We start from the raw sequence: 49,558 nt of genomic DNA, 5'->3' as shown, positions 1-49,558 counted from the left end.
TTATGATAGAAGCAGACATCTTGTTTGGAAAGGCTACAAATGATCCCTCTTACCTGAAGAAGGCGCAAGACATCGGTGATGCTATGAATAAAATACTTTTCAACGCGCAATATAAACTCTATATTTTCAATACTGATCCGACACAAACCAGGGTAAATCCCGCATGGTGCGGATGGGGAACACAAGGCATGATCAAACTGTATGAACAGGATAAAAATGAGAAATGGCTGGGATTTGCACGCAATAATATTGACGGACTCAACAAAGCCTCAAGAAATCCGGACTCACATGCCTATTATTTCTTTTCAGGATTCGCAGGTAATAACCGCTCTGCTGAAATTGAAGGTGTAGATCAGGCCTGGATGCAAAGAATACAGGCGATGGTGGCTAAATATGATAAATAAAATAAATATGAAACTGAAGTTAATAGTTGGAGGTTTTTTCTTTTCCCTGATCATAGGAGGGTGCATTTCCAAACGTGAAAGTGTACTGAAATATGTAGATCCCAATATAGGTACAGCGCATAGCAGATGGTTTTTTTATACTCCCGCTGCGGTGCCTTATGGCATGGCCAAACTTGCTCCTTCTACGAATGGGCATTATGGTAATGCATCTGGTTGGGAAGCCGTGGGTTATGACACCCGACAAAATTCCATTGAAGGTTTGTGCACTTTCATGAATGGCAGATCGGTGGTCTGAGTTATATGCCTGCAACAGGAACATTAAAGGTAAAGCCGGGTGATCTGGAAGGTGTAAACACCGGTTACCGGTCTGCCTTTGACCGTAAAAACGAAGTGGCGCAGCCCGGTTATTATAAGGTTTTGCTGGATGATTACCACATCACCGCAGAGCTTACCGCAACGAAAAGAGTGGGTTTTCAGCGTTACACCTTTCCAAAAAGCGATAGCGCTCACCTGATTCTGGACATCGGAAATACACAGGGTGAAAGCGGAGAGGTGACTGACGCGGGCATCAGCATGATTGACGACCGTCATTTTGAAGGTTTTATCAGCACGTATCCGAAGTACGTTAAAATCTACGATCCTGAGGGAAAAGTGAATATGTATTTCTATGGCGAACTGAGTAAAACACCTGTCAGCATTTCTTCTTTTACGGGCTCCGATGTCAGAGAAAATAGCAAGCGTGCCTCGGGTAAGGGCGCTGGCTTAGCCATCAATTATAAAACGACGGACAATGATGTGATCGAAGTGAAGACTGGCTTATCGTACACTTCGATTGCCAATGCAAAGGCTAATTTTCTGGCTGAGGCCAAAGACATGAGTTTCGAAAACGCACGTGCCGAAGCACAGCGCACCTGGGACGAGCAGCTGGGCAAAATTTATGTAGAAGGAAATTCAGTAAAAGATAAAACCAAGTTTTATACCGGACTTTTTCATGCGCTACTGGGTAGGGGAATGGCGAGTGACGTAAATGGCGAATACCCTAAACATGGCGGTTTAGCCGGGCAGTTACCGGCTGCTGCAAGAGGTGCAGGTCATGCTGAATTTATCAATACCGATGCCATATGGGGCGGATTCTGGAACATCACCCAGCTGTGGGCGCTTTCTTATCCGGAATGGTATGGCAGTTTCGTCAATACCCAGCTCCAGATCTATAAGGACCGGGGTTGGTTTGGCGATGGCATTGCCAATAGTGAATACGTATCAGGTGTGGGGACCAACTTCGTTGGTCTTGCTGTTGCCGGAGCATACCAGGTTGGAATACGTAACTATGATGTAAATCTTGCTTATGAGGCTGTAAAAGCAAATGAATTAAATTACATGAACCGGCCGCTTGGTTCAGGCAAGCTGGATACCAAAGTGTTTGTCAAAAATGGCTATGTACCCTACTTTGAACAAACCGGACGCGATTTTGTTACTGATTCTACCGGTTCAAACTTTGCCGGATCTCATACCCTGGAATATAGTTATAGCGCATTTGCTGCGGCACAGATGGCCAAAGCAATGGGTAAAACGGCCGACTATGATCAGCTCATCAAACTATCTGACGGCTGGAGAAATATCTTCAATCCTGGCAGCAAGCTGATACATCCGAAGAATAAGAATGGTGAATTTATAGATAAGTTTGATGCCTATCAACCATGGAGGGGTTTTCAGGAAGGTAATTCAGTGCAATATACTTTTTATGTCCCTCACAACCCGGAACGCCTGATCTCATCCATTGGTAAAGAGAATTTCAATAAAAGACTAGACAGCATTTTTACGGTATCTGAGAAGCTGGGTTTTGGCGGTGGGAAAACCATTGATGCTTTTGCAGGAATCAATTCCATATATAATCATGGAAATCAGCCTAATCTGCACATCAGCTGGTTGTTCAACTTTTCCGGTAAACCATGGCTCACCCAGAAGTGGACACGTATGATCGGGCGGGACTTCTACGGGACCGAGCCTATTCACGGTTATGGTTATGGCCAGGATGAGGATCAGGGACAGCTGGGCTCCTGGTATGTCATCAATGCTTTAGGTCTTTTTGATGTTAAGGGCTTTACCGACCTGAGGCCAATTATCCAGCTTGGAAGCCCATTGTTTGATAAAGCATCCATTCAACTCGGAAACGGGAAGGTGCTTGTCATTGAGACCAAAAATAACTCCGGTGACAATATGTATGTGCAATCGGCAAACTACAATGGTAAGGTGCTGGATAATTGCTGGTTATATCGTGACGAACTGATGAACGGTGGAACGCTCACATTTGTGATGGGGAACAAGCCCAATACGGCCTGGGGTGTAGATACACCGCCACCATCAGTACAGTAGCTATGTATCAATGAATCCTGTTTTAACAGTTAAGATCAGCATTCTGCTTCGAACCATAACTAATAACAAAATGAATATTGTTGAGCATAAAATCCGGGCGATCATCATTGTAATTTTTATGATTGCCCTGGTTCCAGAATCCTCCTCTGCACAAGAAAATCGTGCAGAGGAATACCAGCAACGGGCAGAAACGATGTTTCATAAGGTTTGGACGCTTTATCGCGTCCAGGCACATGCCGGTTTATTTCTGGAAAATTATCCATCCAATAAAAAAGATACCCTGGATTATTTTCAGGGAGCAGGGCAGACAGAAAAGGAGGTAAGCTTTTTATGGCCTTTTTCAGGAATGTGCTCTGCCACTAATGTGCTGATGAAGTCTGCATCATTGAGCAACAAATATCGGCGGTTTCAGGACACACTGGTTACTGGCATGGAACAGTACCTGGACAGTGTTCGGTCGCCTGCGGGATACCAGGCCTACCCTGTAAGGCTGGAGAAGGCTGATCGTTACTATGATGACAATGGATTAGTAGGCATCGATTACATGGAAGCTTATTTTCAAACAAAAAATCCATTATACCTTAAGCGTGCTCAAAAGGTATTTGAGTTCATCATCAGCGGTTGGAATGGTGATGCAGGCGGAGGTGTAACCTGGCTGGAAGGACATCAGGATCAAAAGCCCGCCTGTTCAAATGGAATGGCTACATTAACCGCCTTAAAAATCTATGAAGGCAGCAAGGATAAATATTACCTCGATCAGGGTTTACGGTTTTACAAGTGGATGTACGATACCCTTCGGGATCCGGTGACTGGCCTGATTGCCAATGATGTGAAAGTTAATGGCAAAAGAAACCTTGTTTTCTGGACTTACAATACCGGGTCAATGATCGAGGCCGCGGTGCTCCTGTATAAATTTACCGGCAATAAATTATACCTGAAGCAAGGGCAGGAGCTGGCGGATGCAAGTTTCAGGTATTACAGCCGGCAGCCTCATGATAAAAATCTGAACCTTCATATTGACTTGCCCTGGTTCGTTGCGGTCCTGTTCAGAGGTTATGAAGCATTGTATCATGTCGATGGAAACGATACTTACATCACAGCCGTAGAACAAGACCTCAACTATGCCTGGTTAAATTCAAGAGATCAGCATGGACTTGTTACCCGTTCCTGGACGCCGAAATCCGAAGAATTAGCGAAACCTAAATGGTTATTAGATGAAGCCTGTATCATTGAGCTTTATGGAAGGCTAAGCCAGATCCACCGTAACAAAAAAAGGAATTAATCGATCCTGATGCTTTCAAGTGCTTTTTTCATAGCATGCGCTTTTATTTCGGGGACTTTTAAACCTTCAGCACGAAAGACGGTGAGATCGGTCATCCCTAAAAATCCAAGGAACGCCTTGAGATAGGGCGCAACGAAATCGTTCTCTTTCCCCGGCCCTTCTGAGTAAACTCCACCGGAAGACATGGCCACATAAATCTTCTTTCCATTAACCATTCCAACAGGGCCATTTTCGCCATAACCAAAGGTTATTCCTGGTCTGGTAATGTGATCAATCCATGCTTTTAGCGTGGTATGAATGGTAAAGTTGATGAGTGGAGCACCGATGACAATAATGTCTGCTGCAAACAGCTGGTTAATGAGTCGGTCAGAAAAGTGAAGGGGTTCTTTTTCTCCATCAGTCAGCTGATCCCCAGGGCTAAAGAACGCACGTAAACTCGCCGGGTTAAGGTGGGGGATGTCGGGCTCGGTAAGGTTTAGCTCCTCAACAGTGCTTCCCGGGTATTTTTGTTGAATGCGCGATACAATCGCATGACCTAGCTGAATGCTGTAAGATGTTTCACCTTGTATGCTCGATATTAAATGAAGGATTCTTTTCATAAAAATTGCTGATTTAATGATGTGATTACTATTGACCTCGGCAACATCACTTTTTCTGTTTGAAGGATGTTTTTGTCGGATGATCAGGGCAAAAGTAGATCGGATTACCTGTAAAAAGATGCAACTTACCTGGAGGAAAGCGGTAACCCAGGGGTAAGTGACTATATTTGTACCTATGAAAGTGATTAGAAATGAGTCTCTTCCAGACAGTAAAGCTTGTGCCGGCTCACTTAGAAACATGCTGGATGCACTCTATGTGCTGAATGGAAAGTGGAAGCTTGCGGTCATCCTTTGCCTGGTGCAGTCGTCAAAGCGTTTCAACGAGATTCAGCATGAAATCACCGGGATCTCAGCGAAGGTGCTGGCAAAGGAGTTAAAAGATCTGGAACTGAATGACTTTATCAGCCGTAACGTATATCCGACCAGTCCGGAGACCATCATTTATGAATCTACCGAATACAGCCGTACCTTAAAGCCACTGATCGCCGAGCTTAGTGCCTGGGGAGCACAACACAGGGAGAAGATCAAAGAAAGTATGAGGAAGAAATTGTAACATCACCAGCTCTGGTTGAGCGCCGTCTGCACCGCTGTTTTATTAGGTTTAGATACCGGGATTTTGATCCCATCACTCAGTAACAGCATTCCTCCATCTTCTTTGATCCAGCTTTTGATGAAGGTCTTGTTGACGAGGTGGCTTTGATGTGTTCTTAAGAAACCTATCGGAATCAGGAGTTCAGCATATTCTTTTAAAGATCTGGAGACTAATATTTTTTCATCATCCGACAGATAAAAACGGGTGTAGGAATTGTCGGCCTCACAACGTACGATATCATTTACTGATACATACCTGACCTCATGTAACTGCGGCAAAGCGATTTTAGGGGGAGATGCCCCCCCGTTTTTTAGCTGTGTAAGTAAAAAGTTAAGTTGTTGTGCGGTTTGTTTTGTAGCGGTTTTCTCCTCTGCCTTATTTATGGCCAGTACCAATTCGGCAATGTCAATAGGCTTTAACAGGTAATCTACGGCGGCAAACTTAATGGCATCAATCCCATAACTGTCGTAAGCGGTGATGAAGATTACTTCGAAATCTTTAACAGGCAGCTGTCGCAGGAGGTCAAAACCTGTCTGTGATCCCAGTTGAATGTCCAGAAGAAGCAAGTCAGGCTGATGCACTACGATCTGCTGTATAGCCAGTTCGACGTTGTTTGCAGCACCAGCCAACTGAACACGCGGGCAATATTTCTGAAGAATCAGGCTTAGATTTTCAATATTCGATTGCTCATCATCTATTATTAGCGTCTTCATAACTATAGCCAGTTGGTTAAGGTAATGGTCACAGTAGTCCCTTTCGTACCTGAATTGATTTCCAGATAAATGGGACATTCCTGATACACCTCGTTTAGCAAATCTATTCTTTTTTCGCAAAGGGAAAGACCTAAGCCATCATGGTTTTTCTGCACGTCAAAGCCTTTACCATTATCGCTGACCGATAAAATGAGGTTATGTTGAACGGATTTAAATTCGATCTGTAATGTACCCTGATCCCCCATGATTGCCATGCTGTGTTTAATTGCGTTTTCCAGGAAGGGCTGCAACAACATGGAGGGAATCATCACTTCCATATGATCAATCTCCACATTGAGTTGTATCCCGTAATTGAAATTGAAGCGGAGCTTTTCCATCGCCAGGTAATCTTCCAGCAGTTTGTGCTCATCTTTGAGCGCAATCTGCTGCTGTCCATTCAGGATGTTCCGGGTCAGCCTTGCGAATTTACTGAGATAGCTGTTGGCGTTTTCTATCTCATTGCGGTTCATCAGGTTCTGAATTCCTGCCAGGGCGTTAAATACGAAATGCGGACTGAGCTGCGACCGTACCTGCTCCAATTGTGTATGCGCCAGTTCGGCCTTGCGGTTGGCAAAGGCAAGTTTTTTCCTGCTGCTGCGCCTGATCAGCAGAAAAGCTATTCCTCCGAGCAGGCTGATGATGGTAAGACCAATTGCAATTTCACTGATGCCGAGGGTGGCGGGCGGACTGACCACTGTAAAGGAAAGTATTGCTTTGCGGGAGTATGCAGTGCTTTGGTTTGACGATTGGCTAAATACGGGGCTGACAATCAATTCATAGGTTCCGGGATCACTGAAATAACTTGCCGGGATGAAATTAAAAAGATCATCATTATTGCCTTGATAAGTCCAGTTGTTGGACAGGAATACAATCTGGTTTTTACCTCCTGATTTCTTTTTGAGAATAGCATGATATACGACATCCAGATCTGTTTTTCCCATGGTAAGCTGTATGCCGCGGGTCTTCTGGTTCACATGGACCTTAAGTCCGTTTTTTAAAGGCTTGACATCATTCAGTTCTCTGATAATTGGTATATTGATGTTCAGGTCCGGAACGTGATACCTGAGTGTGCGTCCTTTGCTGATTAAATTTACTGATTTGATCTGCGCGGTTTGTAGTGGCTTGTTGAAAATGATCAGCGTGGTCACTTTGCTTTCTTCAGGTAACCGGTATATTTTTATGGTGATTTTCTTATTCCGGACGTCTGATATCCCAAGATTCATAGTCAGGTATCCTGGAAAATCACTGTTATCAGGCCAGATAAAATCCACCTGGCTGAGCCTGGCGTCAGACTTCAGCACTGTAGTATCGTTCTCAAAAACGGAATAACGGTAATAACTTAAACTGTCTTTTCTGACATCGGTAGTGATCTTAACAGAGGTTGCATTTTCAAGGTATACAATTGTACCTAGTGGATCATTGGGAGTAGCATTAAAAGGGCTTATGGATTTCGTGTGTTGATCCGGAGTTAGTGTTAAGGGAGTTTTTGAACGCAAATGGCTGACGCCATAATTTATCGGTTCTCCGGATTTGTCTGTGACGGGGAGCTTCTGTTGAGCTTTGGTAATGCTGGAAAGTAATGAGCATGCCAATAGCGATAAGCATACTAAGAGATTAAGTGTTTTTTTCATGACTGAGGATCTAAATATAAGCTAAACCTCCAGTAATTTCCGGGTATTAAAAATCTGTAAGTTGTAGAAAGCAGGTTTGGGTTTGTGGAATCACTGTTTGAACTTGAATCCGGAAAATCTCGTGCAGAAGTCCACTAAAAGACCATATAAAATTTGTTTTACTGCTTTTTATATGTAATTATGTATATACAAATAAACAGCTCGAATATGTCAATACGAATCAAGGTCCTTTACCCTGTCATTGTGCTGCTTTTCTGCCTTGCTGCTCTTCCTGTAACGGCGCAGCAGCTGATCTGGAAAATTGCTGAAGCAGACAATAACAGTCGCGGTATGGCATTGGCACCTGCTGATTATAAAAAATTTCTTGATCATGACTTTGGATGGGAAGACCGCTTTTTTCTCATCGGATATTCCAAAGCTGAAAAAGACTGGCCTTACGTTCTGCCGGGTCCTAAAGATGCATGGGGCGGTACAGGCGGGACTTCTGGTTTGAGAACACACACGGCCAACATACTGTTCGGATTGGCTTCCGCACCGCTTAAAGGGGATTTCAGATTAACCATTGATCTGCTGAGTTACCATGTTAGTCTTCCGCCGATATTTAAAGTGACTGTAAATGGTAAACCTTTCCTGAAAGAGCTGCCGAAACGCAATGTTGATTCTTCCATTGAAGGAGACCTGCAGGGAGCAACTGAGTACAGGGTAGAAATCCCCGTTCCGGCAACATTGCTGAGGAAGGGCGGCAACGAGATCACAATGACTTCTATTGAGGGATCCTGGTTAATCTTCGATCAGGTAAAACTGGAGGGCAGTACCCGGCTGAAACTGTTATCTCCTAAAAATGAATTTTTGAGAAATGTAAATGCAGCTAATTATGAAATTGAAGACCATGGCAAGCGCTTTCAGCCTTTGCTGGTAGATGTGGAGCGGCTCTCCGGTCAACCTCAACTGACCGTCAAACTGGATGGAGAAGTGCTTTTGCAGCAGCGTCTGGATAGCGCCAGGTACCAGTTTGAGGTTCCAATGCCAGCGGTATCTGCCTCCAGAATCAGTAAATATGAGGTTTTTAGCGATGGCCTGCTCCTGGAATCGGGTACCGTTAGACGTGGCAGTCAGCGCCTCTTTTCTCCTGCCAACTATGTAGACACCAAAATGGGGACTGCCCATTCCCGGTGGATGATTGCTCCGGGACCCTGGATGCCGTTCAGCATGGTAAAATTGAGTCCTGACAACCAAAAATCGGGCTGGATGGGAGGCTATGACCCTACTTATGAAAGTGTAGGTGTATTTAGCCACATCCATGAATGGACGATGGCTGGTCTAGGTATGCTTCCCGTAAATGGCCCTTTGAAAATTGATGTTGGAGATCCGCGTAAAAAAGGGGAAGGGTATCATTCATCGATTGATAAATCTACAGAAGAGGCACCGTTAGGTTACTATAAGGTCATGCTGACAGATTATCAGATCAAAGCAGAGTTAACCGGCACTACAAGGTGTAGTTTTCAACGTTATACTTACCCTAAGGCTACAGACTCCAGGATCATGATCGACCTGCAGATTCCCGCAGAATATACTTATCAACTGAAAAATGTGACGCTGAAAAAGACAAACGATCATCGGATAGAGGGTTTCAGCAGGCAATTTACACCAAATGCCTGGTCGGGTGATGTCAACCAGGATTATACCGTTCATTTTGTGATTGAATTTGATCAGCCGATCAGAAAATTTGGAACCTGGAAGAACAATAGTCTGAGTGATCAGGAAATTGTGGCGTCGGGAGCATTAAGCGACGCAGGTGCTTACGTGGAGTTTGATACCCGGACACAGCAGACTGTTCAGGTGCGTACAGGAATATCTTTAGTTAGTATCGAAAACGCCAGTGAAAATCTAATGGAGGAGGTCACAAAACCTTATGGCTGGAGCTTTGACAATGTACGGGCGGGGCAGCTCAATGCATGGAATAAGCTGATGGGGAGAGTCGCTATTACTACGACTGACCGGAGGGAAAAAATCAGGTTTTACAGTAATATGTACCGCGCACTCGCGAGCAGGAATACCTGGAGTGATGTGGACGGAAGTTGGGTAGATGCTACCCGGCAGGTTCAGCAGTTAAAGGATCCCAATGCGCTGGCGCTGGGCTGTGATGCGTTCTGGAATACCTTCTGGAACCTGAACCAATTCTGGAACCTGGTTACACCGGAATGGTCTTCAAAGTGGGTGAAATCTCAGCTCGCCATGTACGATGCCAATGGCTGGCTGGCAAAAGGCCCTGCAGGAATGAATTATGTGCCAGTGATGGTTGCAGAACATGAGATTCCGCTTATTGTTGGTGCCTACCAGATGGGGATCAGGGATTTTGATGCCGATAAAGCACTTGAAGCGATGGTGAAAATGCAGACCACGCCAGCTCAGAAGGTGGGGCTGGGTTTTGCCGGTAACCGAGATCTGGAAGCTTACTTAAAATATAAATATGTGCCTTATGATAAAGGTCGTTTTTCCAACACCATGGAGTATGCATATGACGACTGGACGGTGTCTCAATTCGCACGGTCATTGGGTAAAAAACAATTGGAGAATGAATTTGCATCGCGAGGAGGGTATTGGAAAAATGCGATCGATAAAGAAAGCGGTTATGCCCGTCTTAAAAAATCTGATGGCAGCTGGTTTCCTGATTTTGATCCCTTCAAGTCTGGCGCCAACGAACATTATGTTGAAGGCAATGCCTGGCAGCTCACGTACTTTGTTCCACAGGATGTACCGGCGCTGGCGAAGGAAATTGGCATAGATAAGTTTACTGACCGTCTATCCTGGGGGTTTAAGGAAAGTGAAAGACTGCGTTTCAATGCGCCGGGCGACCAGTACTGGGATTATCCCGTCATCCAGGGAAATCAACAGTCTATGCATTTCGCCTTTTTATTCAACTGGGTCAAAAAACCATGGCTTACGCAATGCTGGAGCCGTGCCATTATGGATCGTTATTACGGATTTGATGTCGCCAATGCCTATCTGGGAGATGAAGACCAGGGGCAGATGAGTGCCTGGTTTATGATGGCCTCACTCGGTCTTTTCCAGACAGACGGAGGCTGCAGCGTGGACCCAGTATACGAAATTGGTAGTCCGCTCTTCCAAAAGGTTGTTATTGATCTTGGTGCTCAATATGGACGTGGCAATACCTTTACCATCGAAGCCCACAATGCCTCAAGATCCAATAAATATGTACAAAATGCGGTACTCAATGGCCGGCCATTGAATTCCTTTCGATTTCCTGCAAGCGAATTGTTAAAAGGAGGTAGCCTGATCCTGGAAATGGGAGAACAGCCCAATAAAGAATGGGGCATTGATCTTTAATCGTTAAATTCATCATTTTTCACAATAGAATTTAATAACTGAACACATCTTTCTAATAACTTTCTAATGTGCCGTCACGCCTTTGTAAAATACCCACAAACGGCCGTAGCGAACATTACGCAACGCTTTGATCGGAATCTGAGCAGGTTATATTTGCGGTTAGGATGATAGGAGTATTCAGAAAGAGATGGATCACATATGTTTTAAGCATTGGCTTGTTTTTAGGTTTCGGCCTGAAGACAGGGATTTCCATTACCAGCAAATTGTCCTGTCTGATTTCTACACTAAAAAATGAACAGCCATCCGAGGAAGAAGATAAAGCGAAAGAAGATACTTCAAGCAGAATTGCTAAAAAGATCCTCTTTTTCGAACTGCCGGATTTGAATAAACTTTCATTTAAAGACCCTATTGCATTAGAGGCACATAACCGTGTATACCTGTTCGCACTTATTGCCGGGCCCTCCATGGCCATTCCTACTCAGCCTCCCGAGCTGGTATAAAAAGTATCCTACGCCCTGGTGTATATCTGAGGCGCATTCATAGCTTGAAAATTTTCATTTGTTTATTATTCTAACATGTTCCATCATGAAGAAAAAACATAACGTCCCGGCGCTCAGGCCCTGGCAGAGACTGGTCGGGATATTACATTTCGAACGTTCGACCATTAATTATATCTTTTTATATGCCGTGCTGATTGGGCTCTTAGGCCTCACGTTGCCCCTGGGCACCACCGCAATTTTTAATTTATTGAGCAATGGCTCCATGTACAGCTCTACCTATATCCTGATCGCAGTGGTGCTGATTGGCATCCTGATTGGTGGTCTGTTGTTGATCGGACAGCTCACACTCGTCGAATTTGTAGAGCAGAAGATCTTCGCACGGACCGCGCTGGAGTTCGCCTACCGACTGCCAAGGATAAAAAAGGAAGAGCTCCTCGGCGAATATCCGCCTGAGTTGGTCAATCGGTTTTTTGATATCCTTACCGTTCAGAAAGGACTCACCAAGCTGCTGGTGGAGATCGTATCTGCCGCCGTGCTCATCTTTTTCAGCGCCATATTGCTGTCATTCTACCATCCGGTTTACATGGCCTTCGGTATCTTCATCATCCTGGTCCTGGCGTTAATCCTGGCGATTTATTATAAAGATGCAGTGAGGACAAGCATTCAGGAATCAGAGCATAAGTACGAAGTGGTGGCTTACCTCGAAGATGTTGCCGCCAATCTGGACGACTATAGAGATAACAGGGAGAAAATGAAACAGGCAAAGGAACGCACCGATGAGATTACCTCTAAATACCTGAAAGCCAGAACAGACCACTTCAGGGTCCTGCGTAAGTTCTTCGCCAGCTCAGTGATCATACGTGCGATATTAATGGGTGCATTGCTGCTGATGGGGTCTTATTTTGTGATCGAACGTCAGATGACCTTTGGGCAATTTGTCGCAGCTGAAGTGATCGTAGTTCAGATCAGCTATGCTGTGGAGAAGTTAATGACGAATATGAACACAGTTTTTGATATGGTGACGAGTGCCGAGAAACTGGCAGTGGTGACTGATCTGGAACTGGAAGACGGAGAGGGGGGATACCATGCCTAGTCATCTAAAAGAATTGGAGCACAAGAAAAACTGGGAGAATCTGGCAGAGAAATCCACTGCTTCACTGCTAAGGATCCGCAAGGTCCTCATGCTGGAACGTATTATGCTCATTGCCTTCATCTTTTTTATCATCATTCTGTTTCTGCCATGGCGCCAAACCATCCCCGGTCGCGGAACAGTAACGGCTCTACGTCCTCAAGATCGTCCACAAACCATACAAAACCAGATCGGCGGACGTATTGAACGCTGGTACGTGAGTGAAGGTCAGGAAGTAAAAAAAGGGGATACCATCTTATTGATCTCCGAGCTTAGTCAATCTTACTTCGACCCGGAGCTGCCACAACGTTTACAGGAGCAACTGATGGCCAAGCAGGGTAGCGAAGATGCTGCGAAGCAAAAGATGAGGGCTACGGAAACGCAGATCTCGGCTTTGAACAGCGGCCTTCGTTTTCAGCTGGTTTCTGCAGAAAACAAAGTGAAACAAAGCATCAACTATGTCACCAGCGACAGCGCCGACCTAGAAGCGGTACGTCAGTATTACAAGGTGAGTCAAGCGCGACTGGAACGTTATGAGCAGGGTTTTAAAAACGGACTGTTTTCACTTACGGATATTGAAACCAGACGCCTGAATGTTCAAAACGACAATGCCAAGCTCATCGCACAGGAAAATAAGCTGAACAGCTCACGTCAGGGTTTACTCAATGCCAGGATTGAACTGGACAACATCAGGGCTAAATACCAGGAGTCTCTGGGTAAAGCGCAGTCCGATATGGGGACTGCCTTGTCCAGTCAGGCTAGTGCCAAAGGAGACATCGCCAAGCTGCGCAATGAAATTGCAAATTTTGATTTCAGGCGTGGATTGTATGCTGTCCGGGCACCTCAGGATGGCTACGTCATCAAAACAATGAAAGCCGGTATTGGTGAAAATATTAAAGAGAGTGAGTCCGTTGCTACCCTGCAGCCTAAACATCCAATGGTAGCGGCAGAAATTTACGTGAATGCCATGGATGTACCACTGATCCTGGACAACAGTGAGGTAAGGCTGCAGTTTGAAGGCTGGCCATCTGTGCAGTTCTCGGGCTGGCCGTCGGTAGCCGTCGGAACATTTGCAGGTCAGGTGTTTTCAATTGATCGTGTGAGCAGCGCTGGAGGAACTTACCGTGTGCTGGTGAAACAGCTGACACCAGTGCCTGAAAAAGATGAACCCTGGCCCATACAACTTCGACAGGGTTCTGGTGTATACGGACGTGTGATTCTCAATTCGGTACCGGTATGGTATGAGATCTGGCGACAACTGAATGGGTTTCCACCAAGTCTGGAAAGGGAGCCAAAGGGAAACAGTGATGAATCAAAAAAATAAGGAGGAGGGGTGAGAAAGGAAGGAAAGATATCGGGATACCTCATACTGGTCGTGCTGCTGATCTTATGGTCTGGCAATAGCTTGTATGCGCAGGTAAAGCCAGATACTGCGGACACATTTCAGCTACAGGACCTGGAGGAGGTGGTTTTTCGCAACCATCCCATCGTGAAGCAGGCAGCCTTATTCAGCGAATCGGCTAAGGCAACGGTGATGCAGTCGCTTGGTTATTTTGATCCTGCGATCAAGGCTGGTTTCGACAGAAAGGTGTTTGGGAGAAGCGAATATTATAACCGCTGGATGAGCGAGCTGAAGATCCCGCTGTGGCTTGCCGGGGCTGATCTGAAGATCGGTTACGACCGCAGTGTCGGAGATCATGTTAATCCCGAGTATCAGACTTCCGGAAACGGGCTGACAGGGGTTGGATTGAGCATTCCGTTGGGACAAGGGCTGTTGATCGATTCAAGGAGGAACACCTTGCGACAGGCGAAGGTGATGCTGAACTATGCTGAGGCGGAGCGCGTGAAGCAGGTAAACACCGTATGGTACAATATTGTGAAAGATTATTGGGCCTGGTATTTTGCTTACCGTCAGTTTCAATTGATCAATGAAGGGGTGACACTTGCCGAAACACGCTTTAAGGCCATTAGTCAGCAGACGGCATTGGGTGATAAGGCAACCATAGATTCTGTAGAGGCTGCAATCACAGTGCAAGACCGGAAAATTCAATTTGAAAAGATGAAAATTGAACTGCTCAATGCGCGACTGACCCTGTCCAATCACCTGTGGAATGATGAGGGAGATCCCCTGGAGCTGCCCGAATACGCCAGACCACAACCGGCAACAGGACTACCCGAATCTTCACGCAGAGGATTGCTCGACACCCTGTTGAATTTTGCCGACCGGAACCATCCGGATCTGCTGAAATTGAGGACTAAAGATCAGCAGTTGGGGATTGAGCGGGCTTATCGTGCGGAAATGTTGAAGCCAAAGCTCAATGTAACCGGTTCCCTGCTTTCAAGTCGCAGGAGTTTTGATGGATATGTGCCCGATTACTATGATTTCAACTGGAGCAATTACAAGGTTGGTATTGAGTTTGCCTTTCCCCTTTTCCTGCGTGCTGAACGCGGGAAGCTGAAGGAAGTGAAGCTGAAACGAATGGAGCTGGCTTACGATCTCCAGCAATCCAACAGGGAAATCAGAAATGCAATCGTCTCCAGTTACAACAGCCTGGATGCTTACCAGGTACAGCTGGATGTGCAGGTGAAAAGTATTGACAACCAACAGCTGTTGCTGGAGGGAGAGTCGTCTAAATTTGATCTTGGTGAAAGTACTTTATTCCTGATCAATACGCGGGAATCGAAGTTGATCGACATGAAGATCAAACGTGAAGAAATGATCTCTGGATATCAAAAGACACTTGCAGAACTTTATTATAAAGCGGGAACAAGGAACGTGATGTGATCGCTTGCACCTTCCTACAACAAAAAAGACCCAGGTGTAAAGCCTGGGTCTTTTTTTACCGATAAGTTTTAAGTTATTTTACATCAGTCAATTTGATGTTAAAATCAAGAATTGAGTTCGGAGCGATGGCCCCCATGTCTCTGGTGCCGTAACCATAATAAGATGGAATGAACAGCCTGATCTGGCCACCTTTCTGTATTAACGGAATCCCGATGTTCCATCCCTGGATCACTTGTCCAAGGGTAAACGTAATCGGCGTTCCTTTAGAGTCGTCGAAAACATTGCCACCCATAATTTTACCCTGGTAGTCAGCAGTCACTTGCGTTGCCGTTGTATATTTTACACTTCCGCTGCCTGCAGCAATAATCTGATAGAAAATTCCCGACTCGTGTTTAATCGCGGGAATATTGTTTGCTTTGATGTACTTACTAATTGCGAGGGTGTCCGCAGTAAATTGTGCTTCCACATCAACAGGTTTGTTTTTCTTACAGGCTACAAAAAATCCTGCAATGCAGACCAGTAGCAATAGGCTCTTAACTTTATTCATAGGGCACAAATATAAGCGGCTTTTACATCTAAACTCACAATAGTTGATCAAAATGTATCGGAAACTGGTTGATCCGCTTTCCCGTGGCATGATAAATGGCATTCGCAATTGCGGAGGGCATCGCTGCCAGGCCGATCTCGCCTACACCTTTTGTGCCCAGTTCGTTGACGATGTCATCCTGCTCCTCCACAAAAATTACATCAAGGTCGTGGATGTCTGCATGAACAGGAATATGGTATTCGGCGATGTTCATGTTCATGTATTTTCCGAATCGATGGTCGCTGATGGTTTCCTCCCTTAATGCCTTACTGATACTCCATACCATGCCACCCAGAATCTGGCTTTTCGCAGTTTTCGGGTTGATGATTTTTCCCGCCGCAACAGCAGTTACTGCCCTTGTCACATTGATGGTCCCCAGTTCCTCGTCAACCTCCACTTCCACAAAAGAAGCACTGTGTGCAGCACGTGAATATTTCTTCAGCTTGAGGGCTTTCGGCATCGCAAAATTCACTGACTTGATCACCTTATGATCATTAGCGGCAATGATGTCACTGTAGCTGATGAAAACTGATGGGTTGGCAATGCTGATCATTTTGCGGTCCGCAAAAACCACCTCATCAATTTTATGCGATTTAAAGGGACTGTTGTCCATGGTCTTTGCTTTCTTCAGTATCTTTTTCTTCAACGCATTGCAGGCAGCCTTAACAGCCGATCCTACAGAAGAAATGGTAAATGAACCACCCTGAATAGGAGCAAAGGCCATCTTGCTGTCGCCATAAGTAAAGCTCACATCCTCAAGTGGCAGCCCCATCTCGTCGGCTGCAATCTGCGACATTACAGTTAACGTACCTGTGCCGATATCGGTAACGGCACTGTTCACCTTAAGTTTGCCCTCCGTAGTGATACTAGCGGCAGCCCTTGCTGGTAACTGCATGGCCTCCCAGATTCCTGTAGCCATACCATAACCTACCAGCTTATGTCCATTGCGCATGCTGCGTGGCTCAGGGCTCCTTTTATTCCAGCCGAACTGCTCTGCACCCTGAAGGTAACATTTGCGTAATTCCTTGCTGGAATAAGGTCGGTCGGTGCTTTCATCCCGTTCGGCGTAGTTGATCAGCCGGAGCTCCAGCGGATCTATTTTGAGCTGATACGCCAGCTCGTCCATTGTGCTTTCTATAGCATGTAGGCCTGTACTCCCACCAGGAGCCCGCATATCCAGCGGACTGAATACATCTAATGGAACCAGGTTGTATTTAAACAGCGTGTTTTGTGCAGGGTACAACATGTGCGCCCAATTGACCACCACTTCGGTGTAATCTTCGAATCTGGAGGTCTCCGCAATGGCTTCATGATTCAATGCCGTCACCTTACCATCCACCGTGGCACCAAAACGCGTAAACTGCACAGTGGGCGGGCGATGACCAAACGTAAACATCTGGTGTCTATCCAGCGTAACCCTCACATTTCTCTTCAGCTCCAATGCTGCCATGACCGAAAAGAAAAGCTGATGCTGAGGACGCAGGCCCGAGCCAAAAGCACCTCCCACATAAGGAGAGATGACCCGCACATCTTTGAAATGAAGTCCGAATACATTGGCAACATACAGCTGGCAGTTCACCGTACCTTGGGTTTTGTCGTAGATGGTCAACTTTCCCTTACCATTATAAACGGTGGTAGTGGTAAATAGCTCCATCGGGTTGTGGTGCTCTGTACCATGAATAAACTTTCCTGTCGCTTTGAAAGGAGCTGCCTCAAAGGCCTTCTCAAAATCACCAAACGGTTTCGGTGGTGGTGGTTTCAGAAAGGTCGCCAAGCCGCCCTTTGGTGCCCTGGCCTTAGCCATGTTACCAATAAGGTCGGTCTGAAACTCTTCAGTTGTATAAACCACCTTTACCAATGTGGCGGCATACCTTGCTGTTTCAAAGCTGTCGGCTACAAGTAGTGCTATAGGTTGCCCATTATATTTGACTTCACCATTTTGTAAAGGACGGAATGGCGTTCCCGGCGGCGCATCCATATCAGCATATTGCATGCTGAACCAGGCTAAGGAAGGCCTGTTGCCGTGATGAAAAACGGTAATTACCCCTGGTATTGCCTCTGCCTTTGAGGTATCGATGCTGATGATCTTTCCTTTGGTGATGGTGCTGTTGATGACGTAACCATAAAGCAGGTCCTTTACATTGAATTCACCAGAGTATCTGGCAGCTCCGGTGACCTTCTCGTAGCCTTCAAGCCTGCTGATGGCTTGTCCGACCAATGGTCTTCCTGATAATTTTTGCTGTTCCATAGGAGGCATATGATTATTGGTGTATGTCTGTTGTAGCGGTTATTAAATGATACTGAATTTGATTGCTCAATTGGACATCAATCCATTGAAATGGAGAACGATTGAGTAAAATAGAGCTGGTTGTCGCCCTTAATGCGAAGGTTGAGCGCCTGGTAGCTGCGTATCCGGATCCAACGCCATCATGCAGTTTCTCACAATCGCACGCTTTGCAAGTTCAATCTTAAATGCATTGTGCTCAAAGGGCACCGCACCTTGCAGGATGATATCAGCTGCGGCTTCGAAATTCACACGTACCGGATCTTTTCCATTCAGAAACACCTCTGCTTCCGTCACCCGCCATGGTCTGTGCGCTACGCCGCCCAGGGCAATGCGCGCCTTGCTGATTCCTGTGTCGCACAGCTCAAATGCAGTAGCTACGGATACCAATGCAAAAGCATACGAGTTTCTGTCACGCAGCTTCAGGTAACTGTAGTGCTGCGGGAAGCCTTCCGCAGGTAAGTCAATACTACTGATGAGTTCTCCATCCTTCAGGTTATTGTCCAGATGCGGGGTGTCTCCCGGCAAGCGATGGAAGTCGGCAAAGGGCAGCTGTCGGTCACCATCTGGCCCTTCGATATTCACAACGGCATTCAATGCCGCCAGGGCAACACACATATCTGATGGAAATACTGCTATGCAATGTTCGCTGGTACCCATGATGGCCATTGTCCTGTTGTAACCCCCAATTGCAGCACATCCGGAGCCCGGTGTTCTTTTATTGCAGGGCGTGTTGACATCATAAAAATAGTAACAGCGCGTACGCTGCATCAGGTTCCCCCCATTAGTGGCCATGTTGCGGATCTGTGCTGAAGCACCGGCCAGAATGGCCTTGCTCAGCAATGGATAGCGAGATTCAACTAACGGATGATAGGCCGTTTCTGCGTTTGTGGTCAAAGCACCTAGTCGCAGTCCCCCATCTGGTAGTTCCTCAATAGCATGGTGCTGGGGGATGGTATTGACATCAACCAGCTCTGCGGCATCAGTGATGAAGTATTTCATCAGGTCGATCAGGTTGGTGCCACCTGCTACTGCCCGATGTTTTTGACTGATGTTGATCTTGGCAAGAGCGTCCTGCATGGAAGATGCCCTGGAGTAAAGAAAATCATTCATTGCCGGCTCCTTTCTGAACATCCATAATGGCGTCAATGATGTTGGTGTTTGCACCGCAGCGACATAAATTGCCGCTCATGAGTTCTTTTACTTCTGAACGTGTTTTCGCTTTGCCCTCGGCAATCATGCCAATGGCACTGCAGATTTGCCCCGGCGTGCAGTATCCGCATTGAAAGGCATCATGGTCAATGAAGGCCTGTTGTAAAGGATGGAGCTCCCCATCTTTAGCTATTCCTTCTATGGTGGTAATCTCAGATCCCTCTTTCATCACTGCCAGCGTAAGGCAGCTGAGGATCCGTTTCCCATCGCAGATGACCGTGCAGGCACCACATTGGCCATGGTCGCAGCCTTTCTTTGTACCTGTCAGGTCCAGGTATTCCCGCAGGTAGTCGAGAAGGCTTACCCATGGTTTCACAGTGCGGCTTTTAGGTACGCCATTGATGGTCATACTTAGCTCCGACTGATGCTGCATTTCTTCTTTTAGGCCTGATTCGTATGTGTGCATAACATCGGTGTTAGGTGTTGGTCGATGTCTAGCTAACAAGAAGAACCAGATAAGGTTTTTGCTTTCGGATTTTAGGAAATCAGAAGTTTATTTGTGCCTGCAGCCTCAGGAGCCTGCCTTCCTGTAAATTATCCTGAAGCTCATGGTCTTCAAATCTTCTCGAAGACATCGTATATTGACAAACGAATTCAAACTGTTTAACAGGCTGCCATTCCACACCCACTTCCAGTTCTTTTACATCGTAAGCCCTTGCATCCGTTTCATGCTTTTTACCACCGTTATAGTAGTGGCCCCTGACGAATGGAATGAATACCTGATCTTTTATTTTCGTACGGTAAGACATGGTGACGTATCCACCGCCAAGATTTTTTACCTCAATGGAATCGGTCAGTTTATTGTAAGATGGTCCGCGTCCAACGTTATATTCTGCCTGTATCCCAAAGGGCTGCGGATATAAAATGAAAGATGCAGCGACCCTTTGGTCCAGGTAATTGCGGCTGTCTTTAAACTTCACACCGTCAGTCAGCTGTGCATCTGTGACTGCATATTTACCGGTATATCCCTGGATGGATGCCTCCACGATCTGCTTGCCAATGGCCATGGGGTAGGTAAGGCGTGCCACCCAGTGCTGCTGATTGTTCGCCTCGGGTTTGTTGGCCGTCTGACCATTGAACAAGCCGAATCCAAACACACCATAATCGCCGGATCCCTTTAAGCCACTTTGTACCAGCATGGCAAAGCGCTTCCTGATTTTTTCCGGTGCCCAATAGAAAAATGCACCCAGGTCACGTTCATTGCTGAAAGCACTGTTGGTCCCATCGGCACGGTCCAGGGGAAGGCGGTTCTGGCTGGATTGCATATTTTCAAAGCCAAAAGGAATTTTACTTTGGCCCAGTCTGAAGCGGAATTCATTTTTGTCGTCCAGGCCAAGATCAAAATAGGCATCTCTCAGCTGCCCGAAGTTAAGGTTGCCCGAAGGACCCGCACTGGCAAAATCGGGTTGCAAGTAAAAATAGACCCGTTTACTGATCTGGCCGGAGAAGACCAAACGTACCCTACGCAGAAATAAGCCGCCATTGTCGCCCCAGCTTTTATCTCCCTGTTCGTTCTTCAAATCGGGATTGGTTTCCAACAGCCTGTTGTACCTCAGCTGGGCATATCCTCTTAAAGAAAATGAGTCGTACCATTTCGGAGTTTTAGCAGTACTGTCAGCATGTTTACTGTTGTCTTGTGCGAGCAACTGGAAACCTGAAGTTAAGGAGAGCAGCATAAAGAGATACAGGGCATTAGACACTTTCATAAAAATAAACCAATATTAATAACGTGTTAGGTAATTGTTAGCGTTACAAAAGTGTTAAGTCTATGTTAATGGAAAATGCGCTGTATGTTAAGTGTGTGTTAATATTTGACCATTGTTAACACTTCTCTAATCTGATTTTAATCCCAATGTTCACTTTTCTCATGCATTTGACATCTAAAATTGCATTTAAATCTCCCTTTTTATGTAAAGGAGTTAAGCGTAGATTTCCGGAAACATCGTTATATTTAGTACTTGAAGCCAGGAAATGACAACCAACATTCATCAGATCGAAAACACAAGAATTGCAGAAGTTACCTCAGATCATGTACTGATTAGTTCTGCGGAGGAGGGACTTCAGCTATTGGTTGACCTTTATTATCAAGACTTTGATAAGATTGTTCTATATGAGCAGCAGATCAGTCCCGAGTTCTTTAATCTTAAATCCGGGATGGCAGGCGAGCTGCTCCAGAAGTTTTCGAACTTCAGGGTTAAATTGGCTATTGTCGGTGATTTTGAGAAATATTCAGGTAAAAGCATGGGGGATTTCATTTACGAAAGTAACCAGGGGCGGATGGTTAACTTTCTGCCCTCGTTGAAAACTGCGTTAGCGAAGCTCTGCAACTGATGGTGTCATTGCTTGCTTGATCACATCCCTGCTTATTTGGTTGCAAATTCAAAATCGTAGTCGATACTTTTTCCATTGCCGGAGATCACAGCTTTAGCCTTTTTTCCATTTCTGGTATAGGCTATTTTTTTTGGAAAGTCATGCTCAGGATTTTCACAGGTGAAAGCATCTTTGCTTATGGACGTCAGTTTGAAGGGAATTGGTGCTGCTTCGTCAGGAACTCTGACCATGTAATAAATGTCTTCTCCTTTAATGCTGAGTTCCAGCTCTTCAATAAAAACAGGCTCCTCGCCTTTGAGTGTAACCCCTTTACCAAACATCTCGTTATTTTTAGCCGCCGACCATACCTCATATCCTGATTCACCAGGCTTGGCATTTGTGCGGTTCCATTTGCCCCTTAGCCATTCCAGTTGTTTAAACTTTTCCGAAACACTTTGCTGGGCAGAAGCAGTATTTGCGAAGCCAGTCAACAATAAAAGAATGATGATCAGTGGTATTCGTTGATGTCTCATAGGCTTGTGCTGTGATAGATAATAAAGATAATAGTTTATTTATGAGGATTGTAAGTGTTTATAAATTAATTCTTTAAAATTAAGTATACTAAAATAGTAGAATTTATTCGTCATTGAGTTTTCAAACTCCTAAATTTACAGCGCTGCCCTAATCTTCAAGGCAGATTACACCTTAAATTCATTTAAAGACAATGAAACAAATTGACCAGGATACCGATGAACAGGAGTTATTACAGGAACTAAGCGCAGGTCGTATTGAAGCTTTCGAAGAGATCTTCAAACGATATGTAAAACGTTTCTATTTCTTCTGTTATGGAATCCTGAAAGATGAAGATACCGCTTCTGAGACGGTCACCAATATCTTCAAGAGAATATGGGACGAAAGGCGTGAAGTACCTGAAGGATCGCTGGAACGCTACATCTTCAAACTGGCCTGCCAGGAGGTGTGTACCGTATTGAAAAGCGAGCCGAAAACAGATGAGAATAAGTCGCATGGCAATTTTTTAACCAGAGTTTTCAAACGGATCTTTCCAGCCAAAAGCAGCGGTCCTGACTATGGACAGCTGAAAGGGTGTTAAGGTAAACTTCAAAAATAATTTTCATATTCGCATATGACGAACAGTCCGCGTACCGAGTTTGATGCCATTGTTATTGGGTCGGGGCCCAATGGTCTTGCTGCTGCCATCACACTGCAGCAGGCAGGGAAATCGGTACTCATCATTGAAGGCGATGAACACATTGGCGGCGGACTGCGTTCCGCGGAGCTGACGCTTCCGGGATTTGTACACGATGTATGCTCGGCCATTCATCCTTTGGCTATAGGCTCTCCTTTTTTCAGTACCCTGCCACTTGAAGCACACGGCCTTGAATATCTTTACCCGGATCTCGCTGCTGCCCATCCTTTTGATGATGGCAGTGCTGCGGTACTGTATCACTCGGTTGCGCAGACAGCAGCGGGTTTGGGAGCGGATGAGCAGGCTTATCTTAAGCTTTTCAATCCGGTAGTCAGAGACTGGCCCTACATCGCACCCGACGTACTGGGCCCGCTCGGATTTCCAAAATACCCATTTAAATTGGCCAGCTTCGGCCTAAAAGCACTGCCCTCAGCGATTACCGTCGCCAAAAGATTTAAAACAGACGCTGCCAGAGGTCTTTGGGCAGGAATGGCCGCACATTCCATTCAACCACTATCTAATCTGAGCACGGCAGCAATTGCATTGGTGCTCATGACCGCCGGACATATTAAGGGATGGCCTATTCCTGCTGGAGGGTCAAAGGAAATTGCAAATGCGATGGCTTCCTATTTCTTATCCATGGGAGGTAAAATTGAAACAGGCCATTATGTAAAATCGCTGGATGAGCTGCCTCCATCAAAGGCTGTACTTTTTGATGTAACACCGAAACAATTACTGAAGATTGCCGGTCACCGGTTTTCATCCATTTATAAATGGCAACTGGAAAGATACAGGTATGGAATGGGAGTTTTTAAAGTCGACTGGGCGCTGGATGGACCAATTCCTTTTACGGCAGAAGAAGCCAGACGTTCAGGAACAGTTCATATCGGAAACACATTGGAGGAGATTGCCCATTCCGAACAACAAACAGCTAACGGAAAGATGGTCGACAATCCTTTTGTGCTCCTGGCCCAGCAGAGTTTATTCGATCCTTCCCGGGCGCCTGAGGGGAAACATACCGCCTGGGCTTATTGCCACGTGCCTAATGGCTCCGAGCAGGATAGGACCGAGGCTATCGAAAAGCAGGTAGAGCGCTTTGCTCCGGGTTTCAGGGAACGCATCCTCGCGCGGCACACCATGAATACCAAGGAAATGGAAGCCTACAATCCTAATTATATCGGTGGAGATATTAACGGTGGGATCATTGATCTGGGACAGCTCTTCACAAGACCGGCCCTTCGCAGTTCCCCTTACCGGACCTCAGCAAAAGGGCTGTATATCTGTTCGTCGTCTACACCTCCGGGTGGCGGCGTACATGGTATGTGCGGACATCATGCAGCAATACGCGTATTGAAGGACATCTTCAATCAATCACTTCCCTCATTGTAAGGTAGAATAGATCATTTATAAAAAATGGCCAATAGGAACTGGTCTAACCAAATCCTATTGACCATCGGTCAGGTGTCTGCTCAGCAGGACTTAATGTCCAGACATCATGCCTGCCTTGACTTCGCCCGCTTTAAATATCCTGGAACAGTAGATCCCGAAATAAAGGATAAAGCCATAACATACCAGAGGTACGATAAAGGAATGATGTACACCGATGATATCGGCAATGGCCCCCTGAACGATCGGCATAATGGCGCCGCCAAGGATCGCCATTACAATCAGCGATGAACCCTGACTCGTATAACTGCCCAGTCCTGCAATCGAAAGGGTATAGATATTCGAGAACATGATAGAGTTAAAGATGCCGATACCCAGCACAGAATACATGGCATAGGTTCCCGAATTGAGCATGCAGGAGATCAGTAACAACATATTGATTCCGGTGAAAATGGCCAGTGTGCGTGACGGAACGGACTTTCCGACAAGAAATCCGATGAAATTCAAAACGATGAAAACCAGGAAGAAGCTGATCTGGGCAAAGGTCAGATCGACGATGCTGAAGATCAATCCGAATACAAGGATGGAAGTACCTAACATATAGACAATTTTCTTCGCCTGAGGAAGTCCCTGGTTGAGGGAAATGGCTCCCACAAAACGTCCGATCATTGCACCTCCCCAGTATAACGACAGGTAATTTTTGCTGACTACCTCGGTCAGTCCGGTGATTTCTTCCAGAAAGCTGATGATGAAACTTCCTACAGCAACTTCAGCGCCCACATAACAGAACATCGCAATGATGCCTCGTTTGAGGTGCGGGAACTTCAGTACGCCAAGGCCTTTTTCCTGTTCTTCAGTTTCAGCAGTAAAGGAAGGCAGCTTCACATAAAAAATCAGCAGCGCCACCAGGAGAAGAATACCCGCAAAGATGAGATACGGAATACGCGTTGCAGCAGCACTGAAACTGCCGTCAGCTTCAGCAAAAAACTCAAAGATCAGGTGTCCGCCCAGGATGGGGGCAATGGTTGTTCCAAATGCGTTAAAAGCCTGTGTCAGGTTCAGCCTGCTGGAAGCACTATTTTCCGGACCCAGTAGCGATACGTAGGCATTTGCGGTAATCTGAAGCACTGTGAATCCAAGTCCGAGGACAAATAAGGCACCCAGGAACAACGGATAGATCGAGTAGGTTGCGGCCGGAAAGAAAAGTACACAGCCGAAGGCGGCCAGCACGATGCCAAAAAGAATTCCTTTTTTGTAACCCACTTTGTTGATCGGATCGCCCTTAGTGTACGAAATGATAAAGTAAATGAGAGAGCCTACAAAGTACGCCCCAAAGAAGCAAAACTGTACCAGCATGGACTGAAAAAAGCTCAGGTTAAAAAGCTGTTTCAGGTAAGGGATTAAAATGTCATTCATGCAGGTGATAAAACCCCACATAAAAAATAGCAGGGTGATCGTCACAAGAGGGATTGCGTAGTTTTTGGCAGACTGATCTTTAATAATTTTCTCGTTCATCATATTTATAAGGTTAAAATCATTGAGTAGCCTTGCCTGGCCATGTCACACTTATTCCTGTTTGGAAGTTTATCCCAAAATCCGGTGGTATCTTAGTTCCTCATATCTAGGGAAATAGAAAAATACTTGCCCCGAACAGGCATGCGAATAGAAAGGAGCGGAGGCAATCATTGCTTCAATGTGCGCCAATATTAGGGCCTAAGCCTAAGAAATACAAGGGTGCTGATCACATTTCACAAGAATTTTACTTTTAAAAGATGATCTGAACATGGCTGAATTATGCATGTAGTTCCGCTAAAAAAGGGGATTGTGAATGGAAAATGAGCTTCGATAATTTTTTTTGATCTTTAACATCCAACCAAAAATATTTTTCGTAAGTTTATCCTGAGAGCGTTAATTTAAGTAGCGGAACAGTCGGAGCGTGACTCGTTCCGCTATATTTTTTTAAAGGCCTTCATTCCCGTTACATATCTACTTCTAAAATTATTCTGTATAAAAAGGCATGATATGAAAACACAATTTTTACGGGTTACCTGTGCTTCTTTTTTTAAGAAGGCAACTTTCGGTTCTTGATCGCCCCTTGTTCGGGTCTTGTTCGCTTCTCACAAGGTGTTGACAAGGTACTCACAAGGTGTTCAGATAGCCTGTGTAAGGTATAGGGCTATACAAAAACTATAAAAAAGCAGGCTTAATGTGCCTTAAAGGGCGAGGGGTACCTTGTCAACCTACGAGGTTTTAACCTAGGTTTATCGGTTTCCTGAAATTTTCATCATGATGTCGATAATACTTAGTTTTGATTATTCTATGTTCCTTAGTTAAAAAGGGAGATTTTTCACCTCTAATAAGATTTCCAGATGTTCCTGAATTGTATTTGTGGAGTTGCTGATTTTTGAGTGTAATCTGTTAATATATATTGTTTATGTGCGGATCTGAAAAGCAAATGAGGTATACCGATTGTCAACTCGTCTTTTTACAATTGAATGAAACCAGATCCTAACCAGATTTACCGGTTAGGATTTAATGTAAACATTTTTGTTTATATTTGATTTATGGAAACCTTAATCGAAAAGTACAAAGGAATACATCCGGGCCTGGTTTTAGAACGAGAACTTGCGAAGAAAGGGCTTAAAAAAAGGCCGTTTGCGCTTGGGTTACAAATTTATCCCCAGCAACTAAATGAGTTAACGAAAGCTAAACGTGGGATTACTGCTGAATTGGCGATTAAAATTGATGAGGTATTGGGGCTGGAAGAAGGAACAATGTTTTTGTTGCAAGCATATTATGAGTTAAAAAAGGCAAGGATTAAGATGCAGTCTCGTCCCGATTTTGAAATGCTTCGTAAAGCACTTTTTTGGGATACCAATATTGATCATATTGACTGGCAAAGACAAGCTGCATGGGTGATAAAAAGAGTGTTTGAAAGGGGTAACGATCAGGAAAAAAAAGAAATAGTCCGGTTTTATGGTAAAGATAAGATTTGCCAAGTGACGGGTAGCGATAAAATTGAAGAGAACCACTTTCCAGTTATGGCTCATTTAAAGTCTGATAAATAATGCATTGGGATACTGTTAATCATCAGTTAAAAGAGGTTTTACTTGTTTTGATGCAAGAGCCAATTTTTAAGCATTTCCGTCTTGTTGGAGGAACGGCTTTGAGTTTGCAGTTTGGTCATAGAATATCTGTTGATATTGATCTCTTTACGGATGCTATTTATGGATCTATAGATTTTAAAATAATTGAGCAATACATGCTAAACAATTTTACTTATGTAAGTACAAATTTTGGGGTAAATCCTGCATTTGGCACCTCTTACCTGGTCGGGTCTGATAGTCAAAATGCAGTAAAAGTCGATATTTATTATTCCATGGATCCTTTTTTTCAACCGGCTATCGAGACAGAGGGCCTACGAATGGCTAGCACAGAAGAAATATTGGCAATGAAGATTGATGTAATACAAAGGGGTGGCCGTAAAAAGGATTTTTGGGATTTACACGAATTAATGGCCCATTTCTCAATAAATTCTATGCTAGAACTGCATCGTTTAAGGTATGAGTGGACACATGAACGAGAAAAGATACTTAAAAACCTTATTGATTTTAGTATTGCAGATCAGGATCCAGATCCAATTTGTCTTAAAGAAAAGGAGTGGGCTTTTATTAAAGAAGATTTTGAAGCTGCAACTAATCCCGATCACCTGGACAATTTGCGTCTAATTTAATAAAATCAGTCGTTCTTATATTTTATACTGATCCAATCATTTAAATTCATGATGGTTTCCCTACAAACGGGCTGTTTATCCAATGGAAATCCATTCGACTTTGAGATATCACAGGCAACAGAAATATTTATTATTAACATGAAGATTTTTATCAAATACACGTTGGTTATCTGTTCTGGGACCTGATGTTGATTACTTTCAATCAAACTGTTAAAATTATCTTGTTAAGATCCCAAATCAATAATTACAGATCATCTAGTCTAATATTTTCTCGCTTCTCTTCCTAAACTTGTGCATGTTTGCCGAAATTCATAATAAAACACGTGGAAAATCGTGAATGGCTCAAGATATTCGGTTTTATAGGAATTACTTCCTGATGACTTAAGCCTATGGCATGACTACTATTTTTTTATACTTTTGCAAAACATACTAAGTAGTATCTTATGTCAAAGTCAACGGAAACCCGGAATTACATCATGCAGAAATCCTTCGACCTGATCTACCAGAAAGGTTATCAGGCAACGAGCATAGATGATATCATTGCAACCACAAATATGACCAAAGGGGCATTTTTCTATCATTTCAAAAACAAGGAGCAAATGGGGCTGGAGTTGATCAGCGAGCTGCTTTACCCAAGCATGTATGAAATAATGGTGAAGCCGTTGATAGAAAGCAAAGATCCCCTGACAGCGATTTATGAAATGATGGAAAGGCTGCTGAATGATGAGGATTTTTTCAATGCCGACTATGGGTGTCCGGCAATCAATCTTATGGAAGAAATGTCTCCCATTAACAATACTTTTAAAAAGGCCCTTTCTAAACTGGTCTTAAGCTGGAAGGATTCAATTGTGTCAGCAATTCAGTCTGCCCAGCCATTGGGACTCGTTAAACCTCATGTTTCTCCTGAAGAAGTTGCAGTGATGGTTATTTCTGGATATGGAGGCGTAAGGGGCCTCGGCAAGGTCATTGGCAGAAAGGCTTACACAACCTACCTGGCTGGCCTAAAAAGCTATCTCAATCAACTTTAATTTTTTTTATACAAAAACATACTAATTAGTATCTTTTAATCTTATGCCATGCATCAAACGTTATTAACCCTACACTCCATCAACAGGTGGCTGCTCCTGTTTTTTTTAATGTACAGTATCTTCTTATCTGCCAGGGGAGTCCTGAGATCCCGCGGCTTTAGTAAACAGGATAATCTGATACGCCATTTAACTGCAACCGTTTCCCACATCCAGCTCATGCTGGGGCTCGCCCTGTACATGATCAGTCCGATCGTAAAGTTTAACCCGGCTATTCCTGAGACGCGCTTATGGGTAGGTGAACATGAGTTTTTCAGGTATGTGCACATCAGTCTGATGATACTTTCAGTAGTAATGATTACCATCGGCTCTGCAAGAGCAAAGAGAGCGCCTACTGACCGTGAAAAATTTGGAACGATGTTACTTTGGTTTGTGCTGTCGCTCATCGTGATATTCATTGCCATACCATGGCCATTTTCACCACTTGCCAATCGTCCATTCTTCAGGCCTTTTTAATCAAACCACAATTATGATCTATTTATTCAAGACCCCAATCGGACGGCTGCGCATCCTGGGATTTCTGGAAGGAATTTCGCTGATCCTTTTAGTATTTGTTGCAGTACCGTTAAAGTACTTTTTTCATGATCCAACATTGGTCAAAATGTTGGGGCCGGTACATGGCTTACTTTTCTGCCTGTTTGTATTCATTACATTGAGTGTAGGGGTGTCCTACCGCTGGTCATTTTCGAAGACGACCTGGAAGGTATTGCTGGCCTGTATTGTTCCATTCGGAACTTTTTATATCGATAAACATATCCTGCTCCCTGAATCTATTTTGCATGGACAGAACGGACTGAAAAACTGATTAAAGCTATGCAGGTAAAAAAATACTTCATAATTGTTGCAATACTCGTTGTACCGTTGATCTATGTGCTTTCCCGTAATACTACGGGCAATCCGCATATAGGAAATCAGGTGGCTTTCAAAAAGCAGCTTTCCAATTATCATCTTTTTAAGGGTGAAATGTCGGCACTTCATCCAGAGGCTGGGGTTGAGGTGCTGGAACTCTCCTCCACTCTTTTTACCGATTATGCTGAAAAACAACGATTGATCAGGTTACCGGCAGGTAAGAAAATGAAGTTGAAGGGAAACGGGCTGCCCGATTTTCCGGAGGGAACTTTAATTGCAAAGACTTTTTACTATCCATCGGAAAATAGAAAGCGGTTGCAGATCGTCGAAACCAGGCTGCTCATTTTTGCCGGTTCAACATGGAACGTTGCTACTTATCAATGGAACGATGACCAAACTGATGCATTATTAATTGAAGAAGGGGCAACCGTACGGGTGGATGTAGAGGACCTGAGCGGAGAACGCAGGCAGATCGCCTATCATATCCCAAGTAATAAAGAGTGTGTCAGTTGTCACCACTCAGGAAATGCCATCCTGCCCATAGGTCCGAAAGTGAGGAATTTAAACAGGCCTGTACAACGGGAGGGAAAGCAGTTTAACCAGTTGGCATATTTAATAAACAAAGGATTGATTGAATCCTCAAGACTGGATTCTTTTCAGCACATGCCAAGCTATAGGGACAACAATTTGCCTGTAGAACAAAGGGCCAGGGCGTATATGGACATCAACTGTGCGCATTGCCACCAGTCTGGCGGATATGCCGGGCAGACCACAATTAACCTGGATTATAACACCAACCTGAGGCACTCTGGTATCGAATTGAACAAGAACAACATCCTTATTAGAATGAATGAAATGGGTGAATACCACATGCCGAAACTCGGAACGACAGTAGTCGACAAAGAGGGCCTGGCACTGATTGAGGCGTATATCAAAAACCTAAAAAATTAAACACCAATTCACAATTAAAATATAAACAATGATAAAAACAGCTTTGACCCTCTCCGTCTTATTAATTATCATGTATCTGGGATATCGTATTTATCGTTTTGTAAATCTCGATAAGGGGCTCGATGCGAAAATTGCCAAAGGTGCGGTAATTTTAGATGTACGAACTCCCGGAGAATACAACACAGGACACATTGCAGGATCCATCAACATTTCACTAGGCACTATTCGCGACCGGTATAAAGAGCTGGATCCTGAAAAAATCTACATCACCACTTGTTCTCATGGCTTGCGGAGTGTCAAGGTCGAGAAAATACTTAAAGATCTTGGTTTCAGACATGTCTATAATGGAGGAGCATGGGGTGATCTGCAAAAGAAAATTAATCAGCAAAATAACAGGAAATGATTGTAATCTTTAAAACTAATGTGGCCAACACCACTGATTTGGAAATGCTTAAACCACAACTGGATGAACACTTAATAGGATCAAGGTGGAATTTCGACCTTGAGGATTGTGATAAGATCTTACGCGTGGAAAGTGCACATGAAATCACGGAGTCAGTGATCAAACTATTGCAGGAAAATGGTTTTTTCTGTGAGGAATTTCCGTTTTGACCCCTAAAGGCCAATAGAGTTCTGCGAAGTCATCTTTCCAGTTTTATGGAAAGATGAACTGGCAATTTTGATAAAGATGAATTTGGTAAATTGATGTTTGTTACTCATATTGCTTTATAGGCGGGCAGGTAAAGTTCATTCACAAATTCCTCTGCTGTAGTTGAAGTGGTAGTTGAGTTATCTCTCTTTTGATAATTCATAAACCCTGTTTTGATGGATGTTGCCATCTCAATCAGATTGTCGACAAAATCTTCCGAGAAGCCATTTTTTAAAAATGCTTGTTTTGCCTGGTCCACAGGAAACTGTACATAAGCTAAATCGGACTTGCCAATGGCCTTTCCGATGAGGCCGGTAACCTCCCGAAGGGTGTAGTCTCTAGGTCCCATGACCGCCTGCACCACCTTGCCGTTGAAGTCGAGATTGGATAGATATCCTGCAGCAACTTTAGCAACATCCCGGGTAGCTACCATTGGTATGGCATGATCACCATCTGCAGCTGTCCCGTTCAGGCCCAGGTTTTTAACCACACCAATCGTCCTGAGCATATTTTCCATGAAGTAAGCAGAGCGGATATGTATGACATTTACATCGGCCAACTGGTTCAGCCGTACCTCCTGTTCACCCGTACCGGCCATGATTCCAGTTCCCTCATGCATGTGCGCGCCCAGGCTACTCATATTGACAATATATTTGATGCCTGAATTTTGAATGACCTCAATCAGCTTGCCGGTAACCTCTCTTTGGTAGGCTCTTACGTTTTCTGCTTTCACGTGATCAGGCATCAGTACAAACGCAGCGTCAGCGGTTTTAAAAGCACTCGTTAGCGTGTCTACATCTGTGATGTCAGCTGCAAGTAACGTTGCACCCAATTCGCGGTATTTTTCTAATTTTTCTATATGCCTGGCAACTAAGGTTACCAGGTGTCCTTCGTTCAGAAGTATTTCTGAAATTTTACTGCCCACGGTTCCCGTGGCGCCGAGTACTACTATTTTCTTTTTCATGATGTATTTTTTTATGGTTGATGATTATGATTAAAGGTCTGATGAAATAAATAGGGAGCGTGTTAATTGACTTCTACGAGCACTTTTCCGATGTAACCGCCCTGTTCAGCATATTGATACGCTTTCTGGAAATCAGCAAATGGAAACACTTTGTTAACTTCAACCTGCAGACCGTTCTTCAGCGCAGTCAGCAGCACCGCCGTGTGTTTTGTCGATGGGCTTGAAAGCACGACGACATGTTTTTGCGTCCTGAATAGATTTTTGAAAATGGATAGGGGAATGTCGATAGGCTTAGGCGTCGGGTTCAGAAAAATGGCTTTAGGTTTCATGATGTGTCTGGCATTTTTGTAGCCCATTTTACCTGACAAATCAATAACGATGTCGTAGGAAGTATTTTGGGTAATTACATTTTCCTTTGCGTAATCTATCACCAAATCTGCGCCCCATGTTGTTGCAAGTTCCATTCCCTTGCTATTGGTCACCGCAGTCACAGTAGCGTTTTTTTGTTTTAACAATTGAAGAAGGAACATCCCGAAACCACCTGTAGCCCCGTTGATCAGAATGCTGGTTTCTGAACCAATGTTGCCCATTTTGTTCAATGCCGTTACTGCTGCAGTACCTACCACAGGAATTGCAGCAGCCTGGGCAAAGCTGATGTTTGATGGCTTCTTCCAGATCAGCAAGGCGGGTACCACTACATATTCCGCTGAAACACCTTCTTTCATCATATCTCTTACGACGCCAAAAACTTCATCACCTTTTTGGATCCCCGTAACAGCAGATCCAATATTTTCAACGATGCCTGCAAAGTCGGCACCAGTATGTTTTGGGAATTTTGAACCCGACATAAGCTTCATTTCGCCTTTCCTGATTTTCCAGTCCATCGGGTTGATAGAGAACACCTTCATTTTGACCAGTACCTGATCTGCTTTTACAGTTGGTATGGTTTCTTCTACAAGTTCAAGAACACCTGTATTACCGAATTTTTTATACACTATTGCTTTCATGATATTTTGATTGATTAAATGATATCACAAAGTTGCGAACAGGCGATTGATCAAACTTGTATCAAATCACTATTGTGCCTGTGCCGTTGATGATTTGGATCAACAAACTAGGGTGCATACACCGGTGCGTTAGCTGTCAGCAGAAAAAATGGAATAGACTCTAAATTGGCGCTGTATCGCAAAATGCGATTCCAAATGCTGTAAAGCAGATCTAATAAATTTCAATCAGGTCACTATTGTGCTTCAGTGCTTTAGGCGGCATTCCAAACATTTCATACATGTACTTATTAAACTGGGGGAGGTCATAAAAGCCTGTCTCGTACGCAATGTCCGTAAGGTTTCTTTCCTTCTCCGTAAGTATGAGGTAAATAGCCTGACGTAACCGTGTCCACAGTAAGTACTTGGATATGCTGCTGCCCGTCTGCTTTTTAAAGAGCGAAGCCAAACGCGAGGGCGACAGAAAGACCAGATCAGCAAATGTTTGAGGCGTAATATCGGATTGGAAGTAATTTATCTTAATGTAGTCCACCATTTTTGTAACCCTTTCATCATAATTGACTGCAGGTAATTTGGAGAGCAGGGCATCTACTATTTTGGTCACCTCCAGGTTGTCTTTCTGCGTTTCAAAGAATGCATTTGTGTCGGCGGGCGTATTAAAAATGATATCATCCTGATCTGCTATAAACCTGTCCGACAGCTCCAGTCCGATATTTGAGTAGGGCTCTATATTCAAAACGTTCAATGTGCCTTTTTCTGCGACGCAAAAATGGGGGATGTGTGGCTTGATCAAAAAGCCATGGATACCCTCGTAAAGTATCCCGTTGATTGTTGAATCAAATGGCGTATCGTCAGACAAAACAATTTGGTAGGCAGAATGATGGTGGATTTCTACTGTCAGATTTCGTGCCTTGAGTGCGAGAATAAAAGGGTTGCTCATCATTCTTTAATGTTTTCATTCAGGAAATGCAGCTCGCTGCTCACCAATGTGGTTTCAAATTCATGAACCGGGTATTTACTTTCTATCAGCGCAATCAGCTTCTGTGCTGCAATTTTGCCCATCTCCACCGCATTCTGTCTGATGTAGGAGATCCGGGGCGACCACAAGTCTATGACTTCAGAATTTGAAAAACCAATGATGGTTACCTTTCGGGGATTGTCAAAAGTGGTCAGGACCCTTACCGCTTCGGTGCTGATCTGATCACTGCCAATCAGCAATGCATCCATAGGCGGCTCACTGGAAAAGAGCGCTGTTATGGCCATCTTCACCTCATCATAATTTCTACCCCCCTCATAACAATAGCTGACTAAATCCGGATGAGGACCCAGACCATATCTTTTCAACGCATCCCCGTATCCCTTTAAGCGGTCGATGGTAATGGACAGTTGAGGTGCGTTGCCCAGAAAGCCGATCTGCCTGAAGCCTTTTTCCAAAAGTAAGGATGTTGCTTCAAAGGCCGATTGGACATTGTCTGTAGTCACTTTAAAAGTGTCCACCTCGTCGATGATGCGATCAAAAAATACCATAGGAAGCCCCTTTTGGTGTAAGTCGGTCACATGGTTATAATCAGTGGTTTGGGAAGACATGGAGATCAGCAGGCCATCAACGGACCTGTTTGCAAGGTGTTCCATGTTAATGACTTCCCGATCGTACCTGTCATGACTTTGCGTGATGATTACATGATAACCTTTGTCGTACGCCACTGATTCTATGCCATTGATGGCCTGCGAAAAGAAGCTATTCGCCACATCAGCTACTAAAACGCCAATGGCATTACTTCTTCGGCTTTTTAAACTTTGTGCATTTGGGTTCGAGCGATAGTTTATCTTTTTTGCGTACTCCAGGACCAGCTTTTTTGTGTCGGTACTTACCTCATGACTATCTCTCAAAGCACGGGAGACCGTGGATGGAGAAACCGATAATGCCTGTGCAATATGTTTGATCGTTGCTGCCTGGAACATAAACAAATATAAAAAATCCAAACATGGAAGCTAATGCTTTCGGTGCCAACTTCCGGCAACGATTGCGTAGATTTATTTCCGGGATCACTTGCTTGTATCCACAGACTTCTTAATCTTGCCTTAAATAGGCCTGATCATTTTGCAGAGGCTCAAAAAATTCTAACCAATAGCACATCATTGTCATGAGGAAAATCACCATCTACCTGCTGCTTTCTATAATTTACAATACCTCCTTCGCGCAAAGTACGGTTATCCAATATCTTTCAGGAACAGATAAGGACCATACCGTAAACTGGGATTTTTTCTGTACCGATGGAAGAAACAGCGGTCGCTGGACTACAATTCCTGTGCCCTCCAATTGGGAGCTGCAGGGATTTGGGAGTTATAACTATGGTCATGATAAACAAAAATCCAGCGAGCAGGGCATCTATAAACACACATTTCTCTCAGGCAAACATCCCGGAAAAAGGACCTTCATCGTATTTGAAGGCTCCATGACAGACACCAAAGTGATGATAAACGGTAAGTTGGCCGGTCCGGTTCATCAGGGAGCTTTCTACAGGTTCAAATATGACATCACGAATCTATTAAAACCAGAAGGTAAAAACCTGCTGGAGGTGACGGTCGACAAAACCTCGGCTAATGCATCGGTAAACCTTGCCGAACGTAAAAGTGATTTCTGGATATTAGGCGGGATATTTCGCCCGGTTTACCTGGAGATTGTCCCTGAGCGGTTCATCGACCGGGTAGCGATAAATGCAAAGGCTGATGGCTCGTTTGAAGTGGACGTCTTTCCCCGTAACCTCAAAGGAAACGAGACCATCGACGTACAGATCCAGACCTTAAACGGAAAAGCAGCAGGCGCGCCATTTTCTGTCAAGGCAAGTGATGCCGCTGTCCGCGATTCTCTGCGGCTCACAGGCAGACTCAGCAACCCACGCCAGTGGACTGCAGAGTTTCCAAACCTCTATCAAGCTCAGATTACCATCAGGAATTCAAAGCAGGTCATTCACCGCAGCGTGCAAAAGTTCGGTTTCAGGACAGTAGAATTGAGGAAAAATGACGGACTGTATGTGAACGGCAAGAAGATCATACTCAAAGGCAGCAACCGTCATAGTTTCTGGCCGGAAAGCGGCCGTACCTTGAGTCACGCCGTCCACCTGATGGATGCGAAACTGATGAAGGAAATGAATATGAACGCGGTCAGGATGTCTCACTACCCGCCCGACCAGGATTTTCTGCACGTCTGTGATTCGATAGGCTTGTACGTCATAGACGAGTTGACAGGCTGGCAGTCCAAATACGATACCGTAGCAGGACGCAAACTGGTAAAGGAGCTCATCGTGCGGGACGTCAACCATCCTTCGATCCTGATGTGGGCCAACGGTAATGAGGGTGGCTGGAACCGGGGGCTCGACAATGACTATGCCTGGTACGACCCGCAAAAGAGGACGGTCATCCATCCATATGAAAAATTTAACGGCACAGACACCCACCATTATCCGGATTACAATTATATGGTCAAATCGGCGAAAGAGGGTCAGGAAGTTTACTTTCCTACCGAATTTATGCATGGCTTATACGATGGCGGGGCAGGGGCAGGACTGGATGATTTCTGGAACCAAATGTTACTTCACCCTCACGGTGCCGGCGGTTTCATCTGGGCATTTGTAGATGAAGGAATCGTACGGACGGACAAAAATGGGATCCTTGATACCGATGGCAATCATGGTGCCGACGGTATCGTTGGACCTCACCGGGAAAAGGAGGGCAGTTTCTTTACCATCAAGGAGATCTGGTCGCCGGTATTTATTGGACTCAAGAAAATTGACAGCCTGTTCGATAGAAAAATTGAGATAGAAAACAGGTACGACTTTACCAATCTGAATCAATGTACTTTCAAATGGAAACTTGTCAATTTCCCCCAGGCAAAAGATAACAAGACTGAACCAAACGAAACCGCATCCGGATCATCCAGCTTAACCAGTGTGGAGCCAGGGGCTAAGGGTTCCCTTGATTTAAAATTGCCAGCTTCATGGAACAAGAGCGATGCATTGTTCCTCACCGCTTACGGCCCTGATCAAAAGGAAATATACACCTGGACTTGGGCAATCAAGCCTTATGTTGTCAGAAAGGATGTAGCTAAAACATCGGCAACCGCGCTGAATATTGAAGATCAGGATAATTTACTCCGGGTAAAGTGCGATGGGATAACTTATCAGTTTGATAAAGCGACCGGTTACATCCAGCAGGTCATGAACCAGGGTGGAACGATTTCCTTATCAGGCGGCCCTGTTCTTGCAGGAGCTACCAGCAGGTTAAAAGAATTTAAACACTACGCCTCAGAAGGAAAGCATGTTGTTGAGGCTGATTACGACGGGCCAGGTGCTTTGCATGTCAAATGGACTTTCTCAGCAGGAAGTCCGGCGCAGTTGGACTATCAGTACGCACAAACGGAAGCCTCCGAATTCAGTGGCATCACCTTCAACTACCCGGAATCAAAAATTACTGCGATGAAGTGGATGGGCCGCGGCCAGTACAGGGTTTGGAAAAACAGGATGAAGGGGCAGCAACTTGGCGTATGGTACAAAAAATATAACAATACCCTTCCCGGTGAAAGCTGGCAGTACCCCGAGTTCAAGGGCTACCACGCAGAGGTCAGCTGGGTGGTAATTGAAAACCAGGAGTCGCCGTTCAGGGTGTACACATCGGATAAAGACCTCTTTTTTCAGATGCTGAAGCCCGCCCGTGAAAAAGATGCTTTTGAGAACAATTACGTCCAGCCGGCGTTTCCAGAAGGAAGCCTTGGTTTCCTGACCGGAATTAACGCAATTGGGAACAAGTTTCACGGCGCCAAATCAATGGGGCCGGAAAGTCAAAAAAATGAACCAAAGAACGAAAAGATAAGTCGTACCTTATGGTTCGATTTCAGCCGATAGAGGGAAATTTAATAAGTAAAAGATATAATTATAACCAAGATATAATGTTTGAAAATAATCATTTGAATGCTGCATGGAGTCGTTTCGCTGGTCACGTATTTTGCTGCATGGCACTGATGGCCTCTTCATATACGACGGTATGTGCACAAGTTAAAAAGATTAAAACCGGCGTCGCAACTTCCGCCATTTCCTTAGGGGTCCGCGCAGTAGCAAATACACTTCAGGCACCTACATCGATGGTTTTTGCATCTAACGATGAGATCTGGATTGCAGAACAAACAGGAAAGATCCGCGTAGTGAAGCAAGGAAAGTTAACCGCCGAACCCGTGATTGATCTGGCCTCGAAGCTGCCTAAATTGCAGGATGGCTATGAGGAACGAGGTTTGTTAGGTCTTGCCCTTCATCCAGATTTTAAAGCCAATAGGAAATTTTACGTGTATTACAGCACACCATCTAAGCAGAATGCTAACCATACTGGGGTGCTGGCAGAATATCACCTGAAATCCGACAATCACGCAGATGTCGGCGAGGGCAGAGTCATCCTCAGCATCGAGGAGCCTGATGGCAATCATAATGGCGGCTGTGTCCAGTTCGGACCAGATAATTTCTTGTATCTTTCTTTAGGTGATGGTGGCGGTCAGGGAGACAAACATGGTGAAATCGGAAACGGACAAAATCTGGATACCTGGCACGGAAAGATACTTCGCATTGACATCAATGCGGAGTCTGGATACAAGGTTCCTCAAGATAATCCATTTGTTGGCAAGCCGGGCGCAAAACCTGAAATTTGGGCGTATGGGTTTAGAAATCCCTGGAAGTTTTCGTTCGACAGGGCCACCCGACAGCTGTTCGTTGGTGATGTGGGACAAAATGAATGGGAAGAAGTGGATATCGTTAACAAAGGTGGCAACTATGGCTGGCGATTAATGGAAGGCACACATTGTTACAATCCAAAGGACTGTGATACCACCGGTCTGATCATGCCCATTGCCGAGTACAGTCACAGGGAGGGCGTTTCGGTAACCGGCGGATATGTTTATAACGGGAAGCAGATCCCTTCATTAAAGGGGAAATACCTGTTCGCCGATTGGAACGGCCCGGTATTCTATCTTAAAAAAGAAGGTTCAAAGTGGATCAGAACAAGAACCAGGCTGCAAAATATGCCGGAGGAGATGAAGATCACCTCATTTGGCGAAGATGCAGCTGGTGAACTGTATGTTCTGACGAACCCTGAAACCGGACCGGACAACTCAAGTGGTACGCTTTATAAGATCATAAAAAATTAAGGCCGACCGGCTCCATTCGCTAACCCATAAAATTAAAAATCAGTCGAGATCGATACTGTTTTCCAACTGTCCATCTCAAGGTTAAGTTGCTCAATTTTACTTTTAGCCCTGTTAAAAGAATCACTGCCCAGAAAAAGATTGACAGCCGGACTTTCACTATTGACCAATTCCAGAAAGGCATCAGCAATTTTGTCCGGGTCGCCCAATTGAGCACCATCCATACTGTTCATCTTTTGGTGATATTCCCTGAGATAAGCATAATCGTCAATCTGATGCTGATTATAGGCTATGGAGTCTGCCTTGGCAAAGTTTGTACGGAACCAACCTGGTAATACATTGGTGACTTTGATGCCGAGCGGTTTAAGGTCATTTGCTAATGCCTCTGTCAAACCGCTGACCGCAAATTTTGCGGCACAGTACATTGACCAACCGACACCGGGGGCAAAGCCTGCAATTGAAGAAATATTGATGATGTGGCCGGAACGTTTCTGACGCAAATGGGGCAGGGCTTGTTGAACTACTCTGACTACCGCGAAGAAGTTGACTTCAAAATTTTCATTGATCTCTTCAGCAGTAAGTTCTTCCAATGCTCCCCCAAGACCATAACCGGCATTGTTGATGACCACATCTAATGCGCCAAAATGGGCAATTGTTTTTTTAACCGACTCAGCTATCGATTCCTCACTTTTAAGGTCAACCTGTAAGGGCAGGACCAGATCGCCATAGGACGCCAGCTGACCGAATGCGCCTATTGATCTTGAGGTAGCAGCCACCTTATGACCCTTAGCTAATAACTGATTTGCCAGGGACAATCCCATCCCTTTCGATGCCCCTGTGATGTACCAGACTTTTGTATTGCTCATGATGAATTATTTGATACAAAAGTAGAGCAGAAACACATCAGCAGTTTGTGGATCTCAAACCAATTTTTGTCAAATTCAAACCTTCCGGAAGGCAGAGGGACTAAGTTTGGTTTGTTTCCTAAAGAAGTTGTTAAACTGTGCCTGGTCTTCAAATCCAAGTACATAACTTATTTCAGCGATGTTCCAGTCCGTATGTTTGAGTAGCGCTTTAGCTTCGCCGGTAAGACGTTCAAAAATATGATCGGTAGTCGTGCGGCCAGTAGTTTTCTTTATCGCACGGTTCAGGTAGTTCACATGCACAGCAAGGCGGTCGGCAATAGTTTTAGGTGAGCGAAATTCGAATCGCTGAGAGGTGGATATTATTGGAAACTGCCGTTCAAGTAATTCAGAAAATACCCCGGTGATACGCGTGCCGGCATCCGGTTGCTGGAATAAATGATGAGCGGGTTGCAGCTTCATGGACCGGTAGATCAATTCGCTCACATAATTCCTGATCAACTCATATTTGTAAATGTATTCAGAATTGAACTCTGTAATTATCTTTTCAAATGTCTGCTGCACCTCTGTATTTTCGATTTCATTTAAAGGGAAAATTGGTTGGGCACCTGCAGCAAAGAGGGGAATGTCGTTCAAATTCAAGCGAAGGTTTTCCTTGAAAAATTCATCCTTGAACACGCAGAAGTAACCGCCTGTACCCGCTCTAAGCGGTTCGTAGGTATAGGGTACCTTCGGATTAAAAAACAATAACGTATTACCGGACACAGGAATGCTTTTATCGCCGTAATGGAAAACGTTATCTCCCCGAAACAGCATGATCTTAAAGAAATCCCTTCGGATATAAGTAGGCGTGCTTGCCCCCGACCGGATGCGGTCTTCGATCCTGAACACGTTAAATTGACCGATGTCTTTCCGTAGATTTTCAGAAAGGTCAGTGAACTTATGCCTATAAAACTCTTCCAGTGATTCCGTGCTTTTTGCCATAATAAATGCTATTTGCAAAAATCAAACTTTTAACCCGATAATTAGTTGGACGAACTGTTAAATCGAATAAAGGACAAATATAGTCTTAACGGCGGTGTGCTTTCTTATTTTGATTCAAGCTTATTGTTGACCTTCCGGCTGGCAATGATCCGCTGCCGGTGTTGAATGCCCCAGTCCTTTAACTCTTTGATGACTTTATGAAGCGATAGGCTGTACGGTGTCAGCTCGTAGCTAACTGTTACCGGGGTGGTGGGCAAAACCGTCCGTATCACAAATTCGTTAAGCTCGAGATCTTTCAATTCTTTGGAAAGCACTTTAGCAGTGATGTCGCCGACAGTGCGTTGGATATCCTTAAAGCGCGCAGGGCCCTCAGTAAGTGCGAAGATCAAAGGTAGTTTCCATTTTCCATTCAAAACGTATAAGGCATCCCTGATACCAGTGACGCCCTCAGCACATGCGTTTTGCGCGCAGGGGTGCTTAGTTCCCAATCCATTTGTCAGATCATTTTTCATGACGTAAAGGTACACAGTATCCTAAACGATACCGGTATCCTTTGGGAAACCCATATCCTTTGGATAGTCATTAGCAATAGTTTTGCTGGTGTTAAAAATCAAGAAACGATGAAAAAAATATTGCATATTATTTCCAGCCCAAACGGCGAAAGATCATTCAGCACCAAGCTAGGTAACGCAGTCGTAGACAAGCTAAAGGCGGCTAATCCAGGCAGCACAGTAGAGGTACATGACCTTACTAAACGTCCCTATCCACATTTGGAAGAGGCCACACTGGCGGCTTTTTATACACCTGTTGAAGCGCAAACACCGGCAACTAAGGAAGCGCTTAAAAATTCCGATGAGGCTATTGCGGCACTTCAGGCTGCTGATATCGTGGTGATCGGAGCACCTCTGTGGAATTTTAGTATCCCTTCGGTGCTGAAAGCATGGGTCGATCACATCGCCCGGGCAGGTGTTACTTTTAAGTACAGCGAAACTGGAGTCGAAGGTTTAATCAATGGCAAAAAAGTATATGTAGCGATGGCTTCCGGCGGGATCTATTCCAGCGGACCGTTCCAGGCTATGGATTTCGTGTCCAGCTACCTGAAAGGTGTGCTGGGTTTCCTTGGCATGAGTGACCTCAGTGTGTTCCGTGCAGAAGGTGTGGCTTATCCGGGTCAGGGAGAAGCGGCCTTGCAGAAAGGGATTGATAGCATTGTGTTATAGTCAAATAATGGGGATGTTAACGCATCCCCATTTCCCTGGCATACATCGAAAAAAATATAAGTACCAATGCGGCAGTTTTGAGTGAAGAGAAAGTAAACTACGAGAAGATTCCCTTTGTTGATTCCGGTGCTCCAGACCGAAACGTCATTAGCAAGCTAGACTTTCTGAAAGCCGTTAAATACAGCCTTTTTGAACAAAAAAGTGATTCGCTATTGCCTTTATATCAGATCCCGGGGATTAAACTGAAATATGGGGTACTTAATCTTCTGCAAGAACACCTGGACAGTAAAAGGTTTTGATAGACGAAGACCCTGACCATGCGATAAAAGATGTTGACGCAGATATTCAAAATTATTACAGATATTGCTGACGTTTAGCAAATATCAAATGGAGGTAGGGGGTATAACAGCAGATGTTTATTGGATAGAACAATTAAAAGAAGGTAATAACAGTGCGTTAAGTTACTTTTTTGACTTGCATTATACCTCACTATGTTACTTTGCAACTCGTCTGACTCAAGACGAGGCCGAAGCAAAAGATATTGTAGCAGAAAGCTTTGTTAAAGTATGGGAAAAACGTCTTGATTTCCCGACAGCTACTAACATCAAAGCATTTTTATATATCCGCTGCCGCAATGAGTGCCTTAATTATTTGAGGTCGCTTCAAAGGAAAACCGCCGCTCAGCAGCTTTACTTCGATCAGTTGACTTTAAATGACGATGGCATCCTTCATGAAATCATTCAGGCGGAATTTCTAAATATTTTGGATGAGGAAATAAACCTGTTGCCGCACAAATGCAGGCAGGTTTTTAAGCTGCTTTACTATGAAGGAAAAAGAACTGATGAAGTAGCTCAACAGCTGGACATTTCTGTAAAAACTGTCCGCAGTCATAAGGGAAATGCAATTGAGCTGCTGAAAACGGCATTTCTCAAAAAGGACATTTCAGGGCCATTGGTGCTCGCCCTGCTACTTTACCTTGATCGTAGCTAAAAAAGATAAAATAGTTTTGAGCGTTTGGTATTCCGGCGGTGTTTCTATATAAAATGAACAACAATACACATGCTTGAAAAGGAATTCCAGGTTTCCCGGTTGATTGCACTTTATTTCAGAGGAGCGCTTTCTGCTGCGCAGGAGCATGAATTAAATTTATGGCTGGCAGCATCAAAAAGTAACCGCGCCTATTTTGACAGCCTTAGCTCGGAGCAACAGCTATCCCTGGAACTAAAGACGTATGAAAACATCAAGAATACGACAAAGGACGAGGTCTGGAACATGACGCTTTCAAAATTGGAGGCAGGTAAAGAATGGTCAACGAAGAAAACACCAGGTCAAGTCAATGTGCTTAAACTGCGGTGGCAGAAACGGATTTTGGTCGCTGCATCCATTTTACTTATCCTAGGGATTGCAATAACGTTTTACGAGCGTAGGGCCGAAACCAGCCAAAATGATATTTCACAAAACGACGTGACCGCCGGATCAAATAAAGCATACATCACCCTTGCCGACGGAAAAACCATAACGCTGAACGGCAATAAGAGCGGGGTGATCATTAGTGGTTCCAATTTAAACTACAATGATGGATCTGCCGTTGCGGCTCCAACCAGCGGAGAGGCAAAACCATTTGAGGCACAATTCCTGACGATAACCATTCCCCTTGGCGGACAATATCAAATTAAACTAGGTGATGGTACACTTGTTTACCTGAATGCGGGCTCGTCGTTAAAATATCCGCTTTCTTTTTCCGGAGCAAATCGTAATGTCGTGCTACGAGGCGAAGCCTATTTTGAAGTGGCGAAGGATAAAACACATCCCTTTGTTGTAAAAACGAAAGGGCAGGAAGTCCAGGTGTTGGGTACGCACTTTAACGTAAACAGTTACGATGATGAACCCGTAATCAAAACAACATTGCTGGAAGGTGTGGTTAAGGTTGTCTCGCAAGCCCACAAGGACGTGATCTTAAACCCTGGTGAACAATCCGCAGTTTATCCGGCAGGCAGAATCAATGTCAAAACAGTAGACACGGCAAGTGCTGTTGCCTGGAAAAATGGCGATTTTGTTTTTAACGGCGACGACCTTAAATCGGTCATGAAGCAGCTTGCGCGCTGGTACAACGTAGAAGTCTCCTATGAAGGTAATATCGGTAATATTGGTTTTGTGAGCACGATCTCCAGAAGCAGGAAATTATCAGAAGTGCTGAACGCACTGGAGATGACAAAAGGTGTTCACTTTAAAATTGAAGGAAGGAGGATTTTAGTTATGCCTTAATGCTACAATAAGAGGTAAGCTAAAATAGTAGACCGGTGCGTTTCGTACCGCACCGGTCAGAAGTCTGGCTTACTGTCCACAACATGCGTCACACACATCGATCAACTTAACCAAACCAAACAAATGTATAAAATTTACTATACAATAGGGTATGGCATGCGCAGTCATACCATAGACTATCAACTAAAAAAATGGCTCATGCGAACCTGTTTAACCATTGCACTGCTGTGTGCGGCGTTCTTGCAGATTTCCCTGGCGGCAATGTCGCAGGGTGTCACCTTGTCGAAAAAAAATGCGCCCATTGCAGAGGTGTTTAAAGAAATCAGAAAGCAGACAGGTTACGATTTTGTCATCACTAACGCGCTCATTAAACAGGCTAAACCGGTAACGATAGTGTCCAGAGCAGAGGATTTAACTGCAGTACTGGACAGGTGTTTTGCAGATCAACCCTTTGCCTACACCATCAAAAATAAGATGATCGTCATCCAGCCTAAAACATCCTCCTTAATTCAGCAGATCGGTGAGATCTTCAATAATTTTGAGGTCCGTGGGATGGTGCTTGATGAGAAAGGCCTCCCGCTTGCAGGGGCAAATCTCTGGATATTGGGGCAAACCAAAGCCTATACCGTCACTGAGGACGGCAAATTCTGGTTCGACAATATGACCGGCGAGGAAAGCATCATTGTAAGATTTGTCGGTTACAAAACCGATACGGTAAAGGTCAATAACCGCCGTAATCTTGTGATCAGGATGGAACCCATGATCTCAGCATTGTCCACTGTTGAAGTTACCTATAATACAGGCTTCCAAACGTTAACAAAGGAACGTGCTACAGGTGCATTCGGTAAGCCGGATATGAAAGTTTTCAGTGAGCGTACCGGCAGCATGGACATCATTCAGCGACTGGAAGGACAGGTTGCGGGATTGCAGATTGCTACCATGGGCAACACCCTTTCTTCTAATTTGAATGGTAATGGTGTCAGCACCCGCAGAAGTCTGGTGCGTGGGGAATCGACGGTGCGTTTAAGCAAAGAGCCACTCTATGTTGTCAACGGAGTAGCAATTGAAGAACTTAGTGCTGTTAATCCAGACGACATCAAAGACATCACGGTGTTGAAAGATGCTGCGGCCTCAGCAATCTGGGGTGCGCGGGCCGCAAACGGCGTCATTGTCATCACTACCAAATCCGGCACAGGTGGGCGGCCCGTCATCAGCTATAATGCTTTTGTCAATTATTCCGCCCGCCCGGATTTAAGCTACAGCAACGCGATGAACTCGAAAGAATTTATCCAAACGGCAAAGGAGCTGTTCGATCCGGCTACCTTCCCGTTAAACTCGGTAGTTTATTCAGGTATGGCGCCTCATGACCTTATTTTATACAGTGGGCCTAAAGGGGACCCCGAAGTAAACCGCAAACTGGACAGTCTTGCCTCGATCGAAAACCGCAGCCAGGTGTCTGATCTGTTCTACCGCCCCGCAATGACGATCAATCAAACTGTCTCTGCGTCCGGTGGCCGTGATGGTTACAATTTTTACGCCTCGCTGGGACATACAGGCATTCAAAAAACGACCCCCGGTAGCAACAGCAATGCGTACAAGCTCAACCTCACACAGGGACTAACCTTGGGAAGCCGTGTAAAACTCACACTCAACACGTCATTGATCAATACGGTAATTCGCAGCAAAAACTATCCAAATTTAGGCGGCGCATCATTTCTTCCATACCAATTGTTTAGAGGGGCTGATGGAAATAACCTGACCGTCAATTACCTTTCAGGTTATCCGGAAGTCTTCAGGGAAAGTCACCAGGCACTCAGCCGGATCAATTTGGATTATGTTCCTTTGGACGAACTGGAACTGGGACACCGCGACAACAACAATGTAAACATCAATGTGACTGCCAATGCTACGGTTAGGTTATTTAAAGGCCTCAGTTTCGTCGGAACCTATGGTTACCAGAAATCGCCGGGTACGGCCATTTACTACCTTGACAATAAGGCGATCACGCAGAGAATACAAATTGTTAACCTGACACAAGCGAACGATGTGAATTCAGCGCCGGTTTACAATTATCCCGTGGAAGGAGGATTGTACCAGACAGGCAACAATGACCAACGGAACTGGACGGTACGTAACCAGCTGGCCTACGAAGCCAATTTCAGACAGGGGCGCGACCATCTGACTGTCCAGGTGGGTAATGATGTCAACGAGGGCTACAATATGTCCAGCACCACGACCATCATTGGTTACGATGAGACCTTGGGTACCTATCCGATTCTGGATTATGCCAGACTGCGGATGGGAATTCCAGGTACAGTTTCTGGTTATGGCTCCCTGTACTTTACACCATACGAAATCATGAAAGTTAAGTCGCGCTTTATCTCCTATTTCGGATTGAGCAGTTACCAGATCAATAACAAATATAGCATTGATGCGAGCATCCGCCAGGACTACAGCAATCAGTTCGGGAAGGACCTGTCCACCCAAAATAAACCGAGCTGGAGTCTAGGTGCCAAATGGCAAATCGCACGTGAGGATTTTATGAAACCAGTGACATGGATTAATGATTTAAGCCTCAGAGTTACCCATGGCCTGACAGGAAATTCCCCGGGAGTGGGCACAGGTGCACGTAATGATGTTTTTTACGCGGTAAATAGTTCCAATTCAGGTTCTACCCTGGCCGGAGATGCATTGACGCTGAGCTTAGTAGCCAACAATGCCTTAGCATGGGAAATCTCCCGCACCACTAACATCGGATTGGATTTTGGCCTGCTAAACAGGCGCCTGTCTGGAAGTATCGACGCCTATTATAAAAGTACTGACGATCTGATTGGCTCCCTGCCACTAAGCCCATGGACGGGACGGCAGCAGGGTGTCACAGGAAACATCGGAAAAATTGTCAATAAAGGCCTGGAGTTAAGTCTCCGCAGCGAAAATATAAGGAGCAGCAACTTTGGCTGGTCCACCAATTTCAACATCGCTTATAACTACAATAAACTGTTATCTTATAGTGTTCCTGATGCATATTCGAATACTGCTAATGCGATCGTTGGTGGATGGAACCCGCAGATCGGATACAATACCAATGCGATGTTTGCCTACCGTTTTGCCGGCCTGGATAATATGGGAGATCCTAAAATTTACCGTGCAGATGGCTCGGTTACTAAAGTGCCTAACGTGGCGCAGCCGGAAGATGTAGCATATATGGGCTCTACGCGAAGCCCTGTTTTCGGCGGACTAGGAAATAGCTTTAGATACAAAGATTTTAGTCTTACTGCCAATATGGTTTTTAGCTTAGGTGCGGTGATGCGTAGGGATGTTAATACATTTTACGCTGGAAGATTAACCACCACGAACTACCAGAATTACCTGTTGAACCGATGGAAAAAAGAGGGAGACGAAATGGATACTAACATTCCTTCTTTTGTAGCAGATTACTCAGTTAATTATTCCCGTCGTGATGTCAACTACTATACGATGAGTGATCTTAACGTAATTAGTGCTTCCTATCTGAAACTGAGGGACCTGACGCTTTCCTACAATTTACCATCAACAGCAGTCAGCTTCCTCAAAATTCAACAGGTAAATATGTTTGTTCAGGCCACTAACTTTTTATTGTGGGCCGCAAACAAAGATGGCATAGACCCAGAGGTACCAAGGAATACCTCCGTGATCAACCCCGGACATACCTATAGTCTTGGCCTAAACCTTTCCTTTTAACCACTAAGTAAAGAGAAATGAAAAAATATATGATACTGTCCATCGTTTTGCTCATCAGCTTCAGCTCCTGCAAAAAAAGTTGGTTGGACATTGTGCCATTAGGCAGCAAGGTGGCGGAAACCACAGATGATTTTGATAAAATCATGAACGACCCCGCCTTTTATAATTCAGAATTTTCCGGTGGATGGACCGAAGCGCAGCTGATGGGAGATGAGGTTGCAGCCGAGGGTGCCTATTTCGCCAATCGCGGTGAAAATGATTTGCGAAGTCGTTTTTTTGAATGGCGTGCAGACATCTATCCCAATTCCACAAAGATTCCCTATGCACTTAACAAACACCTGAGTCAGCTCTACCAGATAAATAAAGTCGTCAATGAGGTATTGAATTCGACAGGAGGCACAACCGCGCGCAAGCTTGAAATACGCGCGGAAGCTTTGGCTACCCGGGCATGGTCTAATTTTATCATGGCCAATTATTACTGTAAACCTTATGTGGCGGCCACGGCTTCGTCTGATCCTGGTTTCCCGATCATCAAGATTGCCGATATCAACATCAGATCTTATCCCCGCGGCACGGTGCAGGAAATTTATGATTTTATCATTCAGGATTTGAAGGAATCGCTGGAAAATATCAATAAGAAACCTGCCCTGGTTACCCGCTGGTCAAAGCCCGCAGTGGAAGGGTTTTTAGGAAAGGTGTACTTGTTT

At 44.8% G+C, this 49,558-nt stretch carries 42 protein-coding genes and 2 pseudogenes (1 of these 44 only partly in view); 27 read left to right on the top strand and 17 right to left on the bottom strand.

Translation table 11 applies throughout. From position 1 onward, the window contains the following. From PBAL39_RS02285 to PBAL39_RS02275, 3 genes and pseudogenes are all read left to right on the top strand, one after another. Window positions 1-404, top strand: a pseudogene (locus PBAL39_RS02285) (hypothetical protein); the annotation flags it as partial. Continuing rightward, window positions 394-2,777 (top strand): annotated as a pseudogene (locus PBAL39_RS02280) (GH92 family glycosyl hydrolase). The pseudogenes PBAL39_RS02285 and PBAL39_RS02280, both read left to right, overlap by 11 nt. A 70-nt stretch (window positions 2,778-2,847) precedes the next feature. Next, window positions 2,848-4,059 carry a glycoside hydrolase family 76 protein gene (locus tag PBAL39_RS02275; RefSeq protein WP_039865932.1) on the top strand — a complete coding sequence of 404 codons (1,212 nt, stop codon included), beginning with the start codon at window positions 2,848-2,850 and terminating at the stop codon, window positions 4,057-4,059. Here the strand turns inward: PBAL39_RS02275 and PBAL39_RS02270 are convergent. Beyond that, window positions 4,056-4,658: an FMN-dependent NADH-azoreductase gene (locus tag PBAL39_RS02270; RefSeq protein ID WP_039865931.1), complete on the bottom strand. Its 603-nt coding sequence runs from the start codon at window positions 4,656-4,658 to the stop codon at window positions 4,056-4,058. The two genes, PBAL39_RS02275 and PBAL39_RS02270, sit on opposite strands and share 4 nt — an antisense overlap. 175 nt (window positions 4,659-4,833) lie before the next feature. Here PBAL39_RS02270 and PBAL39_RS02265 point away from each other — a divergent pair, with 175 nt between their 5' ends. Continuing rightward, a complete protein-coding gene (locus PBAL39_RS02265; RefSeq protein ID WP_039865930.1) occupies window positions 4,834-5,211 on the top strand; it encodes a helix-turn-helix domain-containing protein in 378 nt (125 codons plus the stop codon). Between the two features lie 2 nt (window positions 5,212-5,213). Here PBAL39_RS02265 and PBAL39_RS02260 read toward each other — a convergent pair whose 3' ends face one another. Together PBAL39_RS02260 and PBAL39_RS24465 are read right to left on the bottom strand one after the other, a co-directional pair. Continuing rightward, the gene (locus tag PBAL39_RS02260) at window positions 5,214-5,963 is read right to left on the bottom strand and encodes a LytTR family DNA-binding domain-containing protein (protein WP_008237806.1); all 750 of its coding nucleotides are present in this window, start codon (window positions 5,961-5,963) and stop codon (window positions 5,214-5,216) included. 2 nt (window positions 5,964-5,965) lie between these two features. After that, window positions 5,966-7,633, bottom strand: coding sequence for a sensor histidine kinase (locus PBAL39_RS24465; protein ID WP_050784293.1), 1,668 nt, complete (start codon window positions 7,631-7,633; stop codon window positions 5,966-5,968). 207 nt (window positions 7,634-7,840) lie between these two features. On the opposite strand from PBAL39_RS24465, the gene PBAL39_RS02250 reads away from it, so the two are divergent. The 5 genes from PBAL39_RS02250 to PBAL39_RS02230 all read left to right on the top strand — a co-directional run bounded on the left by PBAL39_RS02250 (window position 7,841) and on the right by PBAL39_RS02230 (window position 15,395). Further along, window positions 7,841-10,981 carry a GH92 family glycosyl hydrolase gene (locus PBAL39_RS02250; protein ID WP_008237804.1) on the top strand — a complete coding sequence of 1,047 codons (3,141 nt, stop codon included), beginning with the start codon at window positions 7,841-7,843 and terminating at the stop codon, window positions 10,979-10,981. 164 nt (window positions 10,982-11,145) lie between these two features. Further along, window positions 11,146-11,481, top strand: a complete 336-nt coding sequence (locus tag PBAL39_RS02245; protein WP_008237803.1) for a hypothetical protein — start codon at window positions 11,146-11,148, stop codon at window positions 11,479-11,481. A gap of 85 nt (window positions 11,482-11,566) precedes the next feature. Then, window positions 11,567-12,574 carry an ABC transporter transmembrane domain-containing protein gene (locus PBAL39_RS02240; RefSeq protein ID WP_008237802.1) on the top strand — a complete coding sequence of 336 codons (1,008 nt, stop codon included), beginning with the start codon at window positions 11,567-11,569 and terminating at the stop codon, window positions 12,572-12,574. Continuing rightward, entirely contained in the window at window positions 12,567-13,934 is a 1,368-nt protein-coding gene (locus PBAL39_RS02235; protein WP_008237801.1) for an HlyD family secretion protein, read from the top strand. The genes PBAL39_RS02240 and PBAL39_RS02235 overlap by 8 nt, the downstream gene beginning before the upstream one ends. A gap of 9 nt (window positions 13,935-13,943) precedes the next feature. Then, on the top strand, window positions 13,944-15,395 hold the full coding sequence (locus tag PBAL39_RS02230; RefSeq protein ID WP_008237800.1) for a TolC family protein: 1,452 nt from the start codon (window positions 13,944-13,946) through the stop codon (window positions 15,393-15,395). 73 nt (window positions 15,396-15,468) lie between these two features. On the opposite strand, the gene PBAL39_RS02225 is transcribed toward PBAL39_RS02230, so the two are convergent. From PBAL39_RS02225 to PBAL39_RS02205, 5 genes are all read right to left on the bottom strand, one after another. After that, window positions 15,469-15,942 carry an FKBP-type peptidyl-prolyl cis-trans isomerase gene (locus PBAL39_RS02225; RefSeq protein WP_008237799.1) on the bottom strand — a complete coding sequence of 158 codons (474 nt, stop codon included), beginning with the start codon at window positions 15,940-15,942 and terminating at the stop codon, window positions 15,469-15,471. A gap of 34 nt (window positions 15,943-15,976) precedes the next feature. Continuing rightward, complete coding sequence (locus tag PBAL39_RS02220; protein ID WP_008237798.1) at window positions 15,977-18,229, bottom strand: xanthine dehydrogenase family protein molybdopterin-binding subunit; 2,253 nt, start codon at window positions 18,227-18,229, stop codon at window positions 15,977-15,979. Window positions 18,230-18,358: 129 nt separating this feature from the next. Then, on the bottom strand, window positions 18,359-19,399 hold the full coding sequence (locus tag PBAL39_RS02215; RefSeq protein ID WP_232282883.1) for a xanthine dehydrogenase family protein subunit M: 1,041 nt from the start codon (window positions 19,397-19,399) through the stop codon (window positions 18,359-18,361). Then, a complete protein-coding gene (locus tag PBAL39_RS02210) occupies window positions 19,371-19,883 on the bottom strand; it encodes a (2Fe-2S)-binding protein (protein ID WP_008237796.1) in 513 nt (170 codons plus the stop codon). Before PBAL39_RS02210 ends, PBAL39_RS02215 begins: the two co-directional genes overlap by 29 nt. Window positions 19,884-19,962: 79 nt before the next feature. After that, window positions 19,963-21,183, bottom strand: a complete 1,221-nt coding sequence (locus PBAL39_RS02205; protein WP_008237795.1) for a porin — start codon at window positions 21,181-21,183, stop codon at window positions 19,963-19,965. 265 nt (window positions 21,184-21,448) lie between these two features. Here PBAL39_RS02205 and PBAL39_RS02200 point away from each other — a divergent pair, with 265 nt between their 5' ends. Then, complete coding sequence (locus PBAL39_RS02200) at window positions 21,449-21,808, top strand: DUF4180 domain-containing protein (protein WP_008237794.1); 360 nt, start codon at window positions 21,449-21,451, stop codon at window positions 21,806-21,808. Window positions 21,809-21,840: 32 nt separating this feature from the next. On the opposite strand, the gene PBAL39_RS02195 is transcribed toward PBAL39_RS02200, so the two are convergent. Further along, a complete protein-coding gene (locus tag PBAL39_RS02195; RefSeq protein WP_008237793.1) occupies window positions 21,841-22,320 on the bottom strand; it encodes a DUF6265 family protein in 480 nt (159 codons plus the stop codon). Between the two features lie 191 nt (window positions 22,321-22,511). Here PBAL39_RS02195 and PBAL39_RS24460 point away from each other — a divergent pair, with 191 nt between their 5' ends. Continuing rightward, window positions 22,512-22,898 (top strand): RNA polymerase sigma factor, encoded by a 387-nt coding sequence (locus tag PBAL39_RS24460; protein ID WP_008237792.1) that lies wholly within the window; start codon window positions 22,512-22,514, stop codon window positions 22,896-22,898. A gap of 33 nt (window positions 22,899-22,931) precedes the next feature. Further along, a complete protein-coding gene (locus tag PBAL39_RS02185; protein ID WP_008237791.1) occupies window positions 22,932-24,383 on the top strand; it encodes an NAD(P)/FAD-dependent oxidoreductase in 1,452 nt (483 codons plus the stop codon). Window positions 24,384-24,473: 90 nt separating this feature from the next. Here the strand turns inward: PBAL39_RS02185 and PBAL39_RS02180 are convergent, their stop codons facing one another. Then, the gene (locus PBAL39_RS02180) at window positions 24,474-25,898 is read right to left on the bottom strand and encodes a sugar MFS transporter (protein WP_008237790.1); all 1,425 of its coding nucleotides are present in this window, start codon (window positions 25,896-25,898) and stop codon (window positions 24,474-24,476) included. A gap of 1,046 nt (window positions 25,899-26,944) precedes the next feature. Between PBAL39_RS02180 and PBAL39_RS02175 the strand changes: the two genes are divergently transcribed. From PBAL39_RS02175 to PBAL39_RS02140, 8 genes are all read left to right on the top strand, one after another. Next, window positions 26,945-27,448, top strand: a complete 504-nt coding sequence (locus tag PBAL39_RS02175; RefSeq protein WP_008237789.1) for a hypothetical protein — start codon at window positions 26,945-26,947, stop codon at window positions 27,446-27,448. Continuing rightward, window positions 27,448-28,113 (top strand): nucleotidyl transferase AbiEii/AbiGii toxin family protein, encoded by a 666-nt coding sequence (locus PBAL39_RS02170; protein WP_008237788.1) that lies wholly within the window; start codon window positions 27,448-27,450, stop codon window positions 28,111-28,113. The genes PBAL39_RS02175 and PBAL39_RS02170 overlap by 1 nt, the downstream gene beginning before the upstream one ends. A gap of 443 nt (window positions 28,114-28,556) precedes the next feature. Next, entirely contained in the window at window positions 28,557-29,141 is a 585-nt protein-coding gene (locus tag PBAL39_RS02165) for a TetR/AcrR family transcriptional regulator (protein WP_008237785.1), read from the top strand. A gap of 48 nt (window positions 29,142-29,189) precedes the next feature. Continuing rightward, the gene (locus tag PBAL39_RS02160; RefSeq protein WP_039865928.1) at window positions 29,190-29,654 is read left to right on the top strand and encodes a hypothetical protein; all 465 of its coding nucleotides are present in this window, start codon (window positions 29,190-29,192) and stop codon (window positions 29,652-29,654) included. A 13-nt stretch (window positions 29,655-29,667) separates the two neighbouring features. After that, the gene (locus PBAL39_RS02155; protein ID WP_008237775.1) at window positions 29,668-30,003 is read left to right on the top strand and encodes a DUF3817 domain-containing protein; all 336 of its coding nucleotides are present in this window, start codon (window positions 29,668-29,670) and stop codon (window positions 30,001-30,003) included. Window positions 30,004-30,011: 8 nt separating this feature from the next. Beyond that, a complete protein-coding gene (locus PBAL39_RS02150) occupies window positions 30,012-30,998 on the top strand; it encodes a hypothetical protein (protein ID WP_008237774.1) in 987 nt (328 codons plus the stop codon). A gap of 28 nt (window positions 30,999-31,026) precedes the next feature. Further along, on the top strand, window positions 31,027-31,401 hold the full coding sequence (locus PBAL39_RS02145) for a rhodanese-like domain-containing protein (RefSeq protein WP_008237773.1): 375 nt from the start codon (window positions 31,027-31,029) through the stop codon (window positions 31,399-31,401). Then, window positions 31,398-31,610: a hypothetical protein gene (locus PBAL39_RS02140; RefSeq protein ID WP_008237772.1), complete on the top strand. Its 213-nt coding sequence runs from the start codon at window positions 31,398-31,400 to the stop codon at window positions 31,608-31,610. Before PBAL39_RS02145 ends, PBAL39_RS02140 begins: the two co-directional genes overlap by 4 nt. A 104-nt stretch (window positions 31,611-31,714) precedes the next feature. Here the strand turns inward: PBAL39_RS02140 and PBAL39_RS02135 are convergent, their stop codons facing one another. The 4 genes from PBAL39_RS02135 to PBAL39_RS02120 form a co-directional block, all read right to left on the bottom strand. Continuing rightward, the gene (locus PBAL39_RS02135; protein WP_008237770.1) at window positions 31,715-32,611 is read right to left on the bottom strand and encodes an NAD(P)H-binding protein; all 897 of its coding nucleotides are present in this window, start codon (window positions 32,609-32,611) and stop codon (window positions 31,715-31,717) included. Between the two features lie 62 nt (window positions 32,612-32,673). After that, on the bottom strand, window positions 32,674-33,618 hold the full coding sequence (locus PBAL39_RS02130) for an NAD(P)-dependent alcohol dehydrogenase (RefSeq protein ID WP_008237769.1): 945 nt from the start codon (window positions 33,616-33,618) through the stop codon (window positions 32,674-32,676). Between the two features lie 211 nt (window positions 33,619-33,829). Beyond that, window positions 33,830-34,558 carry an AraC family transcriptional regulator gene (locus PBAL39_RS02125; RefSeq protein WP_008237768.1) on the bottom strand — a complete coding sequence of 243 codons (729 nt, stop codon included), beginning with the start codon at window positions 34,556-34,558 and terminating at the stop codon, window positions 33,830-33,832. Then, window positions 34,555-35,577, bottom strand: a complete 1,023-nt coding sequence (locus PBAL39_RS02120) for a LacI family DNA-binding transcriptional regulator (protein ID WP_008237767.1) — start codon at window positions 35,575-35,577, stop codon at window positions 34,555-34,557. The genes PBAL39_RS02125 and PBAL39_RS02120 overlap by 4 nt, the downstream gene beginning before the upstream one ends. A 182-nt stretch (window positions 35,578-35,759) precedes the next feature. On the opposite strand from PBAL39_RS02120, the gene PBAL39_RS02115 reads away from it, so the two are divergent. Beyond that, on the top strand, window positions 35,760-38,516 hold the full coding sequence (locus PBAL39_RS02115) for a glycoside hydrolase family 2 TIM barrel-domain containing protein (RefSeq protein WP_008237766.1): 2,757 nt from the start codon (window positions 35,760-35,762) through the stop codon (window positions 38,514-38,516). A 44-nt stretch (window positions 38,517-38,560) separates the two neighbouring features. Next, entirely contained in the window at window positions 38,561-39,802 is a 1,242-nt protein-coding gene (locus tag PBAL39_RS02110; protein ID WP_157273854.1) for a sorbosone dehydrogenase family protein, read from the top strand. A 32-nt stretch (window positions 39,803-39,834) separates the two neighbouring features. On the opposite strand, the gene PBAL39_RS02105 is transcribed toward PBAL39_RS02110, so the two are convergent. The 3 genes from PBAL39_RS02105 to PBAL39_RS02095 form a co-directional block, all read right to left on the bottom strand. Further along, a complete protein-coding gene (locus PBAL39_RS02105; RefSeq protein WP_008237762.1) occupies window positions 39,835-40,665 on the bottom strand; it encodes an SDR family NAD(P)-dependent oxidoreductase in 831 nt (276 codons plus the stop codon). Between the two features lie 75 nt (window positions 40,666-40,740). Then, the gene (locus PBAL39_RS02100; RefSeq protein ID WP_008237761.1) at window positions 40,741-41,646 is read right to left on the bottom strand and encodes an AraC family transcriptional regulator; all 906 of its coding nucleotides are present in this window, start codon (window positions 41,644-41,646) and stop codon (window positions 40,741-40,743) included. 104 nt (window positions 41,647-41,750) lie between these two features. Beyond that, window positions 41,751-42,158 (bottom strand): helix-turn-helix domain-containing protein, encoded by a 408-nt coding sequence (locus PBAL39_RS02095; protein ID WP_008237759.1) that lies wholly within the window; start codon window positions 42,156-42,158, stop codon window positions 41,751-41,753. Window positions 42,159-42,266: 108 nt separating this feature from the next. Between PBAL39_RS02095 and PBAL39_RS02090 the strand changes: the two genes are divergently transcribed. From PBAL39_RS02090 to PBAL39_RS02065, 5 genes are all read left to right on the top strand, one after another. Beyond that, window positions 42,267-42,866 carry an FMN-dependent NADH-azoreductase gene (locus PBAL39_RS02090; RefSeq protein ID WP_008237756.1) on the top strand — a complete coding sequence of 200 codons (600 nt, stop codon included), beginning with the start codon at window positions 42,267-42,269 and terminating at the stop codon, window positions 42,864-42,866. Between the two features lie 387 nt (window positions 42,867-43,253). Further along, on the top strand, window positions 43,254-43,856 hold the full coding sequence (locus PBAL39_RS02080) for an RNA polymerase sigma factor (RefSeq protein WP_008237753.1): 603 nt from the start codon (window positions 43,254-43,256) through the stop codon (window positions 43,854-43,856). Window positions 43,857-43,925: 69 nt separating this feature from the next. Next, entirely contained in the window at window positions 43,926-45,131 is a 1,206-nt protein-coding gene (locus PBAL39_RS02075; protein ID WP_008237751.1) for a FecR family protein, read from the top strand. 198 nt (window positions 45,132-45,329) lie between these two features. After that, on the top strand, window positions 45,330-48,851 hold the full coding sequence (locus PBAL39_RS02070; protein WP_157273853.1) for a SusC/RagA family TonB-linked outer membrane protein: 3,522 nt from the start codon (window positions 45,330-45,332) through the stop codon (window positions 48,849-48,851). 17 nt (window positions 48,852-48,868) lie between these two features. Further along, window positions 48,869-49,558: the beginning of a RagB/SusD family nutrient uptake outer membrane protein gene (locus PBAL39_RS02065; protein ID WP_008237747.1), read on the top strand. It continues 804 nt past the right edge of the window; the window shows 690 of its 1,494 coding nt (coding positions 1-690); the start codon lies at window positions 48,869-48,871; its stop codon lies beyond the right edge, outside the window.

The sequence above is a fragment of the Pedobacter sp. BAL39 genome (assembly GCF_000170795.1).
GTDB lineage: Bacteria > Bacteroidota > Bacteroidia > Sphingobacteriales > Sphingobacteriaceae > Pedobacter.
Note: the sequence above shows the minus strand (reverse complement) of the source record. Positions and strands in the feature narration are given on the sequence as shown.

Excerpts from the sequence above, each read along its gene's own strand:
- PBAL39_RS02275 (WP_039865932.1), top strand. The coding sequence starts at position 2,848 with ATGAATATTGTTGAGCATAAAATCCGGGCGATCATCATTGTAATTTTT.
- PBAL39_RS02270 (WP_039865931.1), bottom strand. The coding sequence starts at position 4,658 with ATGAAAAGAATCCTTCATTTAATATCGAGCATACAAGGTGAAACATCT.
- PBAL39_RS02265 (WP_039865930.1), top strand. The coding sequence starts at position 4,834 with ATGAAAGTGATTAGAAATGAGTCTCTTCCAGACAGTAAAGCTTGTGCC.
- PBAL39_RS02260 (WP_008237806.1), bottom strand. The coding sequence starts at position 5,963 with ATGAAGACGCTAATAATAGATGATGAGCAATCGAATATTGAAAATCTA.
- PBAL39_RS24465 (WP_050784293.1), bottom strand. The coding sequence starts at position 7,633 with ATGAAAAAAACACTTAATCTCTTAGTATGCTTATCGCTATTGGCATGC.
- PBAL39_RS02250 (WP_008237804.1), top strand. The coding sequence starts at position 7,841 with ATGTCAATACGAATCAAGGTCCTTTACCCTGTCATTGTGCTGCTTTTC.
- PBAL39_RS02245 (WP_008237803.1), top strand. The coding sequence starts at position 11,146 with ATGATAGGAGTATTCAGAAAGAGATGGATCACATATGTTTTAAGCATT.
- PBAL39_RS02240 (WP_008237802.1), top strand. The coding sequence starts at position 11,567 with ATGAAGAAAAAACATAACGTCCCGGCGCTCAGGCCCTGGCAGAGACTG.
- PBAL39_RS02235 (WP_008237801.1), top strand. The coding sequence starts at position 12,567 with ATGCCTAGTCATCTAAAAGAATTGGAGCACAAGAAAAACTGGGAGAAT.
- PBAL39_RS02225 (WP_008237799.1), bottom strand. The coding sequence starts at position 15,942 with ATGAATAAAGTTAAGAGCCTATTGCTACTGGTCTGCATTGCAGGATTT.
- PBAL39_RS02220 (WP_008237798.1), bottom strand. The coding sequence starts at position 18,229 with ATGGAACAGCAAAAATTATCAGGAAGACCATTGGTCGGACAAGCCATC.
- PBAL39_RS02215 (WP_232282883.1), bottom strand. The coding sequence starts at position 19,399 with ATGTTCAGAAAGGAGCCGGCAATGAATGATTTTCTTTACTCCAGGGCA.
- PBAL39_RS02210 (WP_008237796.1), bottom strand. The coding sequence starts at position 19,883 with ATGCACACATACGAATCAGGCCTAAAAGAAGAAATGCAGCATCAGTCG.
- PBAL39_RS02205 (WP_008237795.1), bottom strand. The coding sequence starts at position 21,183 with ATGAAAGTGTCTAATGCCCTGTATCTCTTTATGCTGCTCTCCTTAACT.
- PBAL39_RS02200 (WP_008237794.1), top strand. The coding sequence starts at position 21,449 with ATGACAACCAACATTCATCAGATCGAAAACACAAGAATTGCAGAAGTT.
- PBAL39_RS02195 (WP_008237793.1), bottom strand. The coding sequence starts at position 22,320 with ATGAGACATCAACGAATACCACTGATCATCATTCTTTTATTGTTGACT.
- PBAL39_RS24460 (WP_008237792.1), top strand. The coding sequence starts at position 22,512 with ATGAAACAAATTGACCAGGATACCGATGAACAGGAGTTATTACAGGAA.
- PBAL39_RS02185 (WP_008237791.1), top strand. The coding sequence starts at position 22,932 with ATGACGAACAGTCCGCGTACCGAGTTTGATGCCATTGTTATTGGGTCG.
- PBAL39_RS02180 (WP_008237790.1), bottom strand. The coding sequence starts at position 25,898 with ATGATGAACGAGAAAATTATTAAAGATCAGTCTGCCAAAAACTACGCA.
- PBAL39_RS02175 (WP_008237789.1), top strand. The coding sequence starts at position 26,945 with ATGGAAACCTTAATCGAAAAGTACAAAGGAATACATCCGGGCCTGGTT.
- PBAL39_RS02170 (WP_008237788.1), top strand. The coding sequence starts at position 27,448 with ATGCATTGGGATACTGTTAATCATCAGTTAAAAGAGGTTTTACTTGTT.
- PBAL39_RS02165 (WP_008237785.1), top strand. The coding sequence starts at position 28,557 with ATGTCAAAGTCAACGGAAACCCGGAATTACATCATGCAGAAATCCTTC.
- PBAL39_RS02160 (WP_039865928.1), top strand. The coding sequence starts at position 29,190 with ATGCATCAAACGTTATTAACCCTACACTCCATCAACAGGTGGCTGCTC.
- PBAL39_RS02155 (WP_008237775.1), top strand. The coding sequence starts at position 29,668 with ATGATCTATTTATTCAAGACCCCAATCGGACGGCTGCGCATCCTGGGA.
- PBAL39_RS02150 (WP_008237774.1), top strand. The coding sequence starts at position 30,012 with ATGCAGGTAAAAAAATACTTCATAATTGTTGCAATACTCGTTGTACCG.
- PBAL39_RS02145 (WP_008237773.1), top strand. The coding sequence starts at position 31,027 with ATGATAAAAACAGCTTTGACCCTCTCCGTCTTATTAATTATCATGTAT.
- PBAL39_RS02140 (WP_008237772.1), top strand. The coding sequence starts at position 31,398 with ATGATTGTAATCTTTAAAACTAATGTGGCCAACACCACTGATTTGGAA.
- PBAL39_RS02135 (WP_008237770.1), bottom strand. The coding sequence starts at position 32,611 with ATGAAAAAGAAAATAGTAGTACTCGGCGCCACGGGAACCGTGGGCAGT.
- PBAL39_RS02130 (WP_008237769.1), bottom strand. The coding sequence starts at position 33,618 with ATGAAAGCAATAGTGTATAAAAAATTCGGTAATACAGGTGTTCTTGAA.
- PBAL39_RS02125 (WP_008237768.1), bottom strand. The coding sequence starts at position 34,558 with ATGATGAGCAACCCTTTTATTCTCGCACTCAAGGCACGAAATCTGACA.
- PBAL39_RS02120 (WP_008237767.1), bottom strand. The coding sequence starts at position 35,577 with ATGTTCCAGGCAGCAACGATCAAACATATTGCACAGGCATTATCGGTT.
- PBAL39_RS02115 (WP_008237766.1), top strand. The coding sequence starts at position 35,760 with ATGAGGAAAATCACCATCTACCTGCTGCTTTCTATAATTTACAATACC.
- PBAL39_RS02110 (WP_157273854.1), top strand. The coding sequence starts at position 38,561 with ATGTTTGAAAATAATCATTTGAATGCTGCATGGAGTCGTTTCGCTGGT.
- PBAL39_RS02105 (WP_008237762.1), bottom strand. The coding sequence starts at position 40,665 with ATGAGCAATACAAAAGTCTGGTACATCACAGGGGCATCGAAAGGGATG.
- PBAL39_RS02100 (WP_008237761.1), bottom strand. The coding sequence starts at position 41,646 with ATGGCAAAAAGCACGGAATCACTGGAAGAGTTTTATAGGCATAAGTTC.
- PBAL39_RS02095 (WP_008237759.1), bottom strand. The coding sequence starts at position 42,158 with ATGAAAAATGATCTGACAAATGGATTGGGAACTAAGCACCCCTGCGCG.
- PBAL39_RS02090 (WP_008237756.1), top strand. The coding sequence starts at position 42,267 with ATGAAAAAAATATTGCATATTATTTCCAGCCCAAACGGCGAAAGATCA.
- PBAL39_RS02080 (WP_008237753.1), top strand. The coding sequence starts at position 43,254 with ATGGAGGTAGGGGGTATAACAGCAGATGTTTATTGGATAGAACAATTA.
- PBAL39_RS02075 (WP_008237751.1), top strand. The coding sequence starts at position 43,926 with ATGCTTGAAAAGGAATTCCAGGTTTCCCGGTTGATTGCACTTTATTTC.
- PBAL39_RS02070 (WP_157273853.1), top strand. The coding sequence starts at position 45,330 with ATGCGAACCTGTTTAACCATTGCACTGCTGTGTGCGGCGTTCTTGCAG.